53 protein-coding genes (2 of these 53 cut by a window edge) are annotated in these 57158 nt (G+C 51.8%); 30 read left to right on the top strand and 23 right to left on the bottom strand.

Annotated features, from left to right (window positions below; all coding sequences use genetic code 11):
• Nucleotides 1-287, top strand: partial view of a diguanylate cyclase domain-containing protein gene (locus tag J6J28_RS07190; protein ID WP_301720698.1) — the 3' portion only. Its footprint begins 1069 nt before the window's first position; 287 of the gene's 1356 nt are visible here — the last part of the coding sequence; its start codon lies off the left edge, out of view; the stop codon is at nt 285-287.
• A 7-nt stretch (nt 288-294) separates the two neighbouring features.
• Here J6J28_RS07190 and J6J28_RS07185 read toward each other — a convergent pair whose 3' ends face one another.
• Nucleotides 295-1233, bottom strand: a complete 939-nt coding sequence (locus J6J28_RS07185) for an ATP-grasp domain-containing protein (protein WP_301720697.1) — start codon at nt 1231-1233, stop codon at nt 295-297.
• On the opposite strand from J6J28_RS07185, the gene J6J28_RS12745 reads away from it, so the two are divergent.
• The 3 genes from J6J28_RS12745 (at nt 1210) to J6J28_RS07175 (ending at nt 3444) form a co-directional block, all read left to right on the top strand.
• Nucleotides 1210-1515, top strand: a complete 306-nt coding sequence (locus tag J6J28_RS12745; protein ID WP_418055167.1) for a sigma factor-like helix-turn-helix DNA-binding protein — start codon at nt 1210-1212, stop codon at nt 1513-1515. The genes J6J28_RS07185 and J6J28_RS12745 overlap by 24 nt on opposite strands.
• A 12-nt stretch (nt 1516-1527) precedes the next feature.
• Nucleotides 1528-1902, top strand: a complete 375-nt coding sequence (locus tag J6J28_RS07180) for a DUF6768 family protein (RefSeq protein ID WP_301720696.1) — start codon at nt 1528-1530, stop codon at nt 1900-1902.
• A gap of 99 nt (nt 1903-2001) precedes the next feature.
• Entirely contained in the window at nt 2002-3444 is a 1443-nt protein-coding gene (locus J6J28_RS07175) for an amidohydrolase family protein (RefSeq protein WP_301720695.1), read from the top strand.
• A gap of 1 nt (nt 3445) precedes the next feature.
• On the opposite strand, the gene J6J28_RS07170 is transcribed toward J6J28_RS07175, so the two are convergent.
• Nucleotides 3446-4345 carry a LysR family transcriptional regulator gene (locus tag J6J28_RS07170; protein ID WP_301720694.1) on the bottom strand — a complete coding sequence of 300 codons (900 nt, stop codon included), beginning with the start codon at nt 4343-4345 and terminating at the stop codon, nt 3446-3448.
• A gap of 121 nt (nt 4346-4466) precedes the next feature.
• Between J6J28_RS07170 and J6J28_RS07165 the strand changes: the two genes are divergently transcribed.
• Complete coding sequence (locus J6J28_RS07165) at nt 4467-4652, top strand: hypothetical protein (protein ID WP_301720692.1); 186 nt, start codon at nt 4467-4469, stop codon at nt 4650-4652.
• A 30-nt stretch (nt 4653-4682) separates the two neighbouring features.
• Here J6J28_RS07165 and J6J28_RS07160 read toward each other — a convergent pair whose 3' ends face one another.
• Entirely contained in the window at nt 4683-5177 is a 495-nt protein-coding gene (locus J6J28_RS07160) for a DUF4199 domain-containing protein (RefSeq protein WP_301720691.1), read from the bottom strand.
• A gap of 182 nt (nt 5178-5359) precedes the next feature.
• On the opposite strand from J6J28_RS07160, the gene J6J28_RS07155 reads away from it, so the two are divergent.
• The 3 genes from J6J28_RS07155 to J6J28_RS07145 all read left to right on the top strand — a co-directional run bounded on the left by J6J28_RS07155 (nt 5360) and on the right by J6J28_RS07145 (nt 6652).
• A complete protein-coding gene (locus J6J28_RS07155) occupies nt 5360-6055 on the top strand; it encodes an OmpW/AlkL family protein (RefSeq protein ID WP_301720690.1) in 696 nt (231 codons plus the stop codon).
• Between the two features lie 11 nt (nt 6056-6066).
• On the top strand, nt 6067-6195 hold the full coding sequence (locus tag J6J28_RS07150; RefSeq protein WP_301720689.1) for a DUF3149 domain-containing protein: 129 nt from the start codon (nt 6067-6069) through the stop codon (nt 6193-6195).
• 64 nt (nt 6196-6259) lie between these two features.
• On the top strand, nt 6260-6652 hold the full coding sequence (locus tag J6J28_RS07145; RefSeq protein WP_301720688.1) for a thiol-disulfide oxidoreductase DCC family protein: 393 nt from the start codon (nt 6260-6262) through the stop codon (nt 6650-6652).
• A gap of 88 nt (nt 6653-6740) precedes the next feature.
• On the opposite strand, the gene J6J28_RS07140 is transcribed toward J6J28_RS07145, so the two are convergent.
• Entirely contained in the window at nt 6741-6992 is a 252-nt protein-coding gene (locus J6J28_RS07140) for a hypothetical protein (protein ID WP_301720687.1), read from the bottom strand.
• Between the two features lie 158 nt (nt 6993-7150).
• On the opposite strand from J6J28_RS07140, the gene J6J28_RS07135 reads away from it, so the two are divergent.
• Entirely contained in the window at nt 7151-7594 is a 444-nt protein-coding gene (locus tag J6J28_RS07135) for a SixA phosphatase family protein (protein ID WP_301720685.1), read from the top strand.
• Between the two features lie 12 nt (nt 7595-7606).
• Here the strand turns inward: J6J28_RS07135 and J6J28_RS07130 are convergent, their stop codons facing one another.
• On the bottom strand, nt 7607-10501 hold the full coding sequence (locus J6J28_RS07130; protein ID WP_301720683.1) for a ligand-binding sensor domain-containing diguanylate cyclase: 2895 nt from the start codon (nt 10499-10501) through the stop codon (nt 7607-7609).
• Nucleotides 10502-10558: 57 nt separating this feature from the next.
• Between J6J28_RS07130 and J6J28_RS07125 the strand changes: the two genes are divergently transcribed.
• Nucleotides 10559-11482 carry a sensor domain-containing diguanylate cyclase gene (locus J6J28_RS07125; protein WP_301720682.1) on the top strand — a complete coding sequence of 308 codons (924 nt, stop codon included), beginning with the start codon at nt 10559-10561 and terminating at the stop codon, nt 11480-11482.
• On the opposite strand, the gene J6J28_RS07120 is transcribed toward J6J28_RS07125, so the two are convergent.
• From J6J28_RS07120 to J6J28_RS07105, 4 genes are all read right to left on the bottom strand, one after another.
• On the bottom strand, nt 11457-12977 hold the full coding sequence (locus J6J28_RS07120; RefSeq protein WP_301720681.1) for a putative bifunctional diguanylate cyclase/phosphodiesterase: 1521 nt from the start codon (nt 12975-12977) through the stop codon (nt 11457-11459). The two genes, J6J28_RS07125 and J6J28_RS07120, sit on opposite strands and share 26 nt — an antisense overlap.
• An 88-nt stretch (nt 12978-13065) precedes the next feature.
• The gene (fghA, locus tag J6J28_RS07115) at nt 13066-13914 is read right to left on the bottom strand and encodes an S-formylglutathione hydrolase (protein WP_301720680.1); all 849 of its coding nucleotides are present in this window, start codon (nt 13912-13914) and stop codon (nt 13066-13068) included.
• Nucleotides 13915-13926: 12 nt separating this feature from the next.
• The gene (locus J6J28_RS07110) at nt 13927-15051 is read right to left on the bottom strand and encodes an S-(hydroxymethyl)glutathione dehydrogenase/class III alcohol dehydrogenase (protein WP_301720679.1); all 1125 of its coding nucleotides are present in this window, start codon (nt 15049-15051) and stop codon (nt 13927-13929) included.
• A gap of 126 nt (nt 15052-15177) precedes the next feature.
• The gene (locus J6J28_RS07105) at nt 15178-17967 is read right to left on the bottom strand and encodes a M16 family metallopeptidase (protein ID WP_301720678.1); all 2790 of its coding nucleotides are present in this window, start codon (nt 17965-17967) and stop codon (nt 15178-15180) included.
• Between the two features lie 177 nt (nt 17968-18144).
• Here J6J28_RS07105 and udk point away from each other — a divergent pair, with 177 nt between their 5' ends.
• From udk to J6J28_RS07075, 6 genes are all read left to right on the top strand, one after another.
• Nucleotides 18145-18777, top strand: coding sequence for a uridine kinase (gene udk, locus J6J28_RS07100; RefSeq protein WP_301720677.1), 633 nt, complete (start codon nt 18145-18147; stop codon nt 18775-18777).
• Between the two features lie 26 nt (nt 18778-18803).
• On the top strand, nt 18804-20048 hold the full coding sequence (locus J6J28_RS07095) for a NupC/NupG family nucleoside CNT transporter (RefSeq protein ID WP_301720676.1): 1245 nt from the start codon (nt 18804-18806) through the stop codon (nt 20046-20048).
• A 151-nt stretch (nt 20049-20199) separates the two neighbouring features.
• Entirely contained in the window at nt 20200-20388 is a 189-nt protein-coding gene (locus J6J28_RS07090) for a hypothetical protein (RefSeq protein WP_301720675.1), read from the top strand.
• Nucleotides 20360-22156, top strand: a complete 1797-nt coding sequence (locus tag J6J28_RS07085) for an RHS repeat domain-containing protein (protein ID WP_301720673.1) — start codon at nt 20360-20362, stop codon at nt 22154-22156. Before J6J28_RS07090 ends, J6J28_RS07085 begins: the two co-directional genes overlap by 29 nt.
• An 81-nt stretch (nt 22157-22237) precedes the next feature.
• A complete protein-coding gene (locus tag J6J28_RS07080) occupies nt 22238-22948 on the top strand; it encodes an RHS repeat-associated core domain-containing protein (protein WP_301720672.1) in 711 nt (236 codons plus the stop codon).
• A 149-nt stretch (nt 22949-23097) separates the two neighbouring features.
• Complete coding sequence (locus J6J28_RS07075) at nt 23098-23457, top strand: hypothetical protein (RefSeq protein ID WP_301720668.1); 360 nt, start codon at nt 23098-23100, stop codon at nt 23455-23457.
• Nucleotides 23458-23729: 272 nt separating this feature from the next.
• On the opposite strand, the gene tesB is transcribed toward J6J28_RS07075, so the two are convergent.
• Nucleotides 23730-24596, bottom strand: coding sequence for an acyl-CoA thioesterase II (gene tesB, locus J6J28_RS07070; RefSeq protein WP_301720667.1), 867 nt, complete (start codon nt 24594-24596; stop codon nt 23730-23732).
• Nucleotides 24597-24676: 80 nt separating this feature from the next.
• Nucleotides 24677-25579 (bottom strand): sensor domain-containing protein, encoded by a 903-nt coding sequence (locus tag J6J28_RS07065; protein WP_301720666.1) that lies wholly within the window; start codon nt 25577-25579, stop codon nt 24677-24679.
• Between the two features lie 210 nt (nt 25580-25789).
• Between J6J28_RS07065 and acnA the strand changes: the two genes are divergently transcribed.
• Complete coding sequence (acnA, locus tag J6J28_RS07060; protein ID WP_301720664.1) at nt 25790-28468, top strand: aconitate hydratase AcnA; 2679 nt, start codon at nt 25790-25792, stop codon at nt 28466-28468.
• 74 nt (nt 28469-28542) lie between these two features.
• Here the strand turns inward: acnA and J6J28_RS07055 are convergent, their stop codons facing one another.
• Nucleotides 28543-29268 (bottom strand): SDR family NAD(P)-dependent oxidoreductase, encoded by a 726-nt coding sequence (locus J6J28_RS07055; RefSeq protein WP_301720663.1) that lies wholly within the window; start codon nt 29266-29268, stop codon nt 28543-28545.
• Nucleotides 29265-29675, bottom strand: a complete 411-nt coding sequence (locus J6J28_RS07050; RefSeq protein ID WP_301720662.1) for a 2-amino-4-hydroxy-6-hydroxymethyldihydropteridine diphosphokinase — start codon at nt 29673-29675, stop codon at nt 29265-29267. The genes J6J28_RS07055 and J6J28_RS07050 overlap by 4 nt, the downstream gene beginning before the upstream one ends.
• Nucleotides 29676-29803: 128 nt before the next feature.
• On the opposite strand from J6J28_RS07050, the gene J6J28_RS07045 reads away from it, so the two are divergent.
• The 4 genes from J6J28_RS07045 (at nt 29804) to asnB (ending at nt 34936) form a co-directional block, all read left to right on the top strand.
• Nucleotides 29804-30277 carry a hypothetical protein gene (locus J6J28_RS07045; protein WP_301720661.1) on the top strand — a complete coding sequence of 158 codons (474 nt, stop codon included), beginning with the start codon at nt 29804-29806 and terminating at the stop codon, nt 30275-30277.
• Nucleotides 30270-31709, top strand: a complete 1440-nt coding sequence (locus J6J28_RS07040; protein WP_301720660.1) for a sodium:solute symporter family protein — start codon at nt 30270-30272, stop codon at nt 31707-31709. The genes J6J28_RS07045 and J6J28_RS07040 overlap by 8 nt, the downstream gene beginning before the upstream one ends.
• 125 nt (nt 31710-31834) lie before the next feature.
• The gene (locus J6J28_RS07035) at nt 31835-32899 is read left to right on the top strand and encodes an aspartate/ornithine carbamoyltransferase family protein (protein WP_301720658.1); all 1065 of its coding nucleotides are present in this window, start codon (nt 31835-31837) and stop codon (nt 32897-32899) included.
• Between the two features lie 21 nt (nt 32900-32920).
• Entirely contained in the window at nt 32921-34936 is a 2016-nt protein-coding gene (asnB, locus tag J6J28_RS07030) for an asparagine synthase (glutamine-hydrolyzing) (RefSeq protein WP_301720657.1), read from the top strand.
• 37 nt (nt 34937-34973) lie between these two features.
• Here the strand turns inward: asnB and J6J28_RS07025 are convergent, their stop codons facing one another.
• A complete protein-coding gene (locus J6J28_RS07025) occupies nt 34974-36329 on the bottom strand; it encodes an alkaline phosphatase (RefSeq protein WP_301720655.1) in 1356 nt (451 codons plus the stop codon).
• A 210-nt stretch (nt 36330-36539) separates the two neighbouring features.
• Here J6J28_RS07025 and J6J28_RS07020 point away from each other — a divergent pair, with 210 nt between their 5' ends.
• Complete coding sequence (locus J6J28_RS07020; protein ID WP_301720654.1) at nt 36540-36995, top strand: Hsp20 family protein; 456 nt, start codon at nt 36540-36542, stop codon at nt 36993-36995.
• A 71-nt stretch (nt 36996-37066) separates the two neighbouring features.
• Here J6J28_RS07020 and J6J28_RS07015 read toward each other — a convergent pair whose 3' ends face one another.
• The 7 genes from J6J28_RS07015 to mfd all read right to left on the bottom strand — a co-directional run bounded on the left by J6J28_RS07015 (nt 37067) and on the right by mfd (nt 45846).
• The gene (locus J6J28_RS07015) at nt 37067-37903 is read right to left on the bottom strand and encodes a PDZ domain-containing protein (protein WP_301720653.1); all 837 of its coding nucleotides are present in this window, start codon (nt 37901-37903) and stop codon (nt 37067-37069) included.
• A gap of 2 nt (nt 37904-37905) precedes the next feature.
• Nucleotides 37906-38298, bottom strand: a complete 393-nt coding sequence (locus J6J28_RS07010; protein WP_301720652.1) for a hypothetical protein — start codon at nt 38296-38298, stop codon at nt 37906-37908.
• Entirely contained in the window at nt 38295-38840 is a 546-nt protein-coding gene (locus tag J6J28_RS07005; RefSeq protein WP_301720651.1) for an RNA polymerase sigma factor, read from the bottom strand. The genes J6J28_RS07010 and J6J28_RS07005 overlap by 4 nt, the downstream gene beginning before the upstream one ends.
• A gap of 69 nt (nt 38841-38909) precedes the next feature.
• A complete protein-coding gene (locus J6J28_RS07000) occupies nt 38910-40715 on the bottom strand; it encodes an ExeM/NucH family extracellular endonuclease (RefSeq protein ID WP_301720650.1) in 1806 nt (601 codons plus the stop codon).
• Complete coding sequence (locus J6J28_RS06995; protein ID WP_301720649.1) at nt 40684-41178, bottom strand: MarR family winged helix-turn-helix transcriptional regulator; 495 nt, start codon at nt 41176-41178, stop codon at nt 40684-40686. The genes J6J28_RS07000 and J6J28_RS06995 overlap by 32 nt, the downstream gene beginning before the upstream one ends.
• 59 nt (nt 41179-41237) lie before the next feature.
• On the bottom strand, nt 41238-42362 hold the full coding sequence (locus tag J6J28_RS06990; protein ID WP_301720647.1) for a CsiV family protein: 1125 nt from the start codon (nt 42360-42362) through the stop codon (nt 41238-41240).
• 10 nt (nt 42363-42372) lie between these two features.
• Entirely contained in the window at nt 42373-45846 is a 3474-nt protein-coding gene (gene mfd, locus J6J28_RS06985) for a transcription-repair coupling factor (protein ID WP_301720646.1), read from the bottom strand.
• 142 nt (nt 45847-45988) lie between these two features.
• Between mfd and J6J28_RS06980 the strand changes: the two genes are divergently transcribed.
• From J6J28_RS06980 to J6J28_RS06970, 3 genes are read left to right on the top strand one after another with little or no spacing between them, the layout of a single operon-like run.
• Nucleotides 45989-47233 (top strand): lipoprotein-releasing ABC transporter permease subunit, encoded by a 1245-nt coding sequence (locus tag J6J28_RS06980; protein ID WP_301720645.1) that lies wholly within the window; start codon nt 45989-45991, stop codon nt 47231-47233.
• Between the two features lie 6 nt (nt 47234-47239).
• Nucleotides 47240-47938, top strand: coding sequence for a lipoprotein-releasing ABC transporter ATP-binding protein LolD (lolD, locus tag J6J28_RS06975; RefSeq protein WP_301720644.1), 699 nt, complete (start codon nt 47240-47242; stop codon nt 47936-47938).
• The gene (locus J6J28_RS06970; protein ID WP_301720643.1) at nt 47935-49161 is read left to right on the top strand and encodes a lipoprotein-releasing ABC transporter permease subunit; all 1227 of its coding nucleotides are present in this window, start codon (nt 47935-47937) and stop codon (nt 49159-49161) included. Before lolD ends, J6J28_RS06970 begins: the two co-directional genes overlap by 4 nt.
• On the opposite strand, the gene J6J28_RS06965 is transcribed toward J6J28_RS06970, so the two are convergent.
• Nucleotides 49151-49669, bottom strand: coding sequence for a DUF2062 domain-containing protein (locus J6J28_RS06965; protein ID WP_301720642.1), 519 nt, complete (start codon nt 49667-49669; stop codon nt 49151-49153). The two genes, J6J28_RS06970 and J6J28_RS06965, sit on opposite strands and share 11 nt — an antisense overlap.
• A 40-nt stretch (nt 49670-49709) precedes the next feature.
• On the opposite strand from J6J28_RS06965, the gene J6J28_RS06960 reads away from it, so the two are divergent.
• The 5 genes from J6J28_RS06960 (at nt 49710) to kdsB (ending at nt 55790) form a co-directional block, all read left to right on the top strand.
• Entirely contained in the window at nt 49710-52013 is a 2304-nt protein-coding gene (locus J6J28_RS06960; protein WP_301720641.1) for a DNA internalization-related competence protein ComEC/Rec2, read from the top strand.
• A gap of 73 nt (nt 52014-52086) precedes the next feature.
• Nucleotides 52087-53838 (top strand): lipid A export permease/ATP-binding protein MsbA, encoded by a 1752-nt coding sequence (gene msbA / locus J6J28_RS06955; RefSeq protein WP_301720640.1) that lies wholly within the window; start codon nt 52087-52089, stop codon nt 53836-53838.
• Nucleotides 53838-54854: a tetraacyldisaccharide 4'-kinase gene (gene lpxK, locus J6J28_RS06950; protein WP_301720637.1), complete on the top strand. Its 1017-nt coding sequence runs from the start codon at nt 53838-53840 to the stop codon at nt 54852-54854. The genes msbA and lpxK overlap by 1 nt, the downstream gene beginning before the upstream one ends.
• Entirely contained in the window at nt 54844-55041 is a 198-nt protein-coding gene (locus J6J28_RS06945; RefSeq protein ID WP_301720635.1) for a Trm112 family protein, read from the top strand. Before lpxK ends, J6J28_RS06945 begins: the two co-directional genes overlap by 11 nt.
• Nucleotides 55038-55790 carry a 3-deoxy-manno-octulosonate cytidylyltransferase gene (gene kdsB, locus J6J28_RS06940; protein WP_301720634.1) on the top strand — a complete coding sequence of 251 codons (753 nt, stop codon included), beginning with the start codon at nt 55038-55040 and terminating at the stop codon, nt 55788-55790. Before J6J28_RS06945 ends, kdsB begins: the two co-directional genes overlap by 4 nt.
• Here kdsB and J6J28_RS06935 read toward each other — a convergent pair.
• Nucleotides 55768-57158, bottom strand: partial view of an efflux RND transporter permease subunit gene (locus J6J28_RS06935; RefSeq protein WP_301720632.1) — the 3' portion only. The gene runs 1672 nt beyond the window's last position; only the last 1391 of its 3063 coding nucleotides appear in the window; the start codon falls outside the window, past its right edge; the stop codon is at nt 55768-55770. The two genes, kdsB and J6J28_RS06935, sit on opposite strands and share 23 nt — an antisense overlap.

Here is a 57158-nt window from a genome sequence, read left to right as displayed (position 1 = left end):
AGACCGCGGTGCGTGCCTCCGATATAGTGGCACGCATGGGGGGCGATGAATTCTTGGTGATTTTAAATCGCTGCAAAGATAAGGAGCAGGCCGACAAGATCATCGATAAAATTAGAGCCCAGGTTGAACGCCAGCATATTCAGGCACACGGGCTCATCCTCTATCCATCTTTAAGCATCGGCTGTGCTTGCAACTCAGAGGGCGGCCAGGATAAAGCCACATTGTTAAAACTGGCCGATGAGCGCATGTATGAGAACAAGCTCAGTATTAAGAAAAAGCAAAGCTGAGCAAGACTCAGCTTTGTGCTAACCCGATAAGATAATTGGCAAGGGCGCCCATTCCTGTTTCCCCATTAGGCTGATTGGCGCGTTGCTCTGCGGCCTGGTTGTAATTGGTGTTCGTATTCACATCGTAAACAAACAACTCGCCGTCCGCATTTTCGATAAATTCAATTCCCGCCACATCAATACCGTTATCATGCAGGAAATTCTCCAACAAGCTAAGGATCGGATGTTCGTCAAAGCGCTGGGTTAGCGTAAATTTATGCGACTGTTGATCGGTCGGACAAAACTGATCTTCGATAGAGCAATTATCTGCCGGACAAAGTTCGAAGCCATCGTCAGTGTTGACCTGTACCGTATAGACAAATCGCCGGCCAACAAATTCTGCCCGGGTAATAAAGGGCTCCCGCGGCTGAATATACTCCTGCAACAACCAGGTACCATCAAGGGGCTCGTCCAGGTCAGGGCGTTGCAAGTATTGAGCTAACTCTGACACCGTGTTGAAACGCTGCACGCCAAGCCCTTTACCCCCGCGGTTAGGCTTCACAATAAGTGGCCAATGCTCGAAAGCTTCCGCGGCGGCAACAATGGCGTCTTTACCGACCACCGCATGAGTTTTTGGCACCTGCAGGCCGGCGCGTTGTAGGGCCGCGTATTGCGAAAGCTTGCAAACTTCCAGGGCCAGTACCTGCCGCGGATTCACGACGGTGCACTCATAGCTTTCCAGCCAGGTAAGCACTGCCTTGGTCAGCTCCGGTGCAAAGCGGTGACCACGCGTGTGCGACGATGCACTCATGCGGTTGTAATAGACAGCATCCGCCGGGCGCTCGCTAAAGGGAACGCTGCCGTTATCGAGAAACCATTCAATGGCGGTCACGCCGCGCTGGCGGAACTCTTCGCGCAGCGGCACCAGCCACTCATCATTTTCATGGATAATCACGATGTCTTTCATTTGTTTCTCGCAGTTACTCGGATAATGCTGTCATTACAATCCTTTGCCAAAATCCGATCAATACCAAAAGGTTATAGCTTGGACGATGCGGTTCTAGGCGCGAACGCGCTGCGCCTGAAAAATAATTTAATTTCGCTGAACCTGAGATTTAGGTGTATTGTTTTTTTACATGAGCTTGAGATTCGCACAATTGCGTTGTTACTGGAGTTGCCGGAAGGCACGGTGAAATCCCGCTTACACAGGGCCAGAAATAAATTGAAAATCCTTTATTTAGCTGAATAGGAGAGCTAACTCATGTCGACAAATGATAAGTTTGAAGAGGACCTACAAGAGCAGTCTGCGGAGCTTAAAAAGCTGATGAGCTCGGACACCGGCCTCACCGGGTATTTGAAGGTCGGTTTTAGTTCGCGTCTTGGTTGGGTCATGGTGTTTGCTTATGCGCTGGCCATCATCTTAACCGGGTTTATTTTTTGGACGGGCTACGAGTTCTTTACCGCCGCGCCAGAGCATCAGTTATTCTGGGCCGTCTGCTTAATCCTGGTGTTTAATTCGCAGGTGGCGATCAAAACGTGGATATTTTTTGAGACCGGCCGCACCCACACTGCCAAAGAGATCCGGCGCATGGAAGTGCGTCTGGCACAGCGCCTGGGTGCCAAAGAGTTAAGCTAAGAGAAGCTGGAGGTAACGAGGGGGGGATTTGCAAAAAGCGACTTCGCTTCCTAGATTTAGTACTCACACTATGTTTGGGTAACTAAGCGAGGGAGTAGCATGTACCGATCCAGTTTTCTCATCTTTCTGCTTGGCCTATTGCTGTCATCGAACGCCAATGCGCAGCAACAGGTGCTCAAAGGCGCAACGCTTTACGATGGTACCGGCGCGGCGCCGGTGGAAAATAGTCTGATTGTGGTCGAGCAAGGCCTGATCAGTTGCGTAGGCCCTGACTGTAACTACGCCGCGGATGCCGAAATGATTAATCTTGAGGGGCATTATGTTACGCCGGGGCTGGTCGATGGGCATGTGCATTACGCTGCCAGCGGCTGGTTTGATACACGTCCTGTGTACCCATTTCTGTCTGAAACCTACGACCTGCAACAGGCTCAGTCTTACCTTCAGCAAAACCCGGAGAAGTTTGATCGGAGCTATTTGTGCTCTGGCGTGACCGCTGTGTTTGATACGGGGAGTTTTCCCTGGACCACCTCATTGCAGGAAGGCTCCATAGCCAATCCGGAGCGCCCGCGTTTTGTTGCTGCTGGTCAGCTGTTGACCCACGGTGAAACCCGGGTCAGCGAGACGGTATTAAACAACCAAGTCGCCAACGGCGTGCACGAATTCCTACCCATGAGTACCAATGAAGAGGCGCTGGCCAGTGTCGCAGTGGTCGCAGCCAGCGGTGCCAGCGCTTTAAAAGTATGGTTCGACCCATTACCTCCGGAGCGTGCGGCGGAGTACTACGAACGGCTGCAGGTGATTGCCGATGCTGCGCATCGCCAGGGCCTACAATTTATCGCCCATACGGTCAATCTGGCTGACGCTAAAGCTGCGGTGGCAGCAGGCGCCGATGTTCTGGTTCACAGTGTCTTTGCCGATCTTGTGGACGAGGAGTTTGTTCAGGCCATGGTTAAGAACGACGTGGTCTATGAGCCGACAAGTAGTTTCGGGTATACCAACTCGTTACAGACGCTCAGTATTCTGCTTGGCGAACAACCTGACTTTTATGACCCAAATCATTGCATCGATCCAAGGACGCGGCAGCTGGTCACTGAAGGACATGAAAAAATGGCCGAGTTTTACAGTAAAAACGTAAGCTCCTCAGCGTTTGTCCGTGACACTTTGCTTTATGGAGAAGAGCAATACATCGTCAAACATAATTTGCGCAAACTGCATGAGGCCGGGGCCACCATTGCGACCAGTACAGATGCAGGGAATCCGGGAATGTTCCATGGTCCGTCAATGCTTATTGAAATGAAGAATATGCAGGCGGCCGGAATTCCAGCGGCTGATGTGCTGGTAATGTCGACCAAAAATGGCGCTAAGGCTTTGGGCCTGGAACACACGCTGGGTACAGTTGAGGTGGGTAAAAACGCGGACCTGGTGGTGTTAAGCGAAGATCCCGGCAACGATGTCGCGGCCTATCGCTCCATCAAGCAGGTGATGCGTTTCGGTAAGCTGCATAAGATCGAAGATTTAAGCTACGCAGAGGCGAACGACTGAGTTATTGACTCAGTTGTTGCTGGAGGTAGTCAAGCACCACGGTCACTGCGGCCGTGGTGTATTTTCGTTCAGGGTAGAGTAAATGCACCGGGACAGGTTGCGGCATAAAATCATCAAGTGCAGTTTCAATTTGCCCCGCAGCGATCATTTCATTTAGCGAGTAGCTGGGCATATAAGCCAACCCCAGATCAGCCAGCAGTGCCGCGCGCATGGCACGATTGTCCGATACCGCAAAGCGGCCATTAACTGTTACCTGGATGAGTTGGTCATCTTCGTAAAAGCGCCACAGCTTATCCGCAGCTTTAGCACTATCGGTGATGCACTGGTGCAGGCCAAACTTGTAACTGAGTTCATGCGGGTGTTTGGGCTTAGCGTGGCTGGCAAAATAGCCTTTTGATCCGGCTAACACGATCGATAAAGGAGCTACCCGGCGAAAGTAGAAACTGGAATCTTTGAGCACGCCGCATCGAATCGCAATATCGACTTTTTCACCGACCAGATCAACGAGCCGGTTGGTGAGTTGCAAGTCAACGTCCAATTGGGGATAGGTGGCTAAGAGATGCGGTATTAAGGGAGCGATTCGTGTCGCTCCATAATTTACCGGAGCGGTCAGAGTAACGCGACCACTTGGCGTGGTGCGCATCGCACCGATATGCTCATAGGCCAAATCGGCTTCCTGCACGATTTCGCGGCAGTGCTGATAAAAGTCTGAACCGGCAACTGTTGGCGAAAGTTTGCGCGTGGTACGCACCAGTAATTTAGTTTGAAGTTCTGTTTCAAGACGCGCCACCGCTTTACTGACGGCACTTTTAGAAAGCTCAAGTTGTTGTGCTGCACGAGTAAAACTTCCAGTATCCATCACCGCTGCAAAAATGGCCATGTCGGCAAATCGGTCAAGCATCTCGGCATCCTTATTGTGTTCCGTAGGAAACAATGATTTTCACTTATCGGGTCTAATCATATTCTACGGAAACAATATACTTATCTTGCTTAAACAAACCAACACTTATTTGGAGACCGACATGAAATTCTCAAAAGACTTTTTAAAAGCTTTAGGTTCATTATCACGTGGCACCATGGTCCACCAGGGCAATTATAAAGTAGCCCAGTTCAAACAGCCGTTAATTAAGCCGCATGGCTATGATGAGCTGGTGGAGCAGCTGGTGAACCATCCAACGGCGCAGCAGTGTTGCTGTGCACCCGTTTAATTGCATCAGGCGTCCAGCCTCACGGCACAATCAGGTTTTGTGCCGTGAGGTATCCCGATCTCGGGTGCGTAAAAAGAACGCCACGACGGCAGCAGTCGCGGCCCCCATAAGTAGTGCGCCGATAACAGACTGGATGATGTAGGACTCAAGACTAAAGTACTCGCGCGCTGCCGCTGGCTCCATTAGCCCCTCATTGATGGTGTAAGCCTGCATATTGGCGAAGAAGTCCGGCGAAATGAGATAGTGCGCAATGATTTGCAGCAAAGGTGATAACGCGGCAACGACCACCGCAATGATGACCCCGCTAAGAAAACCTTCTATCCAGCGCATTTCCTGGTTAGGCAGCGAAGCTCGTTTGTCACGCAATGCCAAGACATAGATGACGACTGCGACGACGGCAAAGAGATTGGTAAAATAAGCGTGATATTCAATATGCTCATCATGCAGTCCAGTCAGGCGTTCAATCAGTAACCACACCAGAATGGCTCCGGAGAAAAGCACACCCCATTTTAATTCCTTCAGCATCGCATGTTTCCTTATTTTTATGAGTCGATGCGGCATGACTCTTTCACTTGGCTCTAGCTCAATAATAGTTCGAAAAAGCGGAAAAGAAAAACTCTCATCATCGCCGGCAAAAAGTTGATCAGGATCAAAGTTTACAGGGAGTAACCTTATAAAATACAGGGAGATTAACTAAGGAGTGCTGTATGAAAAAGTCGTTGCTAGTAAGTAGTTTAGTGGTTTTAGGTTTTGCAGGGCCTGCAGCCGCGGATATTTCAGTGAACGTCGGTGCCATTGGCGTCATGCCAAATGATGATAGTGCATCGTTACCTGTCATTGAAAGCGTCGCTGGCATGACCAGCGGAAGCACAGGAGTGAGTGTTGATAATAATACCCAGCTTGGGATCACCTTTGATTATCAGCTGGATAAAAACTGGAGTCTGGAGCTGATCGCGGCCACTCCTTTCAAACACGAAATCCACGGCACAGGTAGCCTGGCAGGCTTAAAAATTGGTGAGACCAAACATTTACCGCCAACCTTGCTGGCGCAATACCATTTTGACATCGGCAGCGAACGTGTGGCCCCCTTTGTTGGGCTAGGTGTTAACTACACGACTTTCTTTGAGGAAAAGGTGAGCCCGGAACTGGCAAGTGTGTTGACGGATCTGGCTGTGGTTACAGCAAATGACAGTGTGGATTTAGCACTTTCAAACAGCTGGGGCTATGCGCTGCAAGCTGGCGTAAATGTCGAAATGACCGAGCGCTGGGGCTTGCATTTGATGGTCAGTCGTATGGCTATCGATACGGTCGCAGATGTTCGTATTAACGGCACGACCATTGATTCTGCTGCGGTGGATATTGATCCGACTGTGGCCATGCTTGGAATTCGTTATCGTTTTTAAGGAGGCAGATCATGCAACTGCTAAAAGCGTTTTTCACTGATCCGGTGATTTTCTTTCCCTTTACCGGTTTAGCCATTTTGCTTGGTATTTGCATCTTTTACGCGGTGTATTTCATCTCAAAAATGTCTGAATCAGCGTGATCAAAGTTTTGCTGACCTCCGTAAACACTACTGAGTGACGAAAGTTCGTAACGGAGGTCAGCCTTTGTCTGCAAAGTTAATTTTATTTTACGATGGGGGCTGCCCTCTGTGCGTTCGCGAAATGCGCCATCTCAAGGCTCTCGATAAACAGGGCAAGATTCAGTTTGAAAGTATCTGGGCTGACAATTTCTCTGTGCGCTTTCCAGCGATCGATGTCACCGAAGCCAACCGAATACTGCACGGGTTAACTCCTGACGGCAAGATGATTTACGGACTTGATGTCACCTATGCGGCCTGGTCTGCAGTCGGACGTGGCTGGCTGGTTGCGCCGCTGCGCTGGCCGGGTATACGCTGGCTGGCGGACAAAGGTTATCTGGGATTTGCCAGGCACCGAAACGTACTCTCCAAATTAATCACAGGTAAAGAGCGCTGTCTGCCTTGTTCTTTGGATGAATAAAGCCGCAGTATAGAGGTAGGGTCAACAAGGGATTGTTAGACTAAGCGGCGGGTGCTCCGCTCGCGGGAGCACTCACTCACTCCTACTATCAGTAGCTGTTCATCCCCATCATACCAAAACCGACACCGAGCATTGCCATACCAAAACCAAGTACTATTGCGATGAGCATCCACAATAACGTAGCCTTGGCCCAGTTTGATTTAGAGGGTTTAGTACCGCTTGAAAATGCCCAAATGATCAGTGCGATGATGTTTACAATTGGAATAAACGTGAGCAAGAGCGTCAGCATCCACTCGCCGACACTGACAGTGCTTGAGCTATCGAAACCTTGATGATCCATAGTTATTGTCCTTGTTATTGTTAAGAAAGTGGAACAACATTAAGACCTTAGGCGCACGGCTAAATCGTGTCAATTAAAAATAAGAGTGATCAAAGATGAATCGCAGTTTAGTACTCATTATATTGATAATGGTGGCACTACTAGGGAGCTGTTCAGTTATGGCCAAGGATTTTACAATCGTCGTCGTTCGGCACGCAGAAAAAGCCGTTGCCGAGAGTGACCCTGCATTAAACAGTAAGGGCAAACAGCGTGCTCAGCTACTTGCGGAGATGCTGAGCAAACTGGATCTCGAAGCGGTCTACAGCACACCATTTCAGCGCACAGAGCAGACCGCTCAGCCGGTGGCAAAGCGTTTTGATCTGGCTGTGCAGAACTACAAGGCGGGTGATGGAGAGGTGCTGGTAGAGAAACTGCTGGCCGCTGAGCAAACCGCGCTGGTCGTGGGGCACAGTAATACAGTACCTGGGATCGTTGGCGCCCTCGGTGTGGAGGTTGAAAGCATGACTGAAAAGGAATACGGCGATGTGTTTTTACTTCATTTTCGGGACGGGCAGCCCCGCTTGCATCGTCTGATGATCCCAATGATCGAAGAAAAAGAGTGAGCGTGGCTTTGCTCACTCTTCCTGATGGGCAATCTCAATCCGGTTGCGGCCATTATGTTTGGCGCGATAAAGGGCTTTATCCGCGCGCCTTATCAAGCTAGCTGCGGTTTCACCCGGATGGTAGGTTGCACCACCAAAACTACCAGTTACAGAAAGATTACTGACCAGGTCGTGGAGGTCGGCGTTCATCAACGTGGTACGGATGCGCTCACAAATGGGCACCAGGTTTGCTGTTTGTGCACCAGAAAGTAAGATGGCAAATTCTTCTCCGCCCCAGCGCGCGATCATGTCACTTTCGGGTGCTGAATCACGGATAAGCCTCGCCACGCGCTTGAGAACCTGATCACCGGTGGTATGCAAATAACGATCGTTTACCTCTTTAAAGTGATCCAAGTCCATTAAAATTAATGCCAAAGGTTGTTGCCCACCATGTTGTGCAACCTTTTGCCGCAATAGCTCATCGAAAGCTCTGCGATTGGCAAGTGTGGTCAGACTGTCCTGATGTGCCAGTTGCTGTAACGTCTCGGTCTGCTCACGCACCAGCTGCTGTAACCGCTCTTTACTGCGGGTAACCGTATAAATACGCAGTTGAAACGCCAGCCAAACTAGCAGTAATGACGCTAAAGCCAACGCCACCCAGATGCTCGGTCGCTGCCAGAGCGTAGGCAGCTTGTGCACAGTGAAAGTTGCTGAATCACTCCATTCGCCATTGGGGTAAGCTGCCTGAACCTGAAAAATAAAGGCCCCCGGAGGTAACTCTGTGTATGAGGCAATGAGCTGAGAGCCTGTTGGCTTGACCCAGTCCTCGTCATAGCCCGCGAGTTGCATACGGTAAAGGATGCTTTCCGAGTATTGATAACCCAAGCCGACAAACTGAAATTCGATACGGCCACTGTCAGGCTCAAGATAGGTGTTTTCCGAAATGGCATGGCCGTCACTAATGACCTTTTCGATCACTGGTTGTGGCGGCGTCTGTCGAATCGCCTTGCTTTGTGCGGGACTGTAATGGCCTGCACCGCGCGAAGTTGCCACCCAGAGTTCTCCGTCTTTGGTGACCAGCATTGGCGGTCCACCGGTATTGATTTGGGCACTGGCCAGGCCATGATGGTGTTGATAAAACGTATGGGGCAGGGGGGTCGCAGGGTTATCATCATTTATAGCAAAGTCAAAGTCCTGGGCCGCCACATAAATTAAGCCTCGTCCTGAAGCAAGCCAAAGGTCACCTTTGTGATCACGGATGACATCAAAATACTTAATCGTCGGTAGTCCATTGTCTGCGTCGAAAACCTGCCACCTGTCCAGCTTTTTGGTGTAAACCAACAAGCCCCGGTCGGAGGTGATGTAAATACGCGCTTCATCCTCATAGAAACCAAAAATAAACTCAGCGTTACTGACTGAACTCACGTCAATGGGTTCAATTTTGCCATTGGAAAGTTTAGATAGGCCGCGCATACTGCCAATAAGTATCTCACCACTGCGCGTCTGGTGGAGGGCATAAATTACTTCATCTGGCAGCCCGTCATCGACACCAAAATAGCTAGGTGTAGCCAGGGTCCCATCGTCATTCATACGACTCTTCAGGACTCCAACAGACGTCGCTGCGTAAAGATAACCGTCACCGGAAATGAGTAAGCCACGAATATCGTTACCTGGAAAGCCGCTGTTCTCATTGTAGTGTGCGATTTCCCTGCCGTTTTCCAGCACATAAAGTCCGTTGGTATAAGTGCCGATATAAAGCCGCTGGTCACGGTCATACGCGAAACTGAGGATACTTTCCGAGCGCACTCTACTGCTGGTATCGAGAGGTAACACGGCTTCATCTTTGATGCGTTTTATGCCGCCCAGACCACCGACCAGTACACTGCCGTCAGGAGCTTCAGTTAGCGCTCTGACGTAGTCGTAACCTAGACCACTTTCGCCATGATGGCTATGGAACTGGGCCTTGCGAAATTGCACTAACCCGCGATGGGTGCCTACCCAAAGTGTATTCTCACTATCCATGAAGATACTGAGAATGTGATTATTCGGCAGGCCCTCCGCGATTGTGACCATTTGCGGCGATGAGGGTGTCAGCGTGGAGATGCCGTGCTCGTGCGTGCCAATCCAGAAACTACCCTCGGGTGCCTGATAGAGCTCGGTGATGGTACTTGGATACTGAGCCGGCCACTCTGTAACACTTAAGTCATCGGGGTCGACGACAAAAATGGCGCGACCAATACTGATATAAATCGCCCCGTCCTGGGCGGCAACGATGCCAAAACTGTAGCCTTGAGGAAGTTGTTCGAGAGTTCTGAAGCGATTAAGCTGCGCATCGAAATAGGCTACACCCGCATCTGTTCCAGCCCAGATACGTCCGCGTTGGTCCTGCTCCAACTCAAGGATTTTAGCGCTGGGCAAGCCTTGGGTTTTGTCGTACTGGGTGCGGGTATCACCGCACTCGCGGACAACACCAGTGTTGACGGTTGCGTACCAGGTGCAATCTATAGACACAAAGAGAGCGTAATCAACACGGTCAAAGACACGCGGCTGGGGCGTCCAATAGCCGCCGGTGGGGGAGCTTTGGTAATAACTCACACCGCCACGGGTGCCGGTCGAGATCATTTGTTTCGTAAAAGGGTTCTCGGCAACGTATAGCGAGCCTGGGTCGGGCAGGCCTGTTTCTTCTGCAAATAATTCAAAATTGCGGCCGTTAAAACGCACCGGACCTTCCCAGCTGGCGATCCAAAGGTAGCCCTGGCTGTCCTGGGTGATGTGATTGACTGAGTTGTGAGGTAGCCCGTCGTTAGTGGACCAAACACGCAGTGCCCGATCCCCCAGCGGAGGGGCATCAAGTTCAGTTCCGTTAACGGTGCAGACCGTAAAAATTGCCAACACCAGGGTAATTACTTGTCGGTACGCTATGGGCATTAGTATCAAGTTCCGTTAAGCTTAGGCTATCGGTACAATCGGCATGAATTATAAGCAATGAAAGACGAACGCGACCTCAGCGAACTTATTGAAATCATTCCTGACGCGGCTCTTGTTGTCAATCAACAGGGCATTATTGTTTTGGTCAATCAGCTGGCCGCGTCAATGTTCCAGTATCCACACAATGAGCTGCTAGGTTCGCAATTAGATAACTTACTTCCCGAAGGTATCCGGGCGCAACACAAATCCCATGTTGGACAGTTTTTTAATTCGCAAAAGAACCGACCTATGGGTCGCGGCTTTCGTTTTTTAGGTCAGCGCAAAAACGGTGATACCTTTCACGTTGATATCATGCTCAGCCACGTTACCGTAAAAAGTGAGTCATTCGCCATTGCCTTTATTCGCGATGCAAGCCAGAACCGTGAAACAGAAGAGAAAATTCGGCGTCAGCTCGAGCTTGAACGGCAACAAGCGCTCACGGATTTTTTAACCGGTGTTGGTAATCGCCGGGCGTTTTACCAGGAACTGGCCGCGGATATTGAAGAGCTGAAACTTGGCCATCATACATTCAGTGTTGCCTTGATTGATCTGGACAATTTTAAACGCTTGAATGACACCCTTGGTCACGATACCGGCGACAGAGCTCTGCAAGCTATTGCCAATGGCATTTGCGTAGCTACGCGAGGCACTGATTTTGTGGCTCGGATTGGTGGCGATGAGTTTGCGAGCATTCATCCGGGAGCCAGCTTAGAGGATAGTCTGGTGATTCTGGAGCGCGCGCGCGAGCAGGTTCTTAAAGTCAGTGCTGAAAATGACTGGGAACTGAGTGTGTCTATTGGTATTTGCCACTGCGCTGATGCTGATTTGGCTGTGCGAGGGGAATGTACCGTCGAAGCTATTTTGCGAGTCGCGGATGCCGCAATGTATCAAGGCAAACGCTCGGGCAAAAATCAGATCACCGCTGCGCAGCTGACGCTTTGATATTCGAAGCAAAGGACTTTAAAGCTTGCAGTGACATAGGCTTAGCATACAGATAGCCTTGTACTTCCTGGCAGCCTTCATTAGCTAAATAACGTGCCTGCTGCTGACTTTCCACACCTTCGGCGACCACTCGAAGTTGTAATGCTTTTGCCATAGCTAAAATGGTTTTGACTAACCGTGCGTCATGCGCATTGCTGGCGATATCACGGACGAAGCTTTGGTCAATCTTAAGCTCCTGTATCGGTAGCAGACGCAAGGTGCTGAGTGATGAGTAACCTGTGCCAAAATCATCCAACGACACCTGCACGCCACGCTCACGTAGTACCTGAAGCACATTCTTCACGCCTTCCAGATTTAATAATGCTGAGGTTTCGGTGAGTTCTAGTTCAACCACTGACCAGTCATCCTTAGGTAACTCCGCCAGATTGTGTAAAAAACGCTGCGAGCTTTGGTTGGTGTTGAAATCTGCCGCCGAGACGTTAAATGAAACCCGTGGAATTGGCCGATAAAGTAATTCTGCTTGCAGCAGCTCGCTGATTGCGGTCTGCATAATAAAGTCCGTAATTTCACAGATAAGACCGTGTTTTTCTGCCAGGGGAATAAATACGTCGGGTGGAATGAGCCCCTTTTCCGGGTGATGCCAGCGCGCTAAGACCTCAACGCCACTGATACTGTGGTCATCGAGTCGGAATTGCGGCTGGTAAACCACGCTAAGTTTCTTATTGGCGATGGCAGCTTTCAGGTCAAATAGCAACTTAGTGCGCTTAGAGGCATGCTCACCGTATTCTGTCTTATAAACCCGTAGCCGGTTACTGCCCATTGATTTCGCTTCTTCAAGGGCGGTCAGCGCGCAATCGATGAGCGCTTCGCCGGTTTTTGCATCGGTAGGGAAGCGGGCAAGGCCAAAGCAAGCGGAAAGTGCTGAACCGGGCAATTCGGGTATGCTAATGGTCTGGATCAACTGTTGTAGATGTTGCACCTGTGGCAGAACCTGGTCAGGCCAGGCGGTGACAGGCATTGCTATCGCAAATTCATCAGCACCAAAACGGCTCAGTAAAACACGTTGCTTGAAGTGATCCCGTAATAGTGAGGCAACGCTCTGTAAAAAACGGTCGCCGACGTCACTGCCTGCCGTACTGTTGAGTTGCTTGAAACCGTCAATATTGAGAACCACGAGGGCCAGACTCTGGTCGTTGTCATCAGCGAACTCGATTTCGCTGGCAAGCTCGCGCCCAAACATATGTCGGTTCAGCAGCCGTGTCAGACTATCCCGCTCAGATAAGTTACGCTCGCGCTCAAGCGCCGATTTTGACAGCCAATAAAGGATACCGGCGGTTAAGATAACGTACGCCCAGCCCTTAAGTGTCTGGAATTCGGTGAGTAAGTTGGAGTCTGCGGCAAACGCGAGCAAAATCTGGTCCGAGAATCGAATCCAAACTAAACCCAGTACTAAATAACAAATTGCTATGAACGCAGCGACACGGCGCGGTGACATAACTGTCTGTACTCCTTTGCTCAATAACTCCTCAGTCGTGAAGCTACTTAGTTAAACCATAGCAAGGAGTACAGAAATTACCAATTATTTAACTTTTTAAATACGTTTTATGGAAATTCAAATGGTCCTCGATAAAGCTCGCAATGAAATAGTAGCTATGATCATAACCTTCCTGCAGTCGTAACTGGGCTATCAGGTCATGTTTTTCTGCGGCTTCCTGTAAGGTGGTGAAGTTAAGCTGCTCGGCCAGGAAGTTATCAGCACCGCCTTGATCGACCAGTAATGGCGGGCATTTCTTGCCGTCACGGATAAGTTCTACGGCGTCGTACTGGCGCCATAGCTCGCGATCCGAGCCGAGGTATCCTGTGAAGGCTTTATGACCCCAGGGGCATGCCGTTGGATGCGCAATGGGGGCAAAGGCGGAGACGCTGGCAAAACGCCCGGTTTCGCGCAGTGCCATGACCAAAGCGCCGTGACCTCCCATGGAATGTCCGCTAATACTCATCTGGCCATTCAGTGGCAGAGCGTCTGTCACCAGGTTAAGTAACTCTTTGCTGATGTAGTCATACATCTGGTAGTGCTTGGCCCAGGGCTGCTGAGTCGCATTGACGTAGAAACCGGCACCTTTCCCGAAATCATAGGTATCATCATCAGCGACCTGTTCACCGCGCGGGCTGGTATCGGGAATGATCAGCGCCAGGCCGAGCTGCGCGGCAACCCGTTGTGCACCGGCTTTGCTGCTAAAGTTTTCATCGTTGCAGGTCAGCCCAGACAGCCACAGTACCGAGGCAACCCGATCTTTGCGCAGCGCTTGCGGCGGCAGGTAGACGCTGAACTGCATGGTGCAGTTCAGCATTTGGGAAACGTGTTCATAGCGGCGCTGCTCGCCGTTGAAGCAACGTACACTGCTTACTAACTTTAAGTTTGCTGGTGTCATGGTCAGCCTCGCTTAGTTATCGAAGTGAATCACCGAACGAATGGATTTACCTTCGTGCATGAGCTCAAATGCTTTATTGATATCCTCAAGCCCCATGGTGTGGGTGATAAAGGTACTGAGCTTAAACTCACCATCAAGATAGCGCTGTACATAGTCAGGTAACTGGCTGCGACCTTTGACGCCGCCAAACGCACTGCCGCGCCAGACGCGACCGGTGACCAACTGGAAGGGGCGGGTGGATATCTCTTCGCCGGCACCGGCGACACCGATAATGACCGACTCGCCCCAACCTTTGTGGCAGCACTCGAGCGCGGAACGCATGACTTTGACGTTGCCGATACACTCAAACGAGAAATCTACGCCGCCATCGGTCATTTCGACAATGACTTCCTGAATCGGCTTTTCGTGATCCTGCGGATTGACGCAGTCGGTGGCGCCCAGCTGACGGGCGATGTCGAATTTGCTCTCGTTAATATCGATAGCAATGATACGACTGGCCTTTGCCATTACCGCGCCAATAATGACCGACAGGCCGATGCCGCCTAAGCCAAAGACCGCGACGGTATCGCCTTCTTGCACGTTGGCAGTGTTCTTCACTGCGCCCATGCCGGTGGTGACGCCACAGCCGAGCAGGCAAACCTCTTCCAGCGGAGCTTCTTTACTGACTTTCGCCAGAGCGATCTCCGGAACCACGGTGCGTTCTGCGAAGGTGGAGGTGCCCATGTAATGGTAAATCGGCTTGCCGTTCTTCGAGAAACGCGTGGTGCCGTCTGGCATTAAGCCCCGACCCTGGGTACTGCGGATGGCCTGGCATAAATTGGTTTTGCCCGACTTGCAGAATTTACACTCGCCACATTCTGGGGTGTAAAGCGGGATAACATGATCCCCCACTTCTACGGAGGTTACGCCTTCACCGACAGCTTCGACAATGCCGCCACCTTCGTGGCCCAGGATCGCAGGGAAAATACCCTCAGGATCGGCCCCTGACAGAGTATAGGCATCCGTATGACATACGCCCGTGGCAACAATGCGAACCAGAACTTCACCTTTTTGTGGCGGCATCAGGTCGACTTCTTCAATACTCAGAGGTTCGCCTGGAGCCCAAGCGACAGCTGCTCGAGTTTTAATCATTTCCATGATGTCATCCTTTTAGTTTGTTTATACGTCGTGTGGTTATGGTACACCCTACGAAGTTTGATACCAAAAAGAACAAAAAAAAAGCCGCTCCGAAGAGCGGCTTGAAGGCAGAATAAAAAGTTGGATTTACAGCGGATTTCCGTTGCTGTCCAGCTTAGTCACAGTACCAAGGTTGAGTGAGCGCACTTCGTCTTCAATCAGACTCAGGTCGCCGATGATCACCCAGGTTAATGCGTTAGGACGTAAGACGTCGTCTGCAGTGCCACGAATCGTTTCGACTTCAAGTGAGCGAATGCGCTGGCCGTAATTTTCTAGCCAGGTCATGTCCTTGCCTTTTTCCAGGGTGTTGACGATAGAACCAAGCAATGCTGCTTTGGTTTCGTATGCACCTGGAAGCTTCGCCGTTTTGTTCGAGATGACTTTCTCAAGTTCTTCATCAGTTGCCGGATTCCCACCTAAGTAACCTTCGAATTCTTTCAGGATTTCCTGAATCGATTCTTTGGTTTTGTCGGTTTGAACCGGAGCCGTTGCCAGCATCATGCCTGCTTCATCAGCTGCATACCAACTTGAACGCGCACCGTAAGACCAACCTTTGTCTTCGCGCAGGTTCATGTTCAGACGACTGGTGAAACTACCACCAAGGATGGTGTTCATTACGTCAACGGCTTCCGCGTTATCAGCATTGCTTGAAGGCGCTAAATGGCCAGCAATGATAGTTGACTGCGGGGTACCTGGTTGATCGATGAGGTACACGCGCGCTTCTTGCTGCGGCTCAACTGCAGTGAATTGCTTCTCTGGAGCGGCAGTAGCAGGGCTAGTCCATTCACCGAGGTACTGTTCAAGCAATGGCTTAATTTCAGCTTCGGTGGTGGCGCCAACGATCACTAACCGTGAAATGTCCGGACGTAACCAGGTTTCAGCATGCTCAACCAGGTCAGCACGAGTAAGTGAGTTGATCGATGCTTCAGTGCCAGATCCGGTGAAAGGCACGCTGTAGGCGTGATTATCACCGAAAATCAGCTGCGGCAGTACGCGGAAGGCTTGCGAGGTAGGCTGTGCTTTCTCTTTCTTGATACTTTCAATCCAGAGACCACGCTTGCGCTCGATCTCTTCTTCTGAGAACGCTGGGTTCATCAACACGTCGGCCATGATGTCCAGGCTTGGCACCAGGCTGGTGACCAGGGTATCCATGCTTACCGTTGAATTATCAAGGCTGGCACTGGCGTACAGGTTGGTACCTAATGACTCAAGCTCTTTGCTTAGTTCCAGGCTATCACGCGAGGTCGTACCTTCACGTAACATGCTCATGGTGTAGCTGGCCGTACCGACTTTGCCACCAAAATCTGAGGCGTAGCCGCTGTCGATCACCAGACGCATTTGTACCGTAGGTACGTCATGGCGCTCGGCTAACGCAACTTCTAAACCATTGGACAGGGTAAAGGTGGTCAGTTCCGGCAGCTCCAGTTGTGGCAATTCACCAACTTCTGGCAGTTCTGAGCGATCCGCTTGGGCTGCAATGGTGGTGTAGTTAGGTTGTGGAACTACGTTGAGGACAAAGGCACCATCACTTAACCAGCGCTCTGCAGCCGCTTGCACTTTTGCAGGAGTTGCTGCTTTCAGGTGCTCCATTGATTGCTCATAGTAGCCCGGGTCACCGTGGTAAACTTCACCGGCAGCCAGAATGTCTGATTTACCGCCAAAACCACCAATACGTTCTGCGCCGCGTACGAAGCCAGCAACAGTACTGAACTTAGTACGTTCCAGTTCTTCTGCGGTGGGGCCTTCTGCAATGATTTTCGCAACTTCTTCATCAATGATCGCTTCGATACGATCCATGTCGACGCCAGGTTTGGCATCAGCAATGATAAAGAACTGACCTGCCAGCACACGCTCGTAGTTAAAGCCTGAGACCATGCTCGCAATTTGCTCATCATAAACCAGACGCTGGTACAGACGTGAGTTCTTACCACTGGCAAGAATATCTACTAATAAACCGAGGTAATCGGAGTCAGCAGTACCCATTTCGGCCGTGTTCCACAACTTGTAAAGACGTGCAGCAGGAACATTGTCTTCCATGGTTGCACGCTTGGTGCCTTCGCGCTTGGCCACCCAGCTGTTGAGTTTCTTCAGTGGTTTACCGGCTTCGATATCACCAAAGTACTTATTCATTTTCTGCTTGGCAGTTTCAACGTCAATGTCACCGGCCAATACCACGACCGCATTGGCTGCGCCGTAGTAGTCGTTAAACCATTGATGCACGTCATCCAGTGACGCTGCATTTAAATCTTCCATTGAACCGATCACTGACCAGGAGTAGGGGTGACCTTCAGGGAAGGTTTGTTCGGCCAGGAAACCGAACACACGGCCATACGGCTGCGCTTCGCCCTGACGTTTTTCGTTTTGTACAACGCCGCGCTGCTCATCAAGCTTTTCCTGGGTTACTGCGCCAAGCAAGTGGCCCATACGGTCGGATTCCATCCACAGCGCCATGTCTAACGCCGGAGTAGGAACGTTCTGGAAATAGTTAGTACGGTCACTGTTGGTGGTACCGTTCATGTCGGTTGCACCGGCACGTTCAAACGGACCGAAGTACTCGTCGTCGTAGTTTTCGGTACCGTTAAACATTAAGTGTTCGAACAAATGGGCGAAACCGGTCTGGCCTTCGCTTTCATCTTTTGAGCCAACGCCATACCAGACGTTGACGGCAACGATGGGGGCTTTACGGTCTTCATGAACGACAACGGTTAAGCCGTTATCCAGGGTAAAAGTTTCGTAGCTGATATCAACATCAGGCAAATTCTGTTGTTGCTGCGCGGTGACAGCATTATTCGCTGACGTTTGTTGTGCGGTTGCCTGGCAACCGCCAAGTAGAACTGTAGCAACGGCCATGGCCGTCAATGTTTTGGATAATCGCATAGCTATCTTCCGTTTTTAGTGTTTTAACGTTTCGATAATACTTCAGTGACCGGTTGTTGTAACTTTGTGAAAGGCAGAAAAATGTAACAAGATTGGTCAATCGGTTACAACGCTTCCAATTACCCAGTGGATCAAGGATAATTGCCGGCTGTTATCAGGCAAATGAAGAATTTTAGTGTGGGACAAACAACCATTATAGCCATCGCTGGTGCCTCAGCGTCAGGTAAAAGCTTATTTGCATCAACTGTTTATCAAGAACTGGTTGCCGAACTCGGCGGTAAGGGTATCGCTATCCTCGCAGAAGATGCTTACTACCGCGATCAAAGTCATCTGACGTTCGAGCAACGCCAACTGACGAACTACGACCATCCATCAGCTTTCGAGCATGAGTTGTTAGTGGAACACCTGGAACAGTTGCGCACAGGTGAGCCGGTGGAGATGCCGCAGTACAGCTATAAAACACACACCCGCACCGAAGAAACCATCAAAATTCAGCCTGGCCGTGTCATCATGGTTGAAGGGATCTTGTTGCTCCACGATCCACATTTGCGTAAGTTATTCGATATCTCGGTGTTTATGGACACGCCACTTGATGTGTGTTTGTTACGACGCGTTACCCGGGATGTAGAAGAGCGGGGCCGCACCATCCAGTCCGTCGCCGAGCAGTATGAGGAAACGGTTCGCCCTGCATTTTTTGAATTTATTTTGCCATCAAAACAGTTTGCTGATTTAGTGGTGACTCGCGGCGGTCAGAATGAGATTGCCATTGACCTTATAAAATCGAAAATCCGTCAGTTATTGGCGGAATAAGAACTAACAACAACACGGTCTAATCTATGAATAGTTTTCTCGGCATCGCCATATTGTTCCTTATCGCTTTTATTTTTTCCAATAGCCGAAAAAATATTCGCTGGCGCACAGTAGGCGGTGCGTTTGCCATTCAAGTTGCCCTTGGTGCTTTTGTTCTATACGTGCCCTTTGGGCAGGACGTGCTTTTTGCCGTCGCCTCTGGGGTGGCGAAGATTATTGCCTTCACCGGTGCCGGTATAGATTTTATGTTCGGTGGCCTGGCGTCCGCTGACTTTGGTTTCGTATTCGCCATTCAGGTGTTAAGCGTCATTGTCTTTTTCTCGTCATTAATTTCCGTACTCTACTACCTTGGCATCATGAAGTGGATCATCAAGATCCTCGGTGGTTCACTGCATAAAATCATCGGTAGCAGCCGTCCCGAATCTATGTCGGCAGCGGCTAATATCTTTGTTGGTCAGACCGAAGCACCGATGATGGTACGTCCATTTATTCGCAGCATGACGCGCTCAGAGCTATTTGCCGTCATGGTCGGTGGTATGTGCTCGGTATCGGGCTCAGTGCTGGCAGGTTATGCCGGCGTCGGTGTTGAGCTCAAATACTTAATCGCAGCAAGCTTCATGGCCGCTCCGGCGGGTCTGATGATGGCGAAAATGATTATGCCAGAGCTGGATAAGCCGCGCGAAGATATCGAAAATATTATTGACGGCACAGATGCCCAGAAAGCCGGTGATATTGAAGTCGAAGACCGTGCGGTCAACGTTATTGATGCGGCCGCGGCCGGTGCTTCCAGTGGTGTGCAACTCGCCATCAACGTTGGTGCCATGCTGATTGCCTTCGTTGCATTAATCGCGCTAATCAACGGAATTTTTGGTTGGGTCGGCAGTTGGTTTGGCTATCCCGACTTATCGTTACAGGAACTCTTTGGTTATGTATTCCAGCCGATTGCTTACGTACTTGGCGTAAGCTGGGACGAAGCCCAGCTGGCGGGTAGCTTCATTGGCCAGAAGCTGGTCATCAACGAGTTTGTTGCCTACCTCGACTTTGTCAATTACAAAGACCAGCTTAGTGCGCACAGTCAGGTGATTATTACCTTCGTGTTGTGTGGCTTCGCTAACTTTTCATCGATTGCCATTCTGCTGGGTGGTCTCGGTGGTATGGCACCAAGTCGCCGCCACGACATCGCCCGACTCGGTATGCGTGCGTTGCTCGCGGCAACTCTGGCGAACATGATGAGCGCCGCCATCGCGGGCTTTTTCTTTAGCATCTCTTAGCCTAAGACTGTCCCTGATGAGATAGAAGCCCGCTGTTGCGGGCTTTTTTGTATGTAGCGAACTGAAGCCTAGCGAAAAATAATTGACTAGCAAAGTTAACAAATGGTACCAATAAAGCAACACTATAATAAGATATGTTAAGGATAGGTTCATGCAGAAAAGGATCTTCACTGCAGGTTGCTTGTGGTGTGCACAGGCACAGGCGGGAGCGCTTGGCGCCATTGGTGATGTCACCACCGAGACCTCTGGTGCGGTTACTGTACAAGGATGGATATGCGTGCCAACGCATACCCCGGCGCAAGAGGTTGTACTTGCTGCAGCGTACGCAAACGCATCATAGCAGCGGCTTGTTAAAGCGTGAAAGTTGGAATGCGCCGAATCGCTTTGTTGAGTTTAACAACTATGTGCGCGGTATTCCCACCAGCATTACCTTACCGCAACGCTACGGCAGTGGCACAGTAAGTGCCAGTCAAACGGTGAACGCGCGCGGTGAAGTGACGGCGGTGACGAACTTTAATAGCGCGACCACGCAGTACAGCTATGATGTGTTAGGGCGTGTGACCAGTATCACTCCGCCGAGCCCGTGGTTAGCAACGACGATAAGCTACACGGACGAGAACGGCTATCTGGTGCAAACGCAGACCCGTGGGAACTACCAAAAACGGATTGAGCACGATGCGCTGCTGCGTCCGGCATTGACCCATGAGCAAGACCTTAGCACGCAGATAAACCGTTATGTGCGCCAGCGTTTTGATGCGTACAACCAGCCGACCTTTGTGTCGTACCCGAGTCGCACCACGAGCTTGAGTGCCGGGCATACTACCAGCTACGATGGCTTGCAGCGGGTGCGGCAGGTGCGCAATACGGCAACTAATCAGGGCACGAGTTATACCTATCTAAGTGGTAACCGCGTACGGGAAACCAATGCCCGCGGTTACAGCACCACGACCACTTATCGCGGTTTCGGAGCCCCCGAGCAAAAGCTGGCGACGGTGATAAGTGCGCCAGAAGGGGTGACCACCACGCTCAGTTATAACCTGTTTGACCAACCCGTGAGTAACAGTCAAGGCGGCACTACTGAGTACCGTCGTTATGATGCCCAGCAACGGCTGTGTAAAGTGGTGCGTGATGATGTGGGTGCGACCGCCTATTACTACAACGCGGTAGGCGATTTATTGTGGCACGCTCCGGGCGCGAATGGCAGCACCGCCAGTTGTGATGCCAGTAGCGTGTATTCTACCCGGAAAATCAGTTACACCTACGATAATGTCGGTAACGTACGTCAGCAGAGCTTTCCTGATGCCACACCGACGCGCCAATACACCTTTGATGCACAAGGGCAGCTCACGCAACTAACTGCCGGCAATGCGGTGTGGTCCTATTGGTATAACACCTTGGGCTTGCTCGAGAGTGAGCAACTGAGCATTGATGGTCTGCAGTTTCTGACCGACTATGGCTACAACACCGCTGGACATCGGGTGTCGACCATTTATCCCTCGGGCCGTGTAGTAAGCTATGCGCCGAACGCCTATGGCGAGCCAACACAAGCGGGCAGCTACGCCACTAATGGGAGCTATTATGCCAATGGTATTTTGCGTGGCTACGATACAGCGAACTGGCTGACCTTTTGGCAAACACTGGATAGTCAGCAGCGACTTAAGAAACGTGAGATGTTTGGTAACAGCCACGTAGTCAACTTGAGCTACACCTATGATGCCAATCATAATATCCAAAGCATCATCGATGGCGTGAATGGCACTCATAGCGTGACGGGACTCAGTTACGATGGCCTTGACCGCTTAGTTGCTGCCACGGGGCATTGGGGCCAGGGCAGTTTTAGCTACGATAGCAACGGCAACATCATCACGCGGCAGCTTGGCAGTGCCAGCGGCACCTATCACTACGATAATGCCAAACGTCTGACACACATCAGCGGCAGCACCGCGCGTAACTTTAGTTACGATAACCGCGGCAATGTGATTAGCAACGGCCAGCGCAGCTTTAGCTTTAACCGCGCTGGGCAAATCAGCGGCTCAGGTGGCATCACCTACCGCTACGACGGCCACGGTCGCCGCGTGGCAAAGACCGTATCAGGCAGCACCACCTAAAGCTATTACAGCCAGGACGGTCAACTGCTTGGCACCTATGCCAATGGCGATTACACTGACTACTATTACCTAGGTCGTGAAATGGTCGCGCGCTACAGTGATAGCACGCAAAGCGATGCACCCGGCTACACCGGCCACGTCGAAGATGATGACCTCGGCCTCGTGTATATGCAGCAACGCTACTATGATGCCAACATTGGGCGGTTTTATTCGAATGACCCGGTCGGGTTCAAAGCCAGCAATCCGACACTGTTCAACCGCTATGCTTATGCGAATAATAATCCGTATAAGTATGTGGATCCGGATGGTGCTGAGCCCATCCCATTCTCACGAGCTGAACTGGCCGATACGCGTGCGCTTTCAAGTGGGCAAATAGGTCGGGGACAGTTTGCGAGCAGAGCCGCCGCACGTTCTGTTGCGGCGGGCGTAACGCTTCGAGCGACGCCAACTGGGCGAGCGCTATCGCTTGCTCGGATGGTGATTGGCGCTGTTTTTAATGAGTCTGGTGAAGATAAAGCTAGAGATAGAATTACAGGGTTACTTGGTAGTAACCCGAAAGGCGAGGACTTGCAAAGCGCCCCCGAGGACGGATGGGAATGGAAAGGAAACCCAAGTTCCCCAGTAGGTAGCTCTGAGGGTGCGTGGGTCAATCCAGAGTCAGGTGAGCAGATACATAACGATCTAGATACACATGAGTCTGGAACTAAGAGAGGACCCCATGTCACCTATACTGATAAAGACGGCAAACGTTGGGATTTCTTTCCTGATGAAGATAAAATAGAGAGACAGTAAAAATGGGGGAAAGCATATCTTTAGAGGACATAAAAAATTATTTCGATACTAGTATTGCCCCTTGTTCTATAGCAATCCCGAAACTTTTTTCATGGGAAAACCTTACGGAATCAAAACTAATTTCGAGATATACAACCACGGTGGGTAATATGAACGAACATGTCGCAAAAAAAGAGACTTGCAAGAGTATTGAAGCCTCTTCAGAAAGCGATGATCTGCTCTTAGAATGGTTGGACTTGAATGGTTTATCAGTTGTTGTTCGAGATTTTGCACGGGATAAAAAGTGCTTCGATAATATTTTGCAAAAAGATAGTCTAGTTATAATGGGTGAGCTTTTTTATAAATTGAGCCCTCGAGATTTAAATGCTCGGTTGAAGCTATCATTAGCAAAATCGTGGATATTTTTCGGTTTTATATTGAAAAGTGACCAGTTGGACTCCAAAGAGATGAATTTTGAAGGAATAGTTATGGGTATTCATAGACTTGATTCGTATCTAATTATCACTTAACACTGAATTAAACTATTAATCAGAGTGTTCAACATTCTGTGTCAGCCAACTTTTAGTAGGCCTATATGATCATCTGGTCGACCTTCGAAATGGATGCTCAGTTGCCACAGTGTCAGTGGAACGACCTACGACGCTCACGGCCGCCGCGTGGCAAAGACCGTATCAGGCAGCACCACCTACAGCTATTACAGCCAGGACGGTCAACTGCTTGGCACCTATGCCAATGGCGATTACACTGACTATTATTATTTAGGCCGTGAAATGGTCGCGCGCTACTTTCTCGTATGCTTACGCATCACGCCTTCTTGTGCGGTCGAGGCAACGAGCACGCCGTCACGGGTAAAGAACTGACCGCGCACCAGGCCTCGGGCACCGCAGGCCACCGGACTGTCAATCGCGTATAAAATCCAGTCATCCAGACGAAAATCTTTGTGGAACCACATGGAATGGTCGATGGTGGCCATTTGCATGTCGGGTTGCGCGAAGCTCACTCCATGGGGCTGCAGGGCCGTTGGCAAAAAGTTGAAATCAGAAGCATAAGCAAGCAGGTATTTGTGTACCCGTGAGTCATTTGGCATCTCGCCGTTGGCACGGATCCAGACATAGCGTTTAGGCTTATCAATTTTTGGTTTGAACGGATTGTTCGCCGTAACAAAACGCATCTCTATGGGCTTTTCCGAAATAAATTTATTGCGGATCTTTTCTGGGATCAGCTCTGCGTGTTCACGGTAGATGTCAATATCCGAGACTAAACCTTCAGGCCCGGGAACTTCAGGCATAGTGTCCTGGTGTTCAAAGCCAGGCTCATCGATCTGAAACGATGCCGTCATGTAAAAAATAGGCTTACCATTTTGTACGGCTTTTACCCGACGGGTCGAGAAACTTTTGCCATCACGAACATTTTCGACATCGTAAATGATAGGTTTTTGTGCGTCGCCGGGGCGTAAAAAATACGAATGGAGCGAGTGTACCTTGCGATCTTCAGGCAAGGACTCCTTAGCTGCAGAGAGCGCCTGTCCGATCACCTGACCGCCAAATACTGCGCCAAAGCCTAGATCCTGACTCTGACCCCGATAAATTCCCTGGTCAATCGTTTCTAAGCGGAGTAAATCAAGCAAATCCTGCAATACCTGGCTCATCGTTATTCCTTTTCGGTTAGCTACTGCGGCTATTATAAGGCTGCGGCAGCGGACGACAACATGTAACAGGCCAATTTATGTTATTGCTCTTCAACTGAAGCCATAACGACCTGCCGAACAGCTAAGCGTTTGGCCCGGTACATGGCATCATCTGCGTGCAAAAGGAGTTCTTCCAGCTGGTCGCCATGTCTCTCTGCCAGTGCGATACCTATACTGGCATCGATATTAAAGTTGCCTTCAGGCAGGTGAATAGGAGCCTCGAACGCATCGAATAATTTCGTTGCAATGGCCAGCGCATCGTTAGGGTTTTGCACGCGCTCAAACAGCACCACAAATTCATCACCGCCAATTCGTGCTAGGGTATCGCCGCTACGTACTTTTTGCTGCAGGCGCTTTGCAGCAGCGCGAATTACGCGGTCGCCGATGGCATGACCAAACTCATCGTTGACCTCCTTGAACTTATCCAGGTCAATGTAGGCAACTGCAACATTCTTAGATTCCGCCAGAGCTTGTTTGGCGCGGGTGTAAAATAAGCTACGGTTGGGCAACCCGGTCAACCCATCATAAAGGGCAAGTTGCTGTAATTGAGTTAGCAGAGCTTCGCGCTCCGCTTCGATCTTGCGCTGCGCCGTGACATCGCGGGCCACAGCAATGCGGATGTTATCGCTTTCCGAGTAGCGCGCCGACCAAAGTATAAAGGCACATTCACCGTTTTTGCGAATGTAGCGATTTTCAAAATCAACTTTGCCACTACCCGCCATAATTTCAGCTGCTGTTGCACGGGTCTTGGCATGGTCGTCTGGATGGATGAAATCATACATGGAATGGCCCAGCATTTCCTGAGGCGGGTAGCCAAACACCCGTTCGCCGCCTGCACTGATATAAACGAAGTGTCCTTCAGGGTCGACCACGCAGATAGCGTCCATCAGCAAGTCCATATACTGGCCTAAGGTTTCGAATATTTCGATCTTGTGGTGTGACATACCGGGCGGTTCTTAATTTAGGGTCCTGGCTAAGCGTATACCATTATCGAAGCAAATAGCTAAAAGAAGCCAAACTATTGTTGTATCAGCGCGTTACTGAGTTGATCTTTGTGATTATACGTCCCATAGTGAATATAAATAAGTGCTATGGCTGAACCGCAATTTTGCGGCTAAGCTTAGAGGATGTATCGTTTTAAGAAGGAGTAAGCTATGTCGAGCAACGACAGCTTGAAGACGTTAAGCACATTAGAAGTCAATGGTAAAACCTATCACTACCACAGCCTGCCTAAGGCTGCTGAGAAGCTCTCGGGGATTGGTGATGTGGATAAATTACCAACGTCCATGAAAGTGTTATTAGAAAACCTGCTACGTAACGAAGATGGCGACACCGTCGTTCCGGACGATATTGAAGCCGTCGCGCATTGGTTGAAAGAACGCAAATCCGACCGTGAGATCCAGTACCGTCCGGCGCGCGTGTTGATGCAGGACTTTACCGGTGTACCAGCGATTGTCGATTTAGCGGCAATGCGTGATGCAGTCGCTAAAGCGGGTGAGGACCCGGAACAGATTAATCCTTTATCTGCCGTCGATTTGGTCATTGACCACTCGGTGATGGTGGATAAATTCGCAACCCCAGAAGCCTTTAAAGAAAACGTCCGCATTGAAATGGAGCGTAACTTTGAGCGCTATCAGTTCTTACGCTGGGGCCAGAGCGCGTTTGATAATTTCCGTGTGGTTCCGCCAGGCACCGGTATTTGCCATCAGGTCAACTTAGAGTACCTGGCAAAAGTTGCCTGGACCAAAGAGCAAGACGACAAAACCTATGTCATGCCCGATACGCTGGTAGGTACAGATTCCCATACCACCATGATCAACGGTCTGGGCGTATTAGGCTGGGGCGTAGGTGGTATCGAAGCTGAGGCGGCCATGCTTGGTCAGCCAATTTCGATGCTGATCCCGGAAGTTATCGGTTTCCGCATGACTGGTAAATTACCAGAGGGTGTGACCGCCACGGATTTAGTACTGACAGTAACGCAAATGCTGCGTAAACATGGCGTGGTAGGTAAATTTGTCGAATTTTACGGTCCGGGTCTGGATAATCTGCCATTAGCGGATCGTGCAACTATTGCGAATATGGCGCCCGAGTACGGCGCGACCTGTGGTTTCTTCCCGGTGGATCAGGAAACGCTGCGTTACCTTGAACTCTCTGGTCGCGAACAAGAAACCATCGATTTGGTTGAAGCCTACAGCAAAGCACAAGGTATGTGGCGTGAAACTGGCAAGGAGCCTATGTTCACCGACTCACTCGACCTTGATTTAGGTACCGTAAGTGCTGCATTAGCAGGACCTAAACGTCCTCAGGATCTGGTTGCTATGCCGGAACTGGGTGCGAACTTTGATTTAATACTCGAGCAATCAGGACAGGCGAACGAAAAAGACAAGAAAGTACAGGTACCGGGTAAGGATTACACCTTGTCTCACGGTGACGTTGTTATTGCTGCGATCACATCCTGTACCAACACCTCGAACCCGAGTGTGTTAATGGCGGCGGGACTGGTTGCGAAGAAAGCCGTTGAGAAAGGCATGATGCGTAAACCATGGGTGAAGTCGTCGCTGGCACCCGGTTCAAAAGTGGTCACCGATTACCTCGACAAAGCTGGCTTTACCCCGGCCCTGAACGAATTAGGGTTTCACCTGGTAGGTTACGGTTGCACCACCTGTATCGGTAACTCAGGTCCTCTGCCAGAAGAAATTAGTGAAGCTATAAAAGAAGGTAACTTGACGGTTTCCTCAGTACTTTCCGGTAACCGTAACTTTGAAGGTCGGGTGCACTCTGAAGTGCAGGCCAACTGGCTGGCGTCACCACCTTTAGTGGTCGCCTATGCGCTGGCAGGTACGACGCGTATCGATTTAAGTAAAGATCCGCTGGGCGAAGACCAGGACGGTAATCCGGTTTACCTGAAAGACATTTGGCCAAGCAGCAAAGAGATCGCGGAAGCGGTCAGCTTTGTCGATGGTGAAATGTTCCGTCGTGAATATGGCGAAGTCTTTAAGGGTGATGAAGAATGGCGCGACATTCCAATCGGTGAAGGTAAAACTTACAATTGGAGTGACGATTCAACCTATGTGAAGAATCCGCCGTATTTCACCGAAATTGATAAGCCGTTGCATGAAATGAGTAACATCAAGGATGCGCGCGTACTTGCGGTCTTTGCTGACTCCATTACCACGGACCATATTTCACCAGCGGGTTCAATTAAGCCTGATTCTCCGGCTGGAAAATACTTGCAGGAGAATGGCGTCGAACCTAAAGACTTTAACTCTTATGGCTCTCGCCGTGGTAACCATGAAGTGATGATGCGCGGTACCTTCGCTAACATTCGGATCAAAAACCAGATGCTCGATGATGTCGAAGGTGGTTACACTGTTCATGTGCCTTCTGGTGAACAGATGTCTATCTATGACGCTGCTATGAAGTATCAGCAAGACGATACGCCGCTGGTGGTGCTTGCCGGTAAAGAATACGGTACAGGCTCCAGCCGTGACTGGGCGGCTAAAGGTACCACCTTGCTTGGCGTGAAAGCTGTGTTGGCCGAAAGTTTTGAGCGTATCCATCGCTCCAATCTGGTCGGCATGGGCGTACTGCCGCTGCAGTTCGACGAAAACGAAAGCGTGCAGGCGCATGGTTTAGACGGTACTGAGCAACTCTCAATTGAGGGAATCGACAGCAGCCTGAAACCGGGCCAGATGCTCAAAGTTACAGCCAAGAAAGAGGATGGCTCTGAGGTCACGTTTGAAGTGAAATGTCGTATCGACACTAACAACGAACTGCAGTACTACAAAAACGGTGGTATTTTGCATTACGTGTTACGTCAGATGCTGGACTAATATCATTGTCCGCAGACAAAAAAGCCAGGCATTGCGCCTGGCTTTTTTATGTCCGGGTGTTAATGATGAACCGATTAAATGACCAATGCACGGCCGCCATCGACTTTGACGAATTCACCCGTTACGAATGGATTATCGCGCAGGAAACGCACTGCCTGGATCATCGGATCGAGGCCACCTTCAATCTTTAATGGTGTCTCGGCAAGGACTTTGTCACGATGTTCGCTATCGTGTTCGGGCAGAAACAGAATCGGTCCCGGCTGAATGCCATTGACACGAACTTCAGGTGCGAGCTGTTTAGCAAAACTCTGGGTCAGGTTGGCGAGACCAGCTTTGGCAGCACAGTAGGCGATATAATCAGTGGAGGGACTATCGGTATAGATGTCGGTGATATTGATCACCACGCCATTACCAGTGCTGGCCAGCAAGTCACTAAGTGCGTGAATAAGCAAGTAGGGCGCCTGTACATGGACCTGGAAAACTGCCGCCAGGGCGCTGGGATCCCGGTTCACCTTTTCATTATTGAAAAAGCAGGAGGCATTGTTGACCAACAGGTCCAGACGGTCTGTGTGTGTTTTCACATTTTCGATCAGCAGCTCAACGGCGTTCTGCTGAGTTAAATCGGCCTGCAAGCCGATTGCGCCGAGTTGCTCGAGCTCCGCAACCCCATCCCTTGAAGAGTTGTAATGGGCCAGCACCAGATAGTTTTCCGCGAGCAGTGCTTTGGCAAGTTCGAAGCCAAAGCGGCGGCCAGCGCCAGTGATCAGGGCAACAGGTTTTTGCTTTGAGGTCGTGGTCATGCGGTATGCTCCAACTGTGCAGCAGCGGGTTTGAGGCTGGCGCACATGCCTTGCAGGTACTCCGGCACGTTTTCCCAGGCGGTATCCGCCTCTTGGTGACGAAGCTGTCCCAGAATATCAATGTCCATCGGGCGGTCCTTCTCACTGGAGCGCGGGTCAGAACGATCACGTCCTAAGCGCTCTTCAATTGCATTAAACTGCTCTTTAAGTTGCTCTGCGGTCAAGTCCGTTTCAATAATAAAAAGAGCATTGAGGAAGTCATGCTGAGTGTTGATATCAACGGGACGGGTGTAGTCAGCGTCTGAGAAAATGGTACGACCTAAGCAACGAATCATTGACTGGGCGGTGGAAAAATTTTCTTCAGGCGCGATATTCGCCCCCATACTGCATAAGTAAACGTGAACCATGACTTCTCACCTTTCTCGAATTAGATTAAGCATACCCTGATACGCAGGCACCCGAAAGACAGATCCCTCAAGTTGCAATGATTTTGTTAGCTTGCTAGCCTAGAAACAAAGAGCTACAGGAAGGAATCGTGCCGAACCGTTACGGGTTTATCAGTTACATCGCTCTGTTTTTACTCTTCACGCTGCTGGCGCGGCCCGTTGCTGCGCAAGACACAATGACTCAGTTTACCTTATCTGCCCCCGAACAAAGCCGTGAAGGCTATTTTGTGCTGGCGCTCGATCAGGCGCCGCTGCGGGGCATGGTGGTGCAGCAAAGCTCGCAGGCGGACTTCATTAAAATTGACGCGGAGTTCGTTTGGTTTGGTGACTTCGAGAAAATGACCCTGACCGGCTTCAGTGACGGCGACTTTTACTTCCGGCTAAAACCGGCTGAAAACGTACAAAGCAACGTGGTCGGTGTGACAGTGACCCATTATCCCAGCTGGCAGGCCTACACCCTGTTCTTTACCGGGCTGGGATTGTTCATTCTGTTGGTCATCACTATTATCACGCTTCACCTTCGCAGTCGCGACACTAAAGTAGCGGAGGTACAGGATGACTGAAACAAGTGGTTTCGCCCTTTCGAGCACGCTAGGGTTAACCTTGGTGGTGCTGTTCGGTTTGGCGTGGGTACTGTTCGGCTGGTACCTCGGGCGGGCCAACAAGACTCATGAAGACTTTGCGCTGGCAGGGCGTAACGTTGGCTTTGCGCTGGCATCAGCGACCGCCATGGCGACCTGGGTCACCAGCAATACGACGTTAGTTGCACCGCAACTGACCTATCAGTTTGGTGTCTGGGGCATGGTTGGCTATTCCTTTGCCGCCCTGGGACTTATTCTATTTGCCCCGCTGGCCGCCCGCATTAAGCGCTTAATGCCTAACGGTTACACCTCTGGTGACTTTGTGCGGCTGCGATACGGGCAGAGTGCCTGGTGGGCCTTTATTCTGATATCTGTGGTGTATGCCTTTGGCTGGCTTATCAGTCTGGGCATGGCCGGTGGTATTTTGCTGGAGGCATTAAGCGGCCTTGATTATCACATCGGCATGACTGCGATTTTAATCATTTGCGTCGGTTACACTCTGTTTGGCGGGCTGCGCGCCGTCATCGCCACGGATTTTATTCAGGCCTTAATTATTATTCTCGGTGTGGTACTTATCGCCTGGTTCCTGATTGATACCGTGAGTCTGGAAACCATCCATAGTGAAGTGCAGGACAACCACCCGCAGTTACTGGATTTATTGTTTCCTGCGGCAATCATGTTTTTATTCAATAATATATTTTTCGGTCTGGGTGAAATTTTCCACTCCAATGTCTGGTGGTCACGCGCCTTAGCCTTTAAAGGCTCGGTGGCCTTTAAAGCTTATTTACTTGGCGGGGTTTTGTGGTTACCGATCCCTATTGTAACTGGCTTTATCGCCCTGGCCGCGCCACAGCTGGGTATATTCCCGCCGAGCGCCGACATGGTAGGGCCTATGGTTGCCGCAGAAGTGCTTGGCAAAATTGGCGCTGTGGTGGTGTTCATCGTCGTATTTTCAGCATTGGCTTCGAGTCTGGATTCACTGTTGGCTGCGACCTCTGATCTGGTCACCCGCGATATCTACCATAAAAAATTAAAGCCCGATGCCGGCGATAAGCATCTGTTGCGGTTCAACCGCTACAGCATTCTTGGCCTGGGCATACTGACCTGGCTGTTTTGCTTACCAAAAATTGCCACCCTGGGAGCGCTTTTAAACTTCGCGGGTGCTTTTGTCGCCAGCACTATATTCCCAATTGTGCTGGGCCTCTACAACCGCCGTTTAAGTGGCGGGTACGCGGCATTAGCGATGACATTAGGTACGCTGGCAGGGCTGGCAGGTTATTTTGTTGTCGGTTTCTACGTCGCTGCGTTAGTGTCCTGTAGTGTTTCTGCCTTAATTTGTGGTTTAGGACTATTATTAAGTAAACATAAATTCGACTGGCAGCAGCTTAATGAGCAAGAGGAGCACTCGGCATGACCATGGGATTAACCGCATTCAGTACCCTGGTATTGGTCTGCTTAGTGCTGACCGCGTGCGCCCCTGTGATTTTAATTGGGCTTTGGCTAAAAGATTTCATTTCTAAACAAATATGGTAATTCATTATGAACGTAAATGACGTTTCGTTTGAGCGAGAACGTCCTGATGTCTATGGGGATGCGCATCCAAAAGCATTACTGAGGACGATTCAGGAAGATGGTGATTTTTTAGTTAAGCTTGCCAAACAGCATATTGTTTCAGGCGACCAGTTTGATCAGGACACAATGAAACAGTTGTTCCGGTTAGCGGCGAAAATTGAGAGTAACCCGAAGCGGTTCAGTTCGCCCTTGCAGAATAAAATTCTTATCAGTGCTTTCTACGAGCCGAGTACGCGCACCCGACTCTCTTTTGAGAGTGCCTGGCACCGCCTCGGAGGCGACATTATGTCCATCACCGATCGTTCCACGACCGGTATTGCTAAAGGCGAATGCCTTGCTGATGTGGCTGAAATGTTTAACAACTATGGCGATTGTGTGGTGTTGCGCGACAACAACGAAAGCTCGCTATTTGAAATGATGGATGCGCTACGCATTCCGATCATTAATGCGGGGAACGGAGTCGATGAACATCCGACTCAGGCATTGGCCGATATGTATGCGATTTTCAAATGGCGGCCAACGCTCATCGACCCGGAAGCCAATGATAAAATTAAAATCGGTGTCATCGGCGTACCCAATAAAATGCGCACCGTACGCAGCTTTTTGAAATGTCTTTCGGTGTTCCCTGAGGCGGTAGATGAACTGGTCATCATTCATGACGAAGCCAGTTCCGGTGATCTCTTTGGCGAGGGCCAACGGGAAGAGCTTGAGGAGCGGGGCATTTGTATCCGCACGGCCACCGAACTTGATGACGTGCTTCCGGAACTAGATATTGTCTATATCAACGCAATTTCATGGGAAGGCGATACCTTCAGCACTTATGGTGATGCCTTCCACTTAACTGAAAAGTCACCACTTAAAGAAGACGCAATTATTTTACATCCTTTGGCGCGCGGAGAAGAGTTGTCGACGGCTCTCGATCACACCTCGCACAATTGGTATTTCAGCCAGGCCCGAGGCGCGGTATTTCTGCGCATGGCTTTACTCACCTGTATGGTCGAACGCGCGGAACGCGTGATGGATGTGGTGTAACACTTACGAGGATTAAGCAAAATGTGTGGTATTGCAGGAATTTTCAATCAGAGCACCGGGCATAAACCCGACGCCCAGACACTCGTTAACATGGCCGCCATTATGCACCATCGCGGTCCTGATGGTTTTGGTTATCAGATTCTGGATGAGACGGGCGTAGGTTTTAGCCATGCCCGGCTGTCTATTATTGATTTAAACGAAGAGCGCGCGCGTCAGCCATTTATTTCTGCCGATGGCAATCTGATGCTCGCCCATAACGGTGAGTTCTACGATTTTAAAAGGATCCGCGGCGATTTGACGGCGCAGGGTGCGCGGTTTCGCACTAAAAGTGACTCGGAAATCGTCATGCACCTTTACCAGCGTGAAGGTCTTGAGGAAACACTGACGCATTTACGCGGAGAGTTCGCGTTCAGCATGTACGATCAGGAACAAGATTGTATGTACCTGGTGCGGGACCGTTTTGGCATTAAACCACTGTATTACACCCATACGGATGATGGCGTGGTCTTTGGTTCTGAGTTAAAGGTGCTGTTTGCCCATCCGTCAGTAAAACGGGAATTCTCTACCGAGGGTCTTTATCATCAGCTGATTCAGGTGATGGTGCCAGGGTCTACCGCGTTTGAGGGGATCTATCAGGTGCCGCCTGGTCACGTGGTAAAAGTACAGCGTAAGGATGGCAAGCTGGAGCTATCTGAGCATAAATATTGGGATGTTAACTTTCCACAGGAAAGTGAGTATCCGGGTGGCGATGTTGATGAGCAACCTTACATCGATGGTGTGCGTAAACATCTTCTGGAAGCCGTGCAGCATCGTTTAACTGCCGATGTACCAGTAGGCTGTTATTTGTCTGGCGGGATCGACTCCTGTGCCATTCTTGGTCTCTCTGCGGCATCAACACAAACTTCGGTGAAGGCCTTTACCATCGGGTTCGATTCAAGTGAATATGATGAAACCCCGATTGCTCAGGAGATGGCCGAGGCAACGGGCGCGGATCACCATATTATGCGGCTCAATGCCGATGATTTGTACGATCACTTTGTGAAAACCATCTGGCATACCGAGCGTACCATCTACAACACGCTGGGTGTTGCCAAATACCTGATGAGCCAGCAAGTCAATCAGGTCAATTATAAAGTGGTGTTGACGGGCGAAGGCTCTGACGAACTCTTTGCCGGTTATCCAGCGTTTCGTAAGGACATGTTCTTACATGGTCTGGATCACCTGCCCGATAGTGAGCGTAAAGCCTGGCAGGAGTTGCTGGAGAAGAACAACAAGCTGTTTAAAGGTGCGATGCTGGCCCGGGAGGAATATGTTAGTCCGGCCTTTAATACCAAGATGGGCTTTACCCCAAGCTGTGTGCAGCCCTGGTTGTCGGTTTCAAGTGTAGCGTTACCCCTGATAGCCAAGCATCGTCGCGCAGAAGTGGAAGAATATGATCCTGGTAAGGCCATTGCCGATACTCTTGATGAAGAGATGTTGAAAGGGCGTCATCCGTTGGATCGTGCCCAGTATGTATGGATAAAAACTATGCTGGAAGGTCAGATCCTGACCTGGGGTGGTGACCGGGTGGATATGGCCAACTCAATGGAAGCGCGGCCAGCGTTTCTTGATCATCATCTTGCCGAGTATGCGTTTACCGTGCCACCGCACCTGCGCATCAAAGGCAATAAAGAGAAGTATGTTTTACGTGAGGCGATGAAAGGGTTGCTGCCAGAAACACTGTATAAGCGAGAAAAGTTTGCGTTTATGGCACCACCAGCGCATACCGACCCCAAAAAATGGCGAGCGGTGGAGAAACTGGCGGAGCAGTTTTTAACCCAGGATGCGGTTGAAGAAGCCGGTCTGCTTGATTTTGAAGAGGTGCAGCGCACCTTCGAGAAACATGAGTCGGACGAAGTGAGTATTGATGAAAAAGTGCAGCTTGATGCGGTCATTAACCACATGCTGGGTGTACAAATTCTGCATCATCATTTTGTTAAGAGCGACGTACCAATGCTCGCCGCTCAACGTGCTCAGGAACTGGGTTGGCAGGCCTGATTTACTGACCTCCCGATCGAAGACACTGCAAATCGTGTTAGCGCACGATTTGCAGCAATAACTTGCCAATCTCAGTGTTATCCCGGTAACCGCGAAGTTTTTCCGCGTGCGGTCCCATTGCCATAATCGGTACATCGACGGCGGTGTGACCACTCGTTGTCCAACCGGTGCGGGTGACTTCACCAATGATAGCTGTCAGCGTTTTACCTACAAGTTTAGCCTGCTCGCCTGATGTTCCTGTTTCCAGTTCAAGTGCAGTTAATTGCTGCCAGTGAGCTTCGCTTAACGGTAGGTTAAGGCGCGGGGTTAAATACTCACGCCATTCACTTTGCGGACGGTCGAGAAGTTCGGGGACCATAACCTCCAGAGTCGCGCGGATGGCCATCACCCGCTCTGAATACCATTCGTACTCGCCGCCTTGTCCTAAGGTAAGGCCGCCGGTCGAGTGGTCAGCCGTAACTACGATTAAGGTATTTGGGTGGGCCTGCTGAAATTCTTTGACTACCTCCAGCGCTTGCGCAAAATCACCCATTTCGCCGATGACACAAGCGATGTCATTGGCATGTCCGCACCAATCGATTTTACTGCCTTCGATCATGAGTGAGAAAGGCTTGCCACTTTGCTCCTGAGCGTCACCAAGTAACCGTAACGCATTGCGAGTCAGTTGTGTCAGACGTGGCTGATCGTCCAGCGCATAGGGCAGTGCGATGGGCGCAAATAAGCCAAGCACCGGCAGTTGCTCGGTAGCTTCGAGCTGTTGGTAATCCTCGACGACGGTTAAGCCCTGCTCCCTGAGTTCAGGTAACCAGTTTTTGTCGTCGCGGTTAAAGTAACTCATGCCACCGCCAAGCAGCACATCAAAACTCCATTGTTCACCGTATTTGGTGCTGGCCAGTGAATCAGCAATGGCGTTGTACATTTTGCGGGAAGGGTGGTGAGTAAAAAATGATGCTGGCGTGGCATGTGTCACCTGTGAGGTTGACACTGCACCGGTATGCCAGCCAAGTTCCCGTGCCTTCTCCATGACCGTTTGTTGCGGGTGCTTATCGGCATCGACACCGATAGCGCCATTATAGCTTTTTACCCCGGTCGATAGTGCCGTAGCGCTCGCTGCCGAATCCGTGACCCAGGTGCTGTCATCCGGATAGGTGGTTGCAGCACCGATGAGCATCTCATCGAACGGCGTGCTTGCCAGGGGGTGACCGCGCTCGCTCATAGCATAGCGGTAGGCAGAAATATATTCAAAGCCCATCCCATCACCAATAAGAAAGATAATATTAGGTGGCGAGCTCTCAGCTTGTGCCGCGCTTGTGGTCGTGGTTTCCGGGGCGCCTTGCGTGCAAGCGCTCAATAACATGCCTATGCTGGCCATCAAAACGGTTTTGCGAAACACGGTATGAACTCTCCTACTTAAATTAGCAATTGCGATACCAAGCGTGAATATTATCACAGAGCAAGTGACAGCGGCATGACAAAAGGCAGATGCAAATTGTTTTGCGGTGAGCTCTTGAAAAGTTAAGGGCTGCCCCTATTTAAGAGATATCGGAGATGTCTCAGAGAGAGTCCCGATAACACTAAACATTGCTTCCAAAGGAGAATGATTATGGCAACAATTGATTTGTCACCACTTTACCGTAGTAGTATTGGTTTTGATCGTATGGCGCGTTTATTAGATTCCGCAATGCGCGCGGAAGGCAACGGCGCCGGCGGCTATCCTCCATACAATATTGAAGTTATCGGCGAAAACCGTTACGCCATTACCGTGGCGGTAGCAGGGTTCAGCGATAATGAGCTTAGTATTGAGGTCGAAAATGGCATCCTCAAGATCCAGGGCCGCAAAGAAGAGCAAGGTGAAGAACCTCAGTACCTGCATAAAGGGATTGGCTTCCGCACCTTTGAGCGCAAATTCAACCTGGCGGACCACGTTGAAGTGAAAGGCGCCAAAATGGAAAATGGTTTGCTGACCATTGGTCTGGAGAAGATTATTCCAGAGGCCATGAAGCCGAGGAAAATTGAAATCGGCACGTCGCTGAACTTATTAGAAGACTCAGCAAAGTAAGCCAGTACAGATGAGCAAAAGGGCAGCCCGAGGGCTGCCCTTTTTTGTGCGTTAATGCGATGTGGGGGAGATTAATCGCTTTCGCATTGCTGCTCGACTTCGCGCCATACCACAGGCTCCCAATATTCTTCACGAACGCTACTCAGGCGTTTTTCGCGAATGAAACGCGCCGCGATGTAGTAGGTGGTATCCGGTTCGACATTAAGTTCCAGCTGCTTGGGCTGATTGATACTGCGCGAGCGGCGCACCCAGGGGTCACTAATTAACTCATGCACTTCAATGCTGTGCTTGCCCGGTGATAATTTAAAGATAGGCTTGCGGGTCAGCACATTGTCACCATCGATACTGACAAAGTAGGCCGGGTATAAATCGCGGGCTTCAGGTGGAGTGACAAATACACTGACCCGACCGCAGTTGGCCTCATTGGCTTTATCCACGACCGTTTGCTCAACATCAACCTCTAATCGCCAGCCAGGAATAACGGTGGCTTTCACTCGTCCCGACAACGTTTCGGTCTGACCCTGACGTTGCACAGTGACTGCAAATGAATTGCCATGGTCTAAGGTTTCCAGGTAGCTCACAATGTCCTGTAACGACTGTTCTGCAAGTTGCTGACCGTCGACACTCAGAATACGATCGCCAACCTCAATCCCCATCTCCTGAGCGACCGAGTCATCGCGTACGGACATGACCCGACCTGACGGGTTGAGTACTGCGCCCCAATCGAAGTAACTGCGGGTAGGTTCCTCCAGCGTCACTGACGTTGCTTTACCATCTGCTTTTGCCGCAGCAACCGCCGCTGCGCGGGCATGTTCGCGGGCATCTTGCTCTTGCGCTGAGCTGGTTGCGATACTGACCAATGCGAGCAGGGAAACTGCACTTAATTTAAAAAACTGCCGATTCATCATTATTAAATCTCCTGCGTCGTGAGCTGCTCGCGTCGTTGCCATAAGGCGTTAATTTTTGCTTCATCTGCGCCCTGAATGTAGGCCTGCTGCAACTGCCGATCGATGGCGTCCAGACTGTAGTTACTGGCAAGTAACATCGGTGTATCGGACACTGGCACCGGCAACAGTTGCTGGGGCTGTACCACCCAGAACCAGGCAACTGCAGCTGCAGCAGCCAGAGGCGTCAGCCAAAGCGGCCAGCGACGTGGGCGGGGAGTCGTGCCGGACCGAGCCGTCTGGCGGGCACTAAGCTCTTGCCAGGTGACGGGACGAGCGGGTTCTGCGTAATGCTCAAGGCGTTGTTGCAGGGCTCGTTCAGCAGCGGTCAGTTCAGGCGCTTGCTTGTCAGCTTTCATTGTTGACTCCTCTCACGTAATTTCTTTAAAGCGCGATGATAACGTTGACGAATAGTGGCAGCGTTTACCGCGAACAATTCAGCCAGCTCATCATGGCTATAGCCTTCAACTAAATACAACCAGACCAGCTGGTGTTCATGTTCATCCAGAGCCGCAAGCAGATGCTCAATGCTGTCGAGTTGTTGTAGCCAGTCACTTTGACTGTGCCAGTCCTGAGCATCAAGGCTGTCTTGGTCATGTTCTGCAACGGACAGATGTTGCGGCTTGCGAAAATGTGACAGTGCTGTGTTCACTGTTAATTGCTTCAGCCAGCCTCCCAGAGCACTGGTATCGCGTAGTTGCGACAGTTTAGCGAAGGTTTGGATGAACACATCCTGAGTGAGATCACGGGCTAGCTCTGAATCCCGGCACATGCCGGTCAGTAAGCGCTGCACAGCACTTTGATAGGTTTCAAAGATCACCCGCTGACAATCACGCCGGCCGCGTTGCGCGCCTTTGATCGTGCCTGTTGGGATTGCTTGAGCGAAACCTGTATTAGCCATGTGCGTCCTGTTGCAACTTATCTGCCTTATAAGATGCAACAGGTACCATGGATGTGACAAGTCCGCTGATTAAAATTGAATATCGGCAACAATGGGGTCGTGATCCGATGAGCGGTAAGGCGTTGGTGCATACCAGTCAGGATTTTGGGAATAGCCTTGGTAACTAAGCGCGGGCGGCTCATCGGCATTAATCAGCCAATGGTGTTGCTGCAAGACACGACCATGCAGCGCGGCTGAAACTAACAAATGGTCGAGGCTACCGGCCTGGGCATCGTAAACATAAGAATAACCCAATGGTTCGAAGTGTTCGGCGCGGTTATGAAAACCGGCCTGACTCATCAGGGTCATCGGATCTTCTTTTGCATAGGCATTAAAATCGCCGAGTAAAATCTGCGCCGGGGTACTGGCCAGGATCGGTTGGCTTTGCATGAACTCGACCAATAACTCGGCGGACTGCACCCGGGCTGCATTCCAGCAGGCCTGCCCATCGTGTTGATTGGCATTGGGATCAGTTTCATCGCGCGGGCAGGAACCTTTCGATTTGAAGTGATTGACGGCAACCACGAAAGCTTCCTCAGTACCTTTGGGCTGCATGCGCTGGATCAGCGGGTAACGACTGCGGTTACTGAACGGGCCCTCGGTAATCGTCATGGTCTCGCCCAGCAGATCGACACGGTCAGTTCTGTAGATCAGCCCGTTGGTAATGGAAGCGCCACCAAACTGACCATCTGCCGCGCGAACGAACTGCCAGGGCGCGCCGGTGGCAGCGGCAAGCTGCCGGGTAAGTCTGACGATGGCGCTGTGTGACGCATAACCATCATTTTCAATTTCCATTAATCCCACCACATCGGCATCAAGCGCAGCCAGCGCGGCAATGATTTTGGCTTCCTGTCGCGCAAAGTCTGCGGCGGTGGCGGCCCCGCGCTCGGTGGGGAACTCGTGTGTGGCGCCGTCGCCGTTGAAGTAATTTAAAACGTTAAAGGTTGCGATACGCAACACACTGCGGTCGTCATTACGTGGCGGCGCCGCAGGACGGGGATTGCTGGCCACGAAGTTAAGCTCCGTCGTGGGCTGAATTCGGTAGCTACCATTAAACTCACTGAGAATGCCGGTGATATTGCTGACCGTATCGCCGCTGCGCAAGGTGTTGCTGGCGTTAAGTTGCGGGCTTGGGTAAGGAATCTCGGTGGCAGCTGGCGCCTGATTATCGTCAATCACTAAGCGCTTTAATTCATTTGCCTGAGCGTATGCCCGCGCGGCCGGACCCGGCTCGACCCTTTGTGTCGGTGTGTAGAGTCGCTCAGAGGCCACATCAAAACTGCCGTGGCGACCTAACAAATAGGTGCCATTGACCACCAGTGCCTGTGGCAGACTGACGAAACGGCCTTCGAGTTGTTCCAGTTCAGCTTTGGTCGTCACTGGCAGACGTAACGCATAAGGTTGCGGTAACTCAGCCTTGCCACAGAGCTGCAGCTGACTGACCTCATCCAGCTGCGTTAGTTGTTGATGTTCCCGCACGATTCCTGTTACTGCGACGCGGTCGCCGATTTCCACCCGCGGCGTCTCAGTTTGCACGAACAGCGCTGCGGCTTGTCCGTCAGCGTGCTGCTCGATAAAGAAGCCACCCAGCTGTCCGGACTGTTGCCAGCTCGCGGTGACGATACCGGTGACGACCACCTGCTGATCGGCCAGAGGAGAAACAGGGCCAGAGCCTTGCACCGTGGCCAGACTGGTGCTGGCCTCGCACTGCGGTGCGTTGGCGGTGCCAGTGGGACTGGCCGGTGGTGGTGCAGAACAGGCGGTTAAACCTAGTGCAAAAAATACGGCCAAGGGCCAGAGTCGGTTAGTCATTTTGGCTAAAGTGGTGTTTTGCATAGGTTCCTACTTCTAAAACGTCGGCAGCATCAAGGCGTTCGGCATCCATCATTGCAGCAATGCGCTGCATGGCGGCGAGCAGCTGGGATTGTTCCCAATCCGCCAGGCCCTGAAATTTATTGATAAAGTCTTCTTGTAGCGGGCGCGGTGCGGCTTTAAGACGCTCGGCCCCTTGCCTGGTCAGTGATAACACCACGCGGCGTCGATCCTGAGTACTGCGCTCACGGTGAATCAACTCACGGTGCTCAAGACGGTCGATAACGTTACTGACGGTAGCGGGGCTGAGGGTTATATTTTGCGCCACCGCACTGGCGGTAATGCCTGCCGGAGCAGCAGCAACCTCACGTAAGATCAGTAACTGCGGAGCGGTCAAGCCAGTCAGTTTATGGAGTTGTTTGGAATAAAGATCGGTCGCGCGAATCACCTTACGCAAGGCAAGCAGCAACTCGTCATATTTTTCCATGTTAGCGTTCCTTCTAGCCTTAATCTTTTCCCTGCTTTTAACCCTGACCTGTCAGCAACTCAATAGCGACGTGCGGACAGGTCGGTGCGCCGAATTTGCACCACAAGTCCGAGTTTAGGATGGTCAAAATAGTGCGTTTCGTGGCTAATGACCCGGCGTAACTGGTCCAGCTTAAAGCTACGCAAAAACTGACTGGTGCCTTCGTTCTGCACCATCTGTTCAGCCTGCTCATCAAGTGCAGCGGGTTGCCAGCGGACCAGGTGCGGTTCCCGCAGCTCCAGATCGCTGTCGATGTGCAGGTAATTACCCACCAGATAAACATGCACAGTGCCGTCGAGTTCCCACACGGGTTCGGGTTGCTCCGGGCGCTCAACGCGTTGCTTTGGAAGCGGCTGATCTGCGGCACGGGCAGTGAACTGTAAGCCGCCTTCCTGTTGCAGTTGCAGCAGTTGTTGCAAGCGTTCTGTTAAGCTTTGCTGCGTGCTTTCCTGCGCTGCTTCAGCTTGGGTAAACTCATCTTGTTCAGGCGCATAGGGGTAACCACTTGGTGCAAAAGTCGCACCATAGTTTTTGCCGCCAAATAGTCTTACCCGATAGTCCTGTTGCAGGCTGAAAACAGGCTGATACCAGCTCATATGTAAGAGTGGCTCGCCCACGCCGCGGCGAATAATTTGTTGCCGCATTTCGTTGAGTTCAAACTGCTGTGCTGGTGCAAGATAAGGACCGGTCGCCTGTTGTACCGGTCCGCCGGAACCATCAATCACTTGTGCCGGAAGCTGCGCGAGTTGGGCTAGAGCTTGCTGCGGCGCAGGCCAGTTCATCGGCAGCCAGGGGTTCGCTTCCCAGGGTCTGCGGCACCAGATCGAGTCTTGCGACAGCGTGGGAATGACGGTGGGCAGGTTACAGGCCGGTAAATCCATTAATGCAGCACGAATATCTGGCGCGAAATAGCGTGGCAACGGGTCAAACTGACTTGCTGCGGGAGTGGCAGGTCCGGTCCAGGCAAAAGACTCTGCGACGTCTTCACTGCCGCTATGTTTAAACACCAGAACTTCAATCTCAAACCAGCGCCATGTATCCCGCTCAGCCTGCGCAATAGCAGTCTGTCCGCCGAGTACGGCTGCGAGCAGCACGACACTTTTGCTTAACCGAATGAGGCGCTGCCGGAGCGTTGCTGTTGGCATTTCCATATCCTTACCGCTGCATGTGTTCTGCAAAATCTGTTAACAGCGACTCTACCAGTTTAAGCCGCGCTTGAGTATCTTCTATTTTACCAAGAATACGTAAACGTGCAGGCCCTTCGAGCTTGTAATCCTGCGGCGCAGTCTGGATCAACTCAATCAGGTAGTCAGGGCTGACTTTGGTCTCGGCGCCAAATTCGATGCTGATGCCGAGCGGTCCGCCATCAATTTTTCGAATGCCAAGTTTACCGGCATAATTACGCAATTCAGTAATGCGGATTAAATTTTTGGCGGCATCAGGCAACAACCCGAAGCGGTCGATCATCTCCACCTGTAAAGCACGTAAGTCGTCGGCAGATTCCGCGCTGGCGATGCGTTTGTACATACTCAAACGCAGCGTAACATCGGCAATATAATGCTCGGGAAGTAACGCGGGAACGCGCAAATCGACTTCGCTTTGTGCCTGCAGCAGGGTATCCAGAGCGGGTTCCTTGCCATCGCGTAGTGCTTGAACCGCTTGTTCCAGCATTTCCATGTACAGGGTGAAACCAATGGATTCGATTTGACCGCTTTGATCATCACCCAGGAGCTCACCGGCGCCACGGATTTCAAGGTCATGGGTGGCCAGCATGAAGCCGGCGCCCAGATCTTCAAGTTGCGAAATGGCTTCGAGACGCTTTAAGGCGTCTTTGGTCATGCGCTTCGGATGTGGCGTCAGCAAATAAGCATAGGCCTGATGGTGAGATCGACCGACCCGGCCACGCAACTGGTGCATTTGTGCCAGGCCCAGATGATCAGCGCGATCCATGATAATGGTATTTGCTGTGGGAACATCGATGCCGGTCTCAATGATCGTCGTGCAGACCAGCACGTTATAGCGCTGATGGTAAAAGTCAGACATGATGCGTTCGAGCTCGCGCTCGCGCATTTGCCCATGGGCGATAGTCACCCGCGCTTCGGGAACCAGTTCAACCAGGTCACGCGCGGTCTTCTCTATCGTATCGACATTATTGTGCAAAAAGTACACCTGGCCGCCACGGAGAATTTCGCGCAATACCGCCTCACGGATGGTCGGAGCGTCGTATTCGCGCACAAAGGTTTTCACCGCGAGGCGTTTCGCCGGTGGCGTGGCGATGATGGACAGATCACGGACGCCGTTCATGGCCATATTCAAGGTACGCGGAATTGGTGTCGCGGTCAGTGTCAGGATATCCACGTCAGCGCGTAAGCGTTTGATCGCTTCTTTTTGGCGGACGCCGAAGCGATGCTCTTCGTCGACAATAAGCAAACCAAGATCGCGGAATTTAATACTCCCCTGCAGAAGCTTGTGGGTACCGATAACGATATCTACTTTGCCGGCCTCAGTGTCGGCAAGGATTTGCTGGGTCTGCTTGGCTGTTTTAAAACGCGACAGTACTTCAATCCTGACCGGCCAGTCCGCAAATCTGTCTTTAAAGTTCTCAAAGTGCTGCTGCGCCAGCAGCGTGGTCGGTACCAGAACCGCGACCTGCTTGCCATCATTAACGGCGACAAAAGCCGCCCGCATGGCCACTTCAGTCTTACCAAAACCGACGTCGCCACAGACCAGCCGATCCATTGCCCGGTCAGACTGCATATCCGTGAGCACCGCCGCGATTGCTTGTTGCTGGTCGTCGGTTTCTTCAAACGGGAAACTGGTCGCGAAACGCTGGTAGTCAGTTTGCTCCATGCGGTAGTGATAGCCTGGTTTCGCTTCGCGACGGGCATAAACATCCAGCAGTTCCGCGGCGACATCGCGGATCTTTTCGGCGGCTTTGCGTTTGGCTTTTTCCCAGGTGTCATTGCCGAGCTTGTGCAGCGGTGCGCTGGCTTCTTCACCGCCACTGTAGCGCGAGAGCACATGCAAAGATGCAACGGGAACGTAAAGTTTACTGTTGCTGGCGTATTCGATGGTGACAAATTCGGTGGTCATGCCACCGGTTTCAATGGTCTGCAGCCCCTGATAACGGCCCACGCCATGATCGATATGAACCAGCGGCTGACCGACGCGCAGCTCCGCCAGATTGCGCACCATTTGTTCACTGGTCACTGTCGCTTTTTGATCACGACGGCGCCGCTGAGCGATACGATTACCGAGCAATTCTGTTTCGGTAATCACTGCCACTTTGGCGTCGTCAAGCACGAACGAATGAACTAACGGGCCAACCGTAATAGCGGTGATGGCATCATGCGCATGGATGTCCGACAAGTGCGCAAGTTCGTTCAATTCAAGCTGCAATGGTGCCAGTAATTCCCGCAAAGATTCGCGGCGGCCTGCGGTTTCCGCTACAAACACTACTTTGAAATCGGCTTGATGCAATTCGGCTAATTTTTTACGTAGCGCCTGCAGCGGATCCTTCAGCTGGTGATTTAACGCCACTTCACCGATGGTGGTGGTCGCGAAGTCCTGCCGGCCGGGCTGCGGTTTATCATCGGGCACAAAAGCGCGGATCCGCGGCAATTGTTTAAAGCGTTGATGCACCTGATCGACCGGCATGAACAATTGCTGCGGCGGAATTAACGGCCGCAGACGGTCGTAGCGGCGCTGTTCGTAGCGCTGATTGATATCGTGCCAGAGGTGATCAAGGCTTCCTTGTAGATCGCCAAAGGTGACCAACAGCGTATCGTCAGGTAAATAGTCAAAGAGTGTCGCTGTGCTATCGAAAAATAGCGGCAGGTAATACTCTACGCCACCGGGGAACTGGTTTTGCGACACTTGGTAGTAGATGGAATCGCGTTCGTTGGAGGCGTCGAATAACTCCCGGTAACGCGCCCGAAAGCCTTCAATCGCTGTGGGCGTGGTCGGAAACTCATGGGCGGGCAACAAATCGATGGCTTCAACCTCGCCAGCGGATAACTGAGAGTCGGGGTCGAAGGTGCGAATTGAATCAATTTCGTCATCAAAAAAATCGATCCGATAAGGAGCAACGCTGCCCATCGGGAACAGATCGAGTAACGAGCCGCGAGCACAAAATTCGCCATGTTCCATTACCTGATTCACATGCCGGTAACCGGCCCGTTCCAGACGCTGACGCAAGCGATGCCCATCCAGCTGTTGCCCTTTAGCCACTTGTAGCGCTTGGCCACTGACATAATCGGTTGGAGCAATCCGGTGCAACAGGGTGTTTAGGGATACGATTAAAGCCCCGTCATGCATTTCAGGTAGTTTCGCTAACACACTTAAGCGTTCGGAAATAATATCCTGATGCGGCGAAAAACTATCGTAGGGCAGGGTTTCCCAGTCCGGGAAGACCAGTACCTGATCGCCTTTCTTACTGAGATAGCTTATTTCATGTTCCAGCCGATGGGCCTGTGGAGCATCTGGTGTGACGATAAGGATCGGTTTGTCATGCTGGTCGATCAATTGCGCCAAAGCGTAGGCAATACTGCTGCCTGCCAAGCCTTGCCAGGTGATGTCAGTAAGCGCCGAAGGTGGTCTTGGTGGGGTTAGGATCGATGCCTTGCTCATGGGTCCTGCTTCGTTAACTTCTCAAGTAGCTGAAAGTATACCTGAAACTCTCACTTGGATCAGTGCGCAGATTTCATTATGCTTGCAGCGCAACCCTGCACTCAGGCAGGGCCGACTGACAGCAGAGACGCATCGCACTATTATGTTTCAACCCTTATCGCTTTTTTTAGGATTGCGCTACACCCGCGCGCGCCACGGCCAGGGCTTTACTCGCTTTATTCAGCGAGTCTCTCTGGTGGGCTTGATTTTAGGTGTGGCGGCATTGATTCTGGTGGGGTCGGTGATGAACGGCTTTGAAGCCGAATTAAAAAATCGAATTTTAAGTGTGGTGCCGCAACTGGAAGTCACTAACGAGGATAGTCAGCAGGACACGCTTGCGGACTGGCAAGAACTGATTGAAGGTCTGCCAGAGTTCGCCGGACAGCGGGCGGTGGTGCCGGAAGTGACCACCGCTGGTTTAGTGCAGGGCAAGCAACAGCTGCATGCCGTGTCCGTTCAAGGTGTGTTTCCACAACATGCAGACAGCACGATTCAACTGCAGCCTTTGCGGGAACATTTGAGTGCCGGGCAGCTCGACCTTAGTGAAGGCAGTTACCATGTCATACTTGGCTACAGTCTGGCACAACAGTTGAACGTCTGGCCCGGTGAGCAGGTGCGTCTGGTCGCTGCCGGTGGCGGCATCTATACGCCCCTCGGCTTAGTACCGGCGCAGCGACTGGTTACGGTGGCAGGTGTGGTACGCATGCAGTCCGAAGCGGATCAGCACCTGGTGGTGATGAATGGCGCAGATCTCGCACGATTATTGCGGATGGCAAAGGATCGGGTAACTGGGGTACGCTATTATTTTGCTGACCCGTTTCAGGCACTTCCTGCAGCTGAGCAGCTGCAGCGGCAGGTTGCAGCACCCTTGCAGGTGAAAAGCTGGCGCGAAAATTACGGCCATTTGTTTGACGCGGTGAGCATGGAAAAACGCATGATTAACCTTATGCTAGGGCTCATCATCGCGGTGGCAGCTTTTAATATTGTTTCGTCGTTAATGATGGTGGTGCAGGATAAGCGCAGTGACATCGCAATTCTTAATACCATGGGCTTAGCACCACATAAACTGCGACGCATGATCATCATGCAGGGATTAACTACAGGTGTTATCGGCAGCTCACTGGGACTGGCATCAGGGTTACTTATCAGCGCCTATGTCAATGAGATTTTACGGGCGTTTGGGGTCGATCTGAGTTTTGCCGGGCCGGCCGGTTTGCCGGTGGTGATTGACGCCTGGCAAGTGAGCGCCACCGTCATCGCGGCATTAGCACTCACTTTTTTAGCGACCTTGTTCCCGGCGTGGCAAGCCAGCCGCGTTCTGCCAGCCCACGCACTTCGATATGAGTAAGGACCTATGACAACAGAGTTATTAGCTTGTGAACAGGTAGGTAAATGTTATTGGGACGGTAATCACGATCTCGATGTGCTGCAGGGCGTAAATTTTTCCGTCAACGATGGCGAGCTGCTGGCGATCGTAGGCAGCTCCGGCTCGGGTAAAAGTACTTTATTGCATTGCATGGGGGGGCTGGACACCCCAAGCACCGGCAGAATTTTGTTCCGTGGCAACGACATCGCTAAATGGTCGCCACGCAAACTGGCTGAATGGCGTAATCAACAGCTGGGTTTTATTTATCAGTTCCATCATCTGTTACCCGAGTTCACGGCGCTGGAGAATATTGCCATGCCGCTGTTGATTCAGGGTCAAAGCGCGAAGCAAGCCCGCCTGCGCGCCACCGAGTTGTTGCAACGGGTAGGCCTGGCGCAACGCGGTGAACATCGGCCCGCCGAGCTTTCAGGCGGTGAACGCCAACGGGTCGCTATTGCCAGAGCATTAGCCAACCAACCGGCACTGGTACTCGCCGATGAACCTACAGGTAATCTTGATGATGACACCGCGCAGCAAGTGATGGCATTGATGCATGAGCTGAATCAGGAATTAGCAACAGCCTTTGTGATTGTTACTCATGACCTGAAGCTGGCGCAGAGTCTGCCGGCACAGGTGCGTCTGCAGCATGGTAAAATTGTGGCCTCGCTGGGCGAGGCCTCGCAATGATGCGTTCCTGGGCACTCGCCTGGCAATTGGCACGGCGATTCCGGCGTGGCCGTGAACGCAGTGGCTTCTTGTCTTTTATTTCGGCGTCTTCAACCATTGGTATTGCGCTGGGTTGCACCGTCTTCATTGCCGGACTCAGTGTCATGAATGGTTTTGCGGACGTGCTGGAAGAGCGCTTTTTAAAACTGGTGCCCCATATCCAGTTCACTGCAGTTGAAGGTGCGCTGCAGTATCCCGAAACCATTTTCCAGTTAGCTGAGCAGCATCCCGAAGTGGTTGCCGCGCGCCCGGTCATTCGTACCCAGGGATTGGTGCAAAAAGGTCGCGAGTTTGTTGGGGTACAGGTGACCGGACTGGATCCGTCAGCGCCGCACGCCATCAGTGAGTATATGAGCGCAAGCAGCTGGCAAGCTTTGCATGAGCCGGGTGCCATGGTGCTGGGTGCAGACCTGGCGGCTAAGCTCAACCTGACAGTGGGCGATAAATTCACTCTGGTTGTGGCCTCAGAGCGTGGCTTCCAGGCGCCCAAACGGCAAGCACTTACCCTTGCCGGAACCTTCAGATTCGGTGGTCAGGTGGATCATCAACTCGGCTATGTGAGCCTTGCAACCGCGCGGCAGTTGGTAGGAATGGAGCAGGGGATTACGGGCGTTGAGCTGGAACTCAGTGCGTTATTTGCCGCCGAACGCGTGGCCAATGAAATTGGTTACCAGTTACAGGATTATGTCTTCCTGGAACATTGGATGCGAGCGCAGGGGCATTTGTACCGTGACATCCAGATGGTGCGTACTGTGATGTATCTGGTGCTGGTGCTGGTGTTGGCGGTCGCGTGTTTTAATATTGTCTCGACGCTGGTGATGACGGTTCAGGAAAAACGGCGGCACATTGGTATCTTGCGCACCATGGGTATGCGCGCCGGTGGTCTGGTGAAGATTTTTGTATTACAGGGCCTGCAAAACGGTATGTTGGGAATTGCTGTGGGTGTTGTTGCCGGCAGTTTGTTAAGTCTTAACTTACCGGCTCTGCTCACCCTGCTGGAGTCCTTTACGGGCAGCTCGCTGCTGGCAAGCGATGTTTATTTCGTTGATCGCATTCCTGTGCGTTTACAGGCCATGGACATCTTGTGGGTGGCCACAGTCGCACTGCTGTTAAGTTTGTTGGCGACTCTCTATCCCGCCTGGCAGGCCACGCGTATTTCGGTGGTCAAAGCGATTAGCGCTTAATCCTGTGGGCACGAGCGCGCCAGGCACTGACCACAGACTGGCGCCAGAGTAGACGGATCACGAAATAACCAAGGATACTGGTCAGAGTGCCGAGCACCAGACAGCCAAGCAAAAATGCCGGCCCTATCGTGGTGATGCTATGGCCGAGCCACTCCCAGGAGAGTTCAAAGTTAAAGGGCTGTGCTGGTGCACCAATCAGCCAGGTACCGACAAGATAAGAGAAGTAGAATAACGGTGGCATAGTAATAGGGTTGGAAACCCAGACTAAAGCGATGGAAAGCGGCAAGTTCACCCGAAATGGAATGGCAGCAGCCGCCGCGAGTACCATCTGAAACGGCACCGGAATAAAAGCACAGAATAAGCCGATAGCGAATGCCCCTGAAGCCGATCGGCGATTCAGGTGCCAAAGGTTCGCATCGTGCAGTAATTTACCAAACACTTTAAGACTGCGACTGTTTCTGATCGCATCATGATCGGGCATGATACGCTGAAAAAACTTTCTCGGCATGCTTACCAACTCGTCACTCTAGCTTATAGGTACAACGTCCATGGACCGGTGGTTGTGCGCATTTCTTCTGGGCTACGCGCTGAGCTTTTCCTTCTCAGCTGGCGCCGATGTCTGGCTCTATTTGCCTGGCGCGGGGTTAGCTTTATGCTGTTTTCTGTTGAGCTATTTTCAACATATTCGGACCCATCTCATAGGCTGCGTATTGTGCGGTATTCTATGGGGCACTGGCAACGCCTATTTCGTCCAGCGCACACTTATAAGTGACCAATGGACACAAACGACGATGACCACCGTTATGCAGGTCACCTCGGTGAGTCATCACCACCCCGGATTATGGCGCATAACCGGGGTTCTTACCAAACTTGACGAACAAAGCCTGTTATCCCGGCCCATCGCGCGGCTGCAATGGTATCAAGCCCACGCGCAAGCACCACAGCGGCTGCCCCGCCAGGGTGAGACCTGGCAGTTCAGCGTACGACTACGTCACCCGCAGGGAACCCGTAACGAAGGCGGGATGCGCTATCACCGTTATTTACTAGGTCAGGGCGTTAATGCTTTGGGTTCCATCCGTAGTGGGCAGTATTTGTCCGGTGCGGTGAGCTGGCGACAAAATCTGGTCAGCGCGGTGGAAGCCGCGCTGGGCAAAGTTGAACTCAAAGGGCCGTTGCTGGCGTTGTTGGTGGGCGAACGTTACCAGATGTCTGATGCGGACTGGACCCTGGTACAGCGCACCGGACTGGCACACTTGATTGCCATTTCCGGTTTACATCTGTCGCTGGTGGCAGGTTTTGCTCTGGCACTTACCTGGCATGCTTTTGGGCTGCTGGTGCGGCGCCGAAGTCGGCGTGATCAGCTCAACCTATGGGCGTATACGCCTTGGCTGGCGCTGGTCCTGGCAATGGCCTATGCAGCTTTGTCTGGTTTTGCAATTACCACGTTGCGCGCTGCACTGATGCTTGGCGTCGTGGTTCTGCACAAACAACTGGGTTGGCGTGTCAGCGCACCGCGTATTTTATTGCGTGCGGTAGTGGTGGTGATCCTGGTGGAACCGCTGGCGCCATTGACCACAGGGTTTTGGCTTTCGGTGATGGCTGTCGCTGCGATTGTTTTTATGAACTGGCGCTGGCAAAGGTATCAGGGGCGCTGGAGCAGATTTCGTGAGTGGTGGCGCTTTGAGTGGTTGATAACAATTTTGTTCTGGCCGCTCATGGCGCTTTGGTTTGGTGGGGTTTCACTCGCCGCTGCGCTGATTAATATCCTGGTGGTACCGCTGGTCAGTTTCTGGGTACTGCCCGTTGGCCTGCTCGGGGTGATGGCGGCCGGTCTCGGAGCGCTGGCAGCTGCGGAACAGCTGTTCGTGTTGGCGGCCTGGCCGCTACAGCAACTCTGGCCGCAGCTCGGTTGGCTGGCAGAACAGCCATGGCAATGGTTATCGGCTGCTGACTTGCCCGCCTGGCCCTGGTTGTTGAGTTTCACCCTGATCCTGCTATTGCCAATACGCTGGCTGCAACGGGGCGTGGCAGTCGCGGTGTTGGTGATGTGCCAGCTGGTGTACGAAGCCATCCCTGAACGTCGTCAGTTGTTTCTGCATGTTCTTGATGTCGGCCAGGGCAGTGCTTTGGTGTTGCAACGGCAGCAGCAGGCGTTACTCATCGATACCGGCGCCAGCTGGGATGGCTCGGTTGCTATGGCGGAACGGGTCATTATGCCGTTTCTTGAGAGCAAACGGTTGCGCCCTGAGCTGGCCTTTATTACCCATACGGATCGTGATCACCAAGGCGGTTACACCGCGTTGCAGCAGCGTTTTCCTGCAGTTCGCTGGCTCGGTGGCGCCAGTACCACACCGTGCGTTGCCGGACAGAGCGGCAGCTGGCGTGAGGTACAGTGGCAGGTGCTGCATCCGACGCAGGAGTCGGGCATTGGTAACCAAAGTAATAACAGCTCCTGTGTCGTGCTACTGCAGTTTGATAATGTACGGATTTTGGTCACCGGCGATATCGAAAAAACAGCGGAGCGCCAGTTGCTGGCGCGGCTGGCACCGGTCAGCGCGGAAATTCTGGTGGTGCCCCATCATGGCAGTAAAAGCTCCTCGGAAGACTACTTTATCCGTCATGTGCAACCTTCACTGGCGTTAGTGAGCCGGGGGCGCAATAACCCTTACGGACAGGCCCATCCGGAGGTGGTCGCGCGCTATGCCGGACACCGCATCACTATGCTCGACACTGCCCGCGGTGGGCAAATCACCTTATGGACCGATGGCCGGCGTTGGCAAGCCTGGCAGCCACTGGCGCAGCACTTTGGCAGCTGGTTTGATGTCGACCCTCATGACCCGTCAGCGCGCTGAATTCGCAGAAACTAGCCAGTGGGCCGGGAAAACGGTTAGAATGATGTCATTATTTGCTATTAGAAACCGATGCATGAATGCAGAGACTGTAAAACAAAAGACATTTCGCCGCCTGATGGGCTACATCAAACCCTATCGCGCTGCCTTTTTGTTCTCGATAGTGGGGATGCTCGGCTACGCAGCCGTTGATACCTTCTTCTTTTCTCAGATTGAAACTCTGATTGATGACGGCCTTACCAGCAGTAATCCAAAGATACTGTTGTACGGTGCGATTTTTGTTCCTGTGATCTTCATCTTGCGTGGCCTGTTTAACTTTATTTCGACCTACTTCCTGAATTGGGTCGGTTTTCGTGTGGTGACGACACTGCGACAGCAGTTATTTGATCACATGATGAAACTTCCCGTTTCCTTTCACGATCGGCATTCAACCGGCGATTTAATTTCTAAAATTACCTACACCACGCAGCAGGTTGCAGAAGCAAGTAGCAGGGCAGTGCTGATCCTGATCCGTGAAGGTGCCTTTGTTATCGGTCTGTTGTCATTGATGTTTTACCATAGCTGGCAGCTGTCACTGGTATTTTTGATTGTTGGCCCCTTAATTGCCAAGATCGTGGCGGTCGTATCAAAGCGCTTTCGCAAAGTATCGACGCGTATTCAGACCGCGATGGGTGATGTCACCACCACGGCTGAGCAGATGATTAATGGCCATAAAGTCGTGGTCATGTACGAAGGACAAAAGCGTGAATCAAAGCGCTTCTCAACCATTAATAACATCACCCGCAACCAGAACATGAAGCTGATTAATGCGCAAAGCCTGAGCACCTCTCTGATTCAGCTGATTGCATCCTTTAGTTTGTCGATGGTACTGGTGCTGGCTAGCTTTCCCGATATGCTGGCGCAACTGTCCGCGGGTGCCTTTACGACGTTGCTGACGGCCATGATCATGCTGCTGCGTCCGTTGAAACAGCTCACTACTGTTAACAGTGACTTTCAGCGTGGTATCGCCGCGGCACAAAGTATTTTCAGTGTGCTGGATGAGAATGCCGAAGCAGATACGGGTAAGCGGAATATCGAACGTACCCGCGGTGATATTAAATTTGAGCACGTCAATTTCACTTATAATGAGACTGAAAGCCCGGCACTGGCTGATGTAAGTTTCCATGTCGAGCCAGGTAAGACGTTGGCACTTGTGGGACGCTCGGGCAGCGGCAAATCGACCATCTCAAATTTGCTGACACGGTTTTATACCCCGCAAGAGGGTCTTATCAAACTTGATGATGTCGATATTTATGACTATCGGCTGAAATCTTTACGCCGCCAGTTTGCGCTGGTGTCACAGCATGTGACCTTGTTTAATGACAGTATTGCCAACAATATTGCCTACGGTGCACAAGGCAAGCCAAGCCCGGAGGCTGTTCGCCGTGCCGCCGAACAAGCTTACGTGACGGAGTTCACCGACAATATGCCAAATGGCCTGGATACTACCGTGGGCGAGAACGGCGTGATGTTATCTGGCGGTCAGCGTCAGCGTATTGCTATCGCAAGGGCACTACTGCGCGATGCGCCTATCCTGATCCTGGATGAGGCGACCTCAGCCCTGGATACAGAATCTGAACGTCATATCCAAAGTGCTCTGCAGGCATTGCAGCAGAATCGTACTTCCATTGTTATCGCACACCGCTTATCGACCATTGAAAAAGCCGATGAAATCCTGGTGCTGGAAGATGGCGCCGTGATTGAGCGCGGCAGTCATCAGGAATTACTGGAGCGCGAGGGCGCCTACTATCAGCTGTACAGTCTGCAGTTCAGTGGTGAGCTCGGCTAATGGCGTTAGAGCGCGCGTGGTACAACACTAAAGTTGCCCCTTACCTTTGGCTGTTACTGCCGCTGCATGCGCTGTTTGTCGTGCTCAGTACCTTGCGGCGCTGGCGTTACCGGTTGATACCGGCAAAGGCATTGCCGGTGCCGGTCATCGTGGTCGGCAATATCAGTGTCGGCGGCACCGGTAAAACTCCCGTCACGCTGGCGCTGGTGGAGCACCTGAAAGCGCGTGGCGAGCAGCCCGCTATTATTTCTCGTGGCTATGGTGGCAAAGGCCCGTTTCCGCTGACAGTGTCAGCGAGTAGCGCTGCTGCTGCTTGTGGCGATGAACCGCTATTGCTGGCCCAGCGTGCGAAGGTTCCGGTGGTGGTCGCCCCGGACCGCCGCGCAGCCGCCATGCAGGCGTTGCGCGATGCGCCCGGAACGACGGTGCTTATCAGTGACGATGGGCTGCAACATTACGCCTTGCCACGCCAGTTTGAAATTGCTGTTATTGACGGTCGGCGTGGACTGGGAAATGGCTGGCGCTTACCTATCGGACCCTTGCGTGAACCAACGCGACGCTTAGGCGACGTCGACGCGATGATCATTAACGGTGATCTCGCCGAATCCCCCAGCCTGGCCGATCAGTTGCGAGCGCTGAATCACTGTTACAGTATGAGCTTACAGCCATCAAACTGGCGCCGGGTCAGCGATGATGATGAGGTGACTGCGTTGCCGCAGGGGAGCACCCTGGCACTGGCCGGGATTGGTCACCCGCAACGGTTTTTTGATACCGTCCGTGCGCTCGAGTCGCGCGAATTTGCGACGCGCAGCTACGCCGACCATCAGTCCTTCGATGCTCATGATGCTGAGCAACTGAAAAGTTATGATGTCCTGCTGATGACCGAAAAAGACGCGATGAAATGGCGTGGTATTGCGCATCAGGATTGCTATTATTTACCGGTTACAGCAGATTTGCCGGAAACCTTCTGGCGACACCTTGACGCAACCTTAAAGAGATTTAAACATGGCGCTTGATGAACGGACCTTAGCTTTACTTGTCTGCCCTGTTTGCAAAGGGCGGTTGGTTTGGTTAGCGCAGAGTAAAGAGCTTGTTTGCCGGGGCGATCGTATGGCTTTTCCGGTACGTGACGAGATCCCCATACTTATGACCAGTGCCGCGCGAACATTGAGCACACAGGATTTGGAGCAGATGCCGAAATGAGCTTTACGGTGATTATACCGGCGCGTTATGCGTCAACACGTTTACCTGGCAAGCCACTGGCCATGATTGGTGGCAAATCGATGATTCAGCGCGTGTACGAGCGTGCTGCTGCAGCGGGCGCTGCCGAGGTGATTGTAGCAACCGACGATCAGCGTATTGTTGATGCTGTCGAAGACTTCGGTGGGCGGGCGATGTTGACCGCTAACCACCATCAGTCGGGCACGGAACGAATCGCTGAAGTCATTGATTACCTGGCGATTGCCGATGACCATGTGGTGGTGAATGTGCAGGGCGATGAGCCCTTTATTCCCCCGGAAATTATTCGTCAGGTAGCGGATAATCTAATGAATCAGCGGGCCGCGCACATGGCCACACTGGCGGTGCCGATCCATAATCTGGAGGAAGTACTGAATCCAAATGCTGTGAAAGTGGTCACGGATGCCAACGGCTATGCGCTTTATTTTTCGCGCGCACCTATCCCTTATGAGCGCGATGCACTGAATCACGATCGTCTGGGGGAGCGCGCCGCCTATAAACGTCATATCGGTATCTACGCCTATCGCGCTGGCTTTGTGTGGCGTTACATTGAGTGGGAACCCAGCCCATTAGAAGCCATTGAGTCGCTCGAGCAGCTACGGGTGCTCTGGTACGGTGAACGCATCCATGTTGCCGAGGCCATCGTTAATCCGCCGGCTGGCATAGATACGCCAGCCGACTTAGAACGAGCTAACCAGCAATTACTCGACTAACCATAGTGCTGGCACGTTGTTTCAAGGCGTGCCAGCGTTCCCGCCACCAGAGTAACCGCGCGTAGACATAAGGCACCAGGAACAGACTGGTCAGCGTGGAAAGCAATAGTCCGCCAATAATAGAGATAGCCATAGGCGCATACGGCGGGCCATCACCGCCAATCTGGGTGGTGCCAAAGGCCAGCGGTACCAGACCAAGTACAGTGGTGGCTACGGTCATCAGGATTGGGCGTAAACGACTTACGCTGCCATCGATGATCGCATCTTTAAGTTCATAGCCCTCGGCCAGTAGCTGGTTAATACGATCGACAAGCACGATGCCATTGTTCACCACTATTCCCATTAGAATCAGAATGCCGATCATGGCCATGATGGTGATCGACTGGCCGGTGATAAAGAGCGCCCAGAACACCCCGACGATGGAGAATAACAACGAGGTAATGACCGCGGTTGGCAATAATACCGACTCAAATAATGCCGCCATCACGATGTAAATCAGTGCCACAGCGAGCAGCGTATTGACCAGCATGACATTCTCAGCTTCCTGCTGGCGCTGGAAGCTGCCGTCCAGGCTCCAGCTGTAGCCATCTGGCAGGCTTAACTGGCTCAGTGCGGCGGTGAGCTTGTCGCGCGCCTCATTAAGTGGCAGTTCATCATCCAGGTTGGCTTGAATCGCCAGCGAAGTGCGGCGGTCGAGACGTCGGATTTCGCCTAAGCGCGGCTGCACTTCGAAGCTGGCAACGGCATGCAAGGGGATGACGCGGCCTTCATGCTGCAGTACCGGTAAATTTTGCAAAGCTTCGAGGGAATACTCGAGTTCTTTGTCAAAGGCAACGCGCATTGGGATCTCGCCATTGGGGTCACCACGGAAGGAGCGTAAACGCTGGCCGCGGAGGGCGGTTGCTACTTGTCGGGCGACGTCAGCACTACTGAGGCCGAGACGGTGGACACGTTCGCGATCAATGCGTACCAGATACTCAAATTGACCCGCTTCGCTCTCGCTGCGCACGTCATTTAAGCCCTCGATGTCTGCGATGACAGGCACAAACCGCTGTGCTATGTCTTCGAGTACATCGGTCGACTGACCCGTCAGCGTCACCCGCACACCTTCACCACCGCCGCCAAAACCAAATTGCGGTTCACTGCGCAGCATTTTCGGGAACTGCTCACGCATCTGTTCCATCAGCACGCTGAGCTTCACCGGACGATCCGGCTTGAGCAGCAAGGTTGAGATTGCGTAGCTGGGGGTGTAATAGCTGTACACCGCATCGATGTAAAACGCTTCCTGATTCTGGTAGAGGAAATCCTCGAAACGGGCAACTTCATCCTCCACCTCAGCAAGGCTGTAGTGTTGGTGCAAATTGTAAT

The organism is Pseudidiomarina terrestris, assembly GCF_030466375.1.
GTDB lineage: Bacteria > Pseudomonadota > Gammaproteobacteria > Enterobacterales > Alteromonadaceae > Pseudidiomarina > Pseudidiomarina terrestris.
This window is presented reverse-complemented; position numbering and strand designations above follow the sequence as displayed.

Excerpts from the sequence above, each read along its gene's own strand:
- J6J28_RS07015 (WP_301720653.1), bottom strand. The coding sequence starts at position 37,903 with ATGATGAATCGGCAGTTTTTTAAATTAAGTGCAGTTTCCCTGCTCGCA.
- J6J28_RS07055 (WP_301720663.1), bottom strand. The coding sequence starts at position 29,268 with ATGACCACGACCTCAAAGCAAAAACCTGTTGCCCTGATCACTGGCGCT.
- J6J28_RS07120 (WP_301720681.1), bottom strand. The coding sequence starts at position 12,977 with ATGTCACCGCGCCGTGTCGCTGCGTTCATAGCAATTTGTTATTTAGTA.
- kdsB (WP_301720634.1), top strand. The coding sequence starts at position 55,038 with ATGAGCTTTACGGTGATTATACCGGCGCGTTATGCGTCAACACGTTTA.
- J6J28_RS07160 (WP_301720691.1), bottom strand. The coding sequence starts at position 5,177 with ATGCTGAAGGAATTAAAATGGGGTGTGCTTTTCTCCGGAGCCATTCTG.
- J6J28_RS07065 (WP_301720666.1), bottom strand. The coding sequence starts at position 25,579 with ATGTCACACCACAAGATCGAAATATTCGAAACCTTAGGCCAGTATATG.
- J6J28_RS07180 (WP_301720696.1), top strand. The coding sequence starts at position 1,528 with ATGTCGACAAATGATAAGTTTGAAGAGGACCTACAAGAGCAGTCTGCG.
- J6J28_RS06960 (WP_301720641.1), top strand. The coding sequence starts at position 49,710 with ATGGACCGGTGGTTGTGCGCATTTCTTCTGGGCTACGCGCTGAGCTTT.
- lpxK (WP_301720637.1), top strand. The coding sequence starts at position 53,838 with ATGGCGTTAGAGCGCGCGTGGTACAACACTAAAGTTGCCCCTTACCTT.
- J6J28_RS07000 (WP_301720650.1), bottom strand. The coding sequence starts at position 40,715 with ATGCAAAACACCACTTTAGCCAAAATGACTAACCGACTCTGGCCCTTG.
- J6J28_RS07130 (WP_301720683.1), bottom strand. The coding sequence starts at position 10,501 with ATGCCCATAGCGTACCGACAAGTAATTACCCTGGTGTTGGCAATTTTT.
- mfd (WP_301720646.1), bottom strand. The coding sequence starts at position 45,846 with ATGAGCAAGGCATCGATCCTAACCCCACCAAGACCACCTTCGGCGCTT.
- tesB (WP_301720667.1), bottom strand. The coding sequence starts at position 24,596 with ATGAGCCAGGTATTGCAGGATTTGCTTGATTTACTCCGCTTAGAAACG.
- acnA (WP_301720664.1), top strand. The coding sequence starts at position 25,790 with ATGTCGAGCAACGACAGCTTGAAGACGTTAAGCACATTAGAAGTCAAT.
- J6J28_RS06945 (WP_301720635.1), top strand. The coding sequence starts at position 54,844 with ATGGCGCTTGATGAACGGACCTTAGCTTTACTTGTCTGCCCTGTTTGC.
- asnB (WP_301720657.1), top strand. The coding sequence starts at position 32,921 with ATGTGTGGTATTGCAGGAATTTTCAATCAGAGCACCGGGCATAAACCC.
- J6J28_RS07170 (WP_301720694.1), bottom strand. The coding sequence starts at position 4,345 with ATGCTTGACCGATTTGCCGACATGGCCATTTTTGCAGCGGTGATGGAT.
- J6J28_RS07040 (WP_301720660.1), top strand. The coding sequence starts at position 30,270 with ATGACTGAAACAAGTGGTTTCGCCCTTTCGAGCACGCTAGGGTTAACC.
- J6J28_RS07050 (WP_301720662.1), bottom strand. The coding sequence starts at position 29,675 with ATGGTTCACGTTTACTTATGCAGTATGGGGGCGAATATCGCGCCTGAA.
- J6J28_RS06980 (WP_301720645.1), top strand. The coding sequence starts at position 45,989 with ATGTTTCAACCCTTATCGCTTTTTTTAGGATTGCGCTACACCCGCGCG.
- J6J28_RS07075 (WP_301720668.1), top strand. The coding sequence starts at position 23,098 with ATGAACGAACATGTCGCAAAAAAAGAGACTTGCAAGAGTATTGAAGCC.
- J6J28_RS07175 (WP_301720695.1), top strand. The coding sequence starts at position 2,002 with ATGTACCGATCCAGTTTTCTCATCTTTCTGCTTGGCCTATTGCTGTCA.
- J6J28_RS06970 (WP_301720643.1), top strand. The coding sequence starts at position 47,935 with ATGATGCGTTCCTGGGCACTCGCCTGGCAATTGGCACGGCGATTCCGG.
- lolD (WP_301720644.1), top strand. The coding sequence starts at position 47,240 with ATGACAACAGAGTTATTAGCTTGTGAACAGGTAGGTAAATGTTATTGG.
- J6J28_RS07135 (WP_301720685.1), top strand. The coding sequence starts at position 7,151 with ATGGCCAAGGATTTTACAATCGTCGTCGTTCGGCACGCAGAAAAAGCC.
- msbA (WP_301720640.1), top strand. The coding sequence starts at position 52,087 with ATGAATGCAGAGACTGTAAAACAAAAGACATTTCGCCGCCTGATGGGC.
- J6J28_RS07185 (WP_301720697.1), bottom strand. The coding sequence starts at position 1,233 with ATGAAAGACATCGTGATTATCCATGAAAATGATGAGTGGCTGGTGCCG.
- J6J28_RS06995 (WP_301720649.1), bottom strand. The coding sequence starts at position 41,178 with ATGGAAAAATATGACGAGTTGCTGCTTGCCTTGCGTAAGGTGATTCGC.
- J6J28_RS07110 (WP_301720679.1), bottom strand. The coding sequence starts at position 15,051 with ATGGAAATGATTAAAACTCGAGCAGCTGTCGCTTGGGCTCCAGGCGAA.
- J6J28_RS07020 (WP_301720654.1), top strand. The coding sequence starts at position 36,540 with ATGGCAACAATTGATTTGTCACCACTTTACCGTAGTAGTATTGGTTTT.
- fghA (WP_301720680.1), bottom strand. The coding sequence starts at position 13,914 with ATGACACCAGCAAACTTAAAGTTAGTAAGCAGTGTACGTTGCTTCAAC.
- J6J28_RS07095 (WP_301720676.1), top strand. The coding sequence starts at position 18,804 with ATGAATAGTTTTCTCGGCATCGCCATATTGTTCCTTATCGCTTTTATT.
- J6J28_RS07150 (WP_301720689.1), top strand. The coding sequence starts at position 6,067 with ATGCAACTGCTAAAAGCGTTTTTCACTGATCCGGTGATTTTCTTTCCC.
- J6J28_RS07105 (WP_301720678.1), bottom strand. The coding sequence starts at position 17,967 with ATGCGATTATCCAAAACATTGACGGCCATGGCCGTTGCTACAGTTCTA.
- J6J28_RS07005 (WP_301720651.1), bottom strand. The coding sequence starts at position 38,840 with ATGGCTAATACAGGTTTCGCTCAAGCAATCCCAACAGGCACGATCAAA.
- J6J28_RS07010 (WP_301720652.1), bottom strand. The coding sequence starts at position 38,298 with ATGAAAGCTGACAAGCAAGCGCCTGAACTGACCGCTGCTGAACGAGCC.
- J6J28_RS12745 (WP_418055167.1), top strand. The coding sequence starts at position 1,210 with ATGGATAATCACGATGTCTTTCATTTGTTTCTCGCAGTTACTCGGATA.
- J6J28_RS07155 (WP_301720690.1), top strand. The coding sequence starts at position 5,360 with ATGAAAAAGTCGTTGCTAGTAAGTAGTTTAGTGGTTTTAGGTTTTGCA.
- J6J28_RS06990 (WP_301720647.1), bottom strand. The coding sequence starts at position 42,362 with ATGCCAACAGCAACGCTCCGGCAGCGCCTCATTCGGTTAAGCAAAAGT.
- J6J28_RS06965 (WP_301720642.1), bottom strand. The coding sequence starts at position 49,669 with ATGCCGAGAAAGTTTTTTCAGCGTATCATGCCCGATCATGATGCGATC.
- J6J28_RS07125 (WP_301720682.1), top strand. The coding sequence starts at position 10,559 with ATGAAAGACGAACGCGACCTCAGCGAACTTATTGAAATCATTCCTGAC.
- J6J28_RS07165 (WP_301720692.1), top strand. The coding sequence starts at position 4,467 with ATGAAATTCTCAAAAGACTTTTTAAAAGCTTTAGGTTCATTATCACGT.
- J6J28_RS07035 (WP_301720658.1), top strand. The coding sequence starts at position 31,835 with ATGAACGTAAATGACGTTTCGTTTGAGCGAGAACGTCCTGATGTCTAT.
- J6J28_RS07140 (WP_301720687.1), bottom strand. The coding sequence starts at position 6,992 with ATGGATCATCAAGGTTTCGATAGCTCAAGCACTGTCAGTGTCGGCGAG.
- J6J28_RS07090 (WP_301720675.1), top strand. The coding sequence starts at position 20,200 with ATGCAGAAAAGGATCTTCACTGCAGGTTGCTTGTGGTGTGCACAGGCA.
- J6J28_RS07080 (WP_301720672.1), top strand. The coding sequence starts at position 22,238 with ATGGTCGCGCGCTACAGTGATAGCACGCAAAGCGATGCACCCGGCTAC.